The organism is Streptococcus sp. A25, from assembly GCF_043674095.1.
In the GTDB taxonomy this organism is placed as follows: domain Bacteria; phylum Bacillota; class Bacilli; order Lactobacillales; family Streptococcaceae; genus Streptococcus; species Streptococcus suis_V.
Genome location: NZ_JBIMJO010000003.1, coordinates 1 through 57030 on the forward strand (window position 1 = coordinate 1; position 57030 = coordinate 57030).

58 protein-coding genes and 1 pseudogene (1 of these 59 only partly in view) are annotated in these 57030 nt (G+C 41.6%); 9 read left to right on the top strand and 50 right to left on the bottom strand.

The window, feature by feature from the left end:
- Positions 1–241: 241 nt before the first annotated feature.
- From ACHBID_RS01755 to ACHBID_RS01785, 7 genes are all read right to left on the bottom strand, one after another.
- Positions 242–1939, bottom strand: coding sequence for an ABC transporter ATP-binding protein (locus tag ACHBID_RS01755; protein WP_394731531.1), 1698 nt, complete (start codon positions 1937–1939; stop codon positions 242–244).
- Positions 1936–2643, bottom strand: coding sequence for a hypothetical protein (locus ACHBID_RS01760; RefSeq protein WP_394731532.1), 708 nt, complete (start codon positions 2641–2643; stop codon positions 1936–1938). Before ACHBID_RS01760 ends, ACHBID_RS01755 begins: the two co-directional genes overlap by 4 nt.
- A complete protein-coding gene (locus tag ACHBID_RS01765) occupies positions 2633–3211 on the bottom strand; it encodes a hypothetical protein (protein ID WP_394731533.1) in 579 nt (192 codons plus the stop codon). The genes ACHBID_RS01760 and ACHBID_RS01765 overlap by 11 nt, the downstream gene beginning before the upstream one ends.
- Entirely contained in the window at positions 3187–4053 is an 867-nt protein-coding gene (locus tag ACHBID_RS01770) for a DUF6895 family protein (protein WP_394734386.1), read from the bottom strand. Before ACHBID_RS01770 ends, ACHBID_RS01765 begins: the two co-directional genes overlap by 25 nt.
- Before the next feature lie 87 nt (positions 4054–4140).
- Complete coding sequence (locus ACHBID_RS01775) at positions 4141–4842, bottom strand: hypothetical protein (protein WP_394731536.1); 702 nt, start codon at positions 4840–4842, stop codon at positions 4141–4143.
- Entirely contained in the window at positions 4826–5503 is a 678-nt protein-coding gene (locus ACHBID_RS01780; RefSeq protein WP_394731537.1) for an ATP-binding cassette domain-containing protein, read from the bottom strand. The genes ACHBID_RS01775 and ACHBID_RS01780 overlap by 17 nt, the downstream gene beginning before the upstream one ends.
- 87 nt (positions 5504–5590) lie before the next feature.
- The gene (locus ACHBID_RS01785) at positions 5591–5794 is read right to left on the bottom strand and encodes a hypothetical protein (RefSeq protein WP_099810317.1); all 204 of its coding nucleotides are present in this window, start codon (positions 5792–5794) and stop codon (positions 5591–5593) included.
- A gap of 362 nt (positions 5795–6156) precedes the next feature.
- Here ACHBID_RS01785 and ACHBID_RS01790 point away from each other — a divergent pair.
- A pseudogene (locus ACHBID_RS01790) lies at positions 6157–6330 on the top strand (IS982 family transposase); the annotation flags it as partial.
- Between the two features lie 233 nt (positions 6331–6563).
- Positions 6564–7424, top strand: coding sequence for a helix-turn-helix domain-containing protein (locus ACHBID_RS01795; RefSeq protein WP_394731538.1), 861 nt, complete (start codon positions 6564–6566; stop codon positions 7422–7424).
- A gap of 76 nt (positions 7425–7500) precedes the next feature.
- Here the strand turns inward: ACHBID_RS01795 and ACHBID_RS01800 are convergent, their stop codons facing one another.
- The 15 genes from ACHBID_RS01800 to ACHBID_RS01870 all read right to left on the bottom strand — a co-directional run bounded on the left by ACHBID_RS01800 (position 7501) and on the right by ACHBID_RS01870 (position 23248).
- Positions 7501–7761 (bottom strand): type II toxin-antitoxin system RelE/ParE family toxin, encoded by a 261-nt coding sequence (locus tag ACHBID_RS01800; RefSeq protein ID WP_029179226.1) that lies wholly within the window; start codon positions 7759–7761, stop codon positions 7501–7503.
- Between the two features lies 1 nt (position 7762).
- Positions 7763–7984, bottom strand: a complete 222-nt coding sequence (gene relB / locus ACHBID_RS01805) for a type II toxin-antitoxin system RelB family antitoxin (RefSeq protein ID WP_394731599.1) — start codon at positions 7982–7984, stop codon at positions 7763–7765.
- 110 nt (positions 7985–8094) lie between these two features.
- A complete protein-coding gene (locus tag ACHBID_RS01810; protein WP_024400213.1) occupies positions 8095–8880 on the bottom strand; it encodes an L-threonylcarbamoyladenylate synthase in 786 nt (261 codons plus the stop codon).
- A gap of 62 nt (positions 8881–8942) precedes the next feature.
- The gene (gene leuD, locus ACHBID_RS01815; protein ID WP_105160288.1) at positions 8943–9536 is read right to left on the bottom strand and encodes a 3-isopropylmalate dehydratase small subunit; all 594 of its coding nucleotides are present in this window, start codon (positions 9534–9536) and stop codon (positions 8943–8945) included.
- Positions 9536–10915 (bottom strand): 3-isopropylmalate dehydratase large subunit, encoded by a 1380-nt coding sequence (gene leuC, locus ACHBID_RS01820; protein ID WP_105160287.1) that lies wholly within the window; start codon positions 10913–10915, stop codon positions 9536–9538. Before leuC ends, leuD begins: the two co-directional genes overlap by 1 nt.
- Positions 10912–11964, bottom strand: coding sequence for a 3-isopropylmalate dehydrogenase (leuB, locus tag ACHBID_RS01825; RefSeq protein ID WP_394731539.1), 1053 nt, complete (start codon positions 11962–11964; stop codon positions 10912–10914). Before leuB ends, leuC begins: the two co-directional genes overlap by 4 nt.
- Positions 11965–11972: 8 nt before the next feature.
- Positions 11973–13535 (bottom strand): 2-isopropylmalate synthase, encoded by a 1563-nt coding sequence (locus ACHBID_RS01830; RefSeq protein WP_394731540.1) that lies wholly within the window; start codon positions 13533–13535, stop codon positions 11973–11975.
- 345 nt (positions 13536–13880) lie between these two features.
- Positions 13881–15629, bottom strand: coding sequence for a hypothetical protein (locus ACHBID_RS01835; RefSeq protein ID WP_105206518.1), 1749 nt, complete (start codon positions 15627–15629; stop codon positions 13881–13883).
- Between the two features lie 148 nt (positions 15630–15777).
- Positions 15778–16497: a hypothetical protein gene (locus tag ACHBID_RS01840; protein ID WP_105206517.1), complete on the bottom strand. Its 720-nt coding sequence runs from the start codon at positions 16495–16497 to the stop codon at positions 15778–15780.
- Between the two features lie 24 nt (positions 16498–16521).
- Positions 16522–16851, bottom strand: coding sequence for a hypothetical protein (locus ACHBID_RS01845; RefSeq protein ID WP_394731541.1), 330 nt, complete (start codon positions 16849–16851; stop codon positions 16522–16524).
- A gap of 133 nt (positions 16852–16984) precedes the next feature.
- Positions 16985–18136, bottom strand: a complete 1152-nt coding sequence (locus ACHBID_RS01850; RefSeq protein ID WP_394731542.1) for a hypothetical protein — start codon at positions 18134–18136, stop codon at positions 16985–16987.
- Between the two features lie 77 nt (positions 18137–18213).
- Complete coding sequence (locus tag ACHBID_RS01855) at positions 18214–18849, bottom strand: TIR domain-containing protein (RefSeq protein ID WP_394731543.1); 636 nt, start codon at positions 18847–18849, stop codon at positions 18214–18216.
- 192 nt (positions 18850–19041) lie between these two features.
- A complete protein-coding gene (locus ACHBID_RS01860) occupies positions 19042–21588 on the bottom strand; it encodes an SEC10/PgrA surface exclusion domain-containing protein (protein WP_394731544.1) in 2547 nt (848 codons plus the stop codon).
- A 347-nt stretch (positions 21589–21935) separates the two neighbouring features.
- The gene (locus ACHBID_RS01865) at positions 21936–22862 is read right to left on the bottom strand and encodes a helix-turn-helix transcriptional regulator (RefSeq protein WP_105111297.1); all 927 of its coding nucleotides are present in this window, start codon (positions 22860–22862) and stop codon (positions 21936–21938) included.
- 152 nt (positions 22863–23014) lie between these two features.
- Positions 23015–23248: a GlsB/YeaQ/YmgE family stress response membrane protein gene (locus tag ACHBID_RS01870; RefSeq protein ID WP_105111298.1), complete on the bottom strand. Its 234-nt coding sequence runs from the start codon at positions 23246–23248 to the stop codon at positions 23015–23017.
- A gap of 129 nt (positions 23249–23377) precedes the next feature.
- Between ACHBID_RS01870 and ACHBID_RS01875 the strand changes: the two genes are divergently transcribed.
- The gene (locus tag ACHBID_RS01875) at positions 23378–23518 is read left to right on the top strand and encodes a putative holin-like toxin (protein WP_105111299.1); all 141 of its coding nucleotides are present in this window, start codon (positions 23378–23380) and stop codon (positions 23516–23518) included.
- A 175-nt stretch (positions 23519–23693) separates the two neighbouring features.
- Here ACHBID_RS01875 and ACHBID_RS01880 read toward each other — a convergent pair whose 3' ends face one another.
- From ACHBID_RS01880 to dhaS, 6 genes are all read right to left on the bottom strand, one after another.
- A complete protein-coding gene (locus ACHBID_RS01880; protein ID WP_394731545.1) occupies positions 23694–23924 on the bottom strand; it encodes a GlsB/YeaQ/YmgE family stress response membrane protein in 231 nt (76 codons plus the stop codon).
- A 208-nt stretch (positions 23925–24132) separates the two neighbouring features.
- Entirely contained in the window at positions 24133–25374 is a 1242-nt protein-coding gene (locus ACHBID_RS01885; protein ID WP_394731546.1) for an aminopeptidase, read from the bottom strand.
- A 163-nt stretch (positions 25375–25537) separates the two neighbouring features.
- Entirely contained in the window at positions 25538–26140 is a 603-nt protein-coding gene (locus ACHBID_RS01890; RefSeq protein ID WP_105160279.1) for a nitroreductase family protein, read from the bottom strand.
- A 146-nt stretch (positions 26141–26286) separates the two neighbouring features.
- Positions 26287–30681 carry a PolC-type DNA polymerase III gene (locus ACHBID_RS01895; protein ID WP_105160278.1) on the bottom strand — a complete coding sequence of 1465 codons (4395 nt, stop codon included), beginning with the start codon at positions 30679–30681 and terminating at the stop codon, positions 26287–26289.
- Positions 30682–30777: 96 nt separating this feature from the next.
- On the bottom strand, positions 30778–31773 hold the full coding sequence (gene dhaQ / locus ACHBID_RS01900; protein ID WP_105160277.1) for a DhaKLM operon coactivator DhaQ: 996 nt from the start codon (positions 31771–31773) through the stop codon (positions 30778–30780).
- Positions 31770–32324, bottom strand: coding sequence for a dihydroxyacetone kinase transcriptional activator DhaS (gene dhaS, locus ACHBID_RS01905; protein ID WP_105122619.1), 555 nt, complete (start codon positions 32322–32324; stop codon positions 31770–31772). Before dhaS ends, dhaQ begins: the two co-directional genes overlap by 4 nt.
- 147 nt (positions 32325–32471) lie before the next feature.
- On the opposite strand from dhaS, the gene dhaK reads away from it, so the two are divergent.
- Both dhaK and dhaL read left to right on the top strand, forming a co-directional pair.
- Positions 32472–33461, top strand: a complete 990-nt coding sequence (gene dhaK / locus ACHBID_RS01910) for a dihydroxyacetone kinase subunit DhaK (protein ID WP_105111700.1) — start codon at positions 32472–32474, stop codon at positions 33459–33461.
- Positions 33462–33471: 10 nt separating this feature from the next.
- A complete protein-coding gene (gene dhaL, locus ACHBID_RS01915) occupies positions 33472–34050 on the top strand; it encodes a dihydroxyacetone kinase subunit DhaL (RefSeq protein WP_105111701.1) in 579 nt (192 codons plus the stop codon).
- A 310-nt stretch (positions 34051–34360) separates the two neighbouring features.
- Here dhaL and ACHBID_RS01920 read toward each other — a convergent pair whose 3' ends face one another.
- The 11 genes from ACHBID_RS01920 to ACHBID_RS01970 form a co-directional block, all read right to left on the bottom strand.
- Positions 34361–34786 (bottom strand): ArpU family phage packaging/lysis transcriptional regulator, encoded by a 426-nt coding sequence (locus tag ACHBID_RS01920; RefSeq protein WP_394731547.1) that lies wholly within the window; start codon positions 34784–34786, stop codon positions 34361–34363.
- 14 nt (positions 34787–34800) lie between these two features.
- Positions 34801–35211: a transcriptional regulator gene (locus ACHBID_RS01925; protein ID WP_394731548.1), complete on the bottom strand. Its 411-nt coding sequence runs from the start codon at positions 35209–35211 to the stop codon at positions 34801–34803.
- Between the two features lie 456 nt (positions 35212–35667).
- Complete coding sequence (locus ACHBID_RS01930; protein WP_394731549.1) at positions 35668–36210, bottom strand: hypothetical protein; 543 nt, start codon at positions 36208–36210, stop codon at positions 35668–35670.
- Between the two features lie 180 nt (positions 36211–36390).
- Positions 36391–37284: a DnaD domain protein gene (locus ACHBID_RS01935; RefSeq protein ID WP_394731550.1), complete on the bottom strand. Its 894-nt coding sequence runs from the start codon at positions 37282–37284 to the stop codon at positions 36391–36393.
- 77 nt (positions 37285–37361) lie between these two features.
- The gene (locus tag ACHBID_RS01940) at positions 37362–37514 is read right to left on the bottom strand and encodes a hypothetical protein (RefSeq protein WP_162840656.1); all 153 of its coding nucleotides are present in this window, start codon (positions 37512–37514) and stop codon (positions 37362–37364) included.
- On the bottom strand, positions 37511–37786 hold the full coding sequence (locus tag ACHBID_RS01945) for an XRE family transcriptional regulator (protein ID WP_394731551.1): 276 nt from the start codon (positions 37784–37786) through the stop codon (positions 37511–37513). Before ACHBID_RS01945 ends, ACHBID_RS01940 begins: the two co-directional genes overlap by 4 nt.
- On the bottom strand, positions 37776–38114 hold the full coding sequence (locus ACHBID_RS01950) for a hypothetical protein (RefSeq protein WP_394731552.1): 339 nt from the start codon (positions 38112–38114) through the stop codon (positions 37776–37778). The genes ACHBID_RS01945 and ACHBID_RS01950 overlap by 11 nt, the downstream gene beginning before the upstream one ends.
- A gap of 132 nt (positions 38115–38246) precedes the next feature.
- Entirely contained in the window at positions 38247–38462 is a 216-nt protein-coding gene (locus ACHBID_RS01955; protein ID WP_394731553.1) for a hypothetical protein, read from the bottom strand.
- 487 nt (positions 38463–38949) lie between these two features.
- Positions 38950–39576, bottom strand: a complete 627-nt coding sequence (locus ACHBID_RS01960) for a Rha family transcriptional regulator (RefSeq protein WP_394731554.1) — start codon at positions 39574–39576, stop codon at positions 38950–38952.
- 3 nt (positions 39577–39579) lie between these two features.
- Complete coding sequence (locus ACHBID_RS01965) at positions 39580–40323, bottom strand: BRO family protein (protein ID WP_394731555.1); 744 nt, start codon at positions 40321–40323, stop codon at positions 39580–39582.
- Positions 40324–40362: 39 nt separating this feature from the next.
- A complete protein-coding gene (locus ACHBID_RS01970) occupies positions 40363–40533 on the bottom strand; it encodes a helix-turn-helix transcriptional regulator (RefSeq protein WP_394731600.1) in 171 nt (56 codons plus the stop codon).
- Positions 40534–40691: 158 nt separating this feature from the next.
- On the opposite strand from ACHBID_RS01970, the gene ACHBID_RS01975 reads away from it, so the two are divergent.
- The 3 genes from ACHBID_RS01975 (at position 40692) to dhaM (ending at position 43860) form a co-directional block, all read left to right on the top strand.
- Positions 40692–41480, top strand: coding sequence for a helix-turn-helix domain-containing protein (locus tag ACHBID_RS01975; protein WP_394731556.1), 789 nt, complete (start codon positions 40692–40694; stop codon positions 41478–41480).
- Between the two features lie 763 nt (positions 41481–42243).
- Positions 42244–43389, top strand: coding sequence for a site-specific integrase (locus tag ACHBID_RS01980; protein ID WP_222291640.1), 1146 nt, complete (start codon positions 42244–42246; stop codon positions 43387–43389).
- 96 nt (positions 43390–43485) lie between these two features.
- The gene (gene dhaM, locus ACHBID_RS01985) at positions 43486–43860 is read left to right on the top strand and encodes a dihydroxyacetone kinase phosphoryl donor subunit DhaM (protein ID WP_105111702.1); all 375 of its coding nucleotides are present in this window, start codon (positions 43486–43488) and stop codon (positions 43858–43860) included.
- A gap of 357 nt (positions 43861–44217) precedes the next feature.
- Here dhaM and ACHBID_RS01990 read toward each other — a convergent pair whose 3' ends face one another.
- From ACHBID_RS01990 to ACHBID_RS02020, 7 genes are all read right to left on the bottom strand, one after another.
- Positions 44218–46071, bottom strand: a complete 1854-nt coding sequence (locus ACHBID_RS01990; protein ID WP_394731557.1) for a proline--tRNA ligase — start codon at positions 46069–46071, stop codon at positions 44218–44220.
- Between the two features lie 524 nt (positions 46072–46595).
- The gene (gene rseP, locus ACHBID_RS01995) at positions 46596–47855 is read right to left on the bottom strand and encodes an RIP metalloprotease RseP (protein ID WP_394731558.1); all 1260 of its coding nucleotides are present in this window, start codon (positions 47853–47855) and stop codon (positions 46596–46598) included.
- 9 nt (positions 47856–47864) lie between these two features.
- A complete protein-coding gene (locus ACHBID_RS02000) occupies positions 47865–48671 on the bottom strand; it encodes a phosphatidate cytidylyltransferase (RefSeq protein ID WP_394731559.1) in 807 nt (268 codons plus the stop codon).
- Positions 48672–48680: 9 nt separating this feature from the next.
- A complete protein-coding gene (locus ACHBID_RS02005; RefSeq protein WP_105111706.1) occupies positions 48681–49436 on the bottom strand; it encodes an isoprenyl transferase in 756 nt (251 codons plus the stop codon).
- A gap of 112 nt (positions 49437–49548) precedes the next feature.
- A complete protein-coding gene (gene yajC, locus ACHBID_RS02010; protein ID WP_170241985.1) occupies positions 49549–49872 on the bottom strand; it encodes a preprotein translocase subunit YajC in 324 nt (107 codons plus the stop codon).
- A 93-nt stretch (positions 49873–49965) separates the two neighbouring features.
- The gene (locus ACHBID_RS02015) at positions 49966–50301 is read right to left on the bottom strand and encodes a hypothetical protein (protein ID WP_105122234.1); all 336 of its coding nucleotides are present in this window, start codon (positions 50299–50301) and stop codon (positions 49966–49968) included.
- Between the two features lie 44 nt (positions 50302–50345).
- The gene (locus ACHBID_RS02020) at positions 50346–51638 is read right to left on the bottom strand and encodes an adenylosuccinate synthase (RefSeq protein ID WP_394731560.1); all 1293 of its coding nucleotides are present in this window, start codon (positions 51636–51638) and stop codon (positions 50346–50348) included.
- A gap of 356 nt (positions 51639–51994) precedes the next feature.
- Between ACHBID_RS02020 and gshAB the strand changes: the two genes are divergently transcribed.
- Positions 51995–54232 carry a bifunctional glutamate--cysteine ligase GshA/glutathione synthetase GshB gene (gene gshAB / locus ACHBID_RS02025; protein WP_394731561.1) on the top strand — a complete coding sequence of 746 codons (2238 nt, stop codon included), beginning with the start codon at positions 51995–51997 and terminating at the stop codon, positions 54230–54232.
- Between the two features lie 26 nt (positions 54233–54258).
- Here the strand turns inward: gshAB and rhaD are convergent, their stop codons facing one another.
- The 4 genes in view from rhaD to ACHBID_RS02045 are tightly spaced (at most 51 nt apart) and all read right to left on the bottom strand, a layout consistent with a single transcriptional unit that may run on beyond the window.
- Positions 54259–55065 (bottom strand): rhamnulose-1-phosphate aldolase, encoded by an 807-nt coding sequence (rhaD, locus tag ACHBID_RS02030; RefSeq protein ID WP_394731562.1) that lies wholly within the window; start codon positions 55063–55065, stop codon positions 54259–54261.
- A 51-nt stretch (positions 55066–55116) separates the two neighbouring features.
- Positions 55117–55869: a class II aldolase/adducin family protein gene (locus tag ACHBID_RS02035; RefSeq protein ID WP_394731564.1), complete on the bottom strand. Its 753-nt coding sequence runs from the start codon at positions 55867–55869 to the stop codon at positions 55117–55119.
- Positions 55870–55873: 4 nt separating this feature from the next.
- Positions 55874–56113 carry a hypothetical protein gene (locus ACHBID_RS02040; RefSeq protein ID WP_024377718.1) on the bottom strand — a complete coding sequence of 80 codons (240 nt, stop codon included), beginning with the start codon at positions 56111–56113 and terminating at the stop codon, positions 55874–55876.
- Positions 56103–57030, bottom strand: the 3' portion of a protein-coding gene (locus ACHBID_RS02045) for a PTS galactitol transporter subunit IIC (RefSeq protein WP_104929502.1). Its footprint extends 422 nt past the window's final position; the window shows 928 of its 1350 coding nt (coding positions 423–1350); its start codon lies off the right edge, out of view — the gene reads right to left on this strand; it ends in the stop codon at positions 56103–56105. The genes ACHBID_RS02040 and ACHBID_RS02045 overlap by 11 nt, the downstream gene beginning before the upstream one ends.

The window sequence follows — 57030 nt, forward strand, 5'->3', positions numbered from 1 at the left end:
GCTTATTTGCCATGGAAGGAAAAAATTAAGAGAGCATGTAAATAGAAAAAGGTTCCAGAGTCGATAGGACTTTGGAGTCTTTTCAATATACTTTGTTATTGGGCGGTTACATCAAACAACACAAAACTGACTGAAAAATCTTCGGTCAGTTTTTTTTCGGGACCAAAAAACGACCCTTTCGGATCGTTCTATTTCATATTAAAAACTCTTAAAAGTAGTTTTTAATTTCTTATTTATGGGATTATAGATGATTATCTTTTTCTTTAGACAGGTATTGTTGATAACTCAGATTACTCTGCTTTAGTTCCTCATGAGTACCAATTCCAGTTAACTCACCATTTTCAAGAAAATATAGCTTATCAGCTGTTTGTATAGTCGAAATCTTATGGGTAATATATATAACAATCTTATTATTCAAATATGTCCTTATTGTTTCAATAATTTTGGATTCAGAAACAGAATCCAAATGAGCTGTCACCTCATCAAATATATAAATATCTGCATTCCTCAATAAAGCTCTAGCAATTTGGAGTCGTTGCTTCTGACCTCCAGATAAACCTATTCCATTCTCGCCTATAATCGTTTCTAAACCATTTGGGAAATCATTAAATTCTACATTAAGAGCTGTAGCTTCTAAAATTTCATTTACTTTCCCATGCGTTGGTTGATAATCTAAACCAAAAACTATGTTTTCGTAAATTGTACCAGAAAAAAAATCAGTTCCTTGAAAAACATACGTTAAACAACTATATAAACTATCTGTGCTTATTTCTCTTAAATCAATATTATTAAATGATATTTTACCAGAAAATGTAGTATATAATTTAGATATTAGCTCAACAATGGTTGTTTTACCAGAACCAGAGGGCCCTACAATCGCTGTTACCTCTCCTTTCTTAAAAAACATATCCAAATTGTTTAATACTTTTTTTCCATTTCTATCAAAGGTTACATCTTTCAGCTCTATACTTTCGATTGGAGTAGCTATAGTTAGATTATCTATCTCATTTATACTTATATCAGTAGCATATTGCTCAATAGTAGTGAGACTTGCATTCATCTTTTTTAGTTGATTAGCAAACTGTGCTATACTACTTAATGGAGAAAATAGCTGAAATAAGTAAATTAAGAACGAAATTAGTGTCCCAGCTGTTAGTGTTGATTGTGCAACTCTATAACCTCCATACCCAAAACTAATACAGATTACTATGAAAATAAAAATTAAAATTACTGGCTTGATTATCAAGTCAACCAAAGAATAAGTAAAAGAACTTTTAACTAATTTACCCAATCTTTTATCAAGACTAGACTCAACATACTGTTGTCCCTTATAAACTTTAATTAATTTGACCCTTTGAAAAATTTCTGTTAAGTAACCTGATAATTGACTTAAATTTTCCTGCTTTCTTATCGCAAATTTTCCCCCAAAATTTGAAACTGGGATTAATACGATGAACATAATCAAAAGACATGTTAGCATTAAAACAGATAGGTAGAAATCTAGTTTAAATAGAAATACTAAAGAAATGATAAACAAAAAAATTGAACTCACAAAATCTGGAAAAACTTGACTTAGAAACGTTCTTATTACTTCCGTATCATTAACAATATGTCCTGATATTTCTCCACTCAAATTACTATCATAAAATGATTGATCTTTTTTTAGTAAATCTGTTGTGACACTCTTACGCAAATTAAATATCTGATTCTCTGCATATTTCAATAGTAAATAGGAGGATATTATACTGAAAAATAGATTAAAACAAAACAATGTTATTATAGTAAAAATCGGGGTATAGTTTACTTGAGAAGTATCTATTATTTTTTGTATTGACTGAGGAATTAATAAAAAAATAATATAGGATAAGATATTTAAAAATATCCCTAAAAAAAATGGAAGTTTTTGTCTTATTGTCCTCGGAATTAACAATTGCCTCATAAATGTCCACCTTTTTCCTTCAATTTGTCATACAGGTGTTCTAGAGCCCATAGGCTATAAAATGAATTTAAAATTTTTTGATCCACCTCATTATTATAGCTGCTAAATGGATCATCATAACCAAAATAACCTACATTAGTTTGAATGTATTCAAAAAATTCAATAGCATTTTCAAAAAAAGTTCTTTCAAAATATTGTCTAATATTTAAAGCAATTAAAATACTCAATGCAAATTCCCTAATTTGATATTTTCTAGCAAAATAAACACTTATCCCACCGATGTAGTCTGATAACATTTTCTTAAATTGAATCGGTAATTTTTTATTTGAAAGAAACAATAATTGATACAACACATCTAAATCTACACGCTCCATTAATTTTGAAAAAGTCAGATTGGACAGCAATTCCTCAGATAATTGTTGTTCCTGTAGATTGCCAATTAAACCTAACTTCGATTTAAAATACTGTAATCTAAAATCAAAATCCTTATCAACAGCAGTTCTACACTCAAAGGCTAGTTTTTCTTTCAAAGGTTTTAAACTTTCATTATTAATTTCAACAAGAATTTCCGGCATTATCTGTTCTTGATTTTTTAAGGTAAAACTACTAGAAGGTTCCCCTAAAAAGGTTAATAACAGTCCAGCATTTATATTCGAGTGATTAAGTTTTAAAAAACTAATTAAAATTTTTTTATTATAACCCATTTAACACCTCTCCTTTTATGAGTAGGAATAAGTTATGGAATATATGTTTTGCTGTAATTTTTTTCGAATAAAGTTCAAAATACCGCTCAATATCTATTCTATCTGGATAGGATTTATCAGAGTCACTTAGATTATGCTCTATTGATATATCATTCAACTCTCTATTGTCTAAATAATATTCGGACTCATCCTTAAAAAAATGAATTTGTCGTGCACAGTATTCAAGATACTTTTCCTCCCATTCATTTTTTTGAATAATATCATTTTGAATATACCTTGAGAAGTCTGATTTAAAAAAATAGAATTTTTGAGAAAAGATATTGAAATGTATGTGCTCTTTTAAATAAATCGGGTACATATGCAACAAAGAATCAATATCTACATTTTTTATTATTGTATAGGCAATATCCAAAATCAACGATGTAGCTTCAATATCATTTACTTTGATCTGAAAATAATTTTCTAAATCATTATATATATTGAGTATGTCACAAAATTCCGAATAAAATTTAAAATCAAGTTTATATTTTTTTAGTTGTTTAGTTATATATTTTTTTCGTGACACCATATCAGAGCTCCTAGACAAACAATAGTTGTATGATATATATTTCTAAATTCTTCATAGCTTGATTCATAAACCCATTCTTTTGGTGCAGGAAAACCGCCATTGTTCTTCTGATTAATCAAAAGAATACTCTTGGCATATTTCAAAAGACTTGACAACTCTGACTCTAAATTTAAAAAAATTGCACACAAAACCAGTTCACCTAAAATATCTAGATCTTTTTCAAGTATTCTATCAACAATAAAGAACTTCAGAGTTGATACAATGTCTGTTTTTTCTATACTTGATAAATGCCAGCCTCGCCCCATCTCTGTTATATAAAAAATAGTATGAGTTAAACTATACATGGAATTCTCAGAATAGTAAAACGGAGAAAGTTTCTTACCAAGAACCGTTTTAGAATATAACTCATCATAAGATGCTAAATTATCTTTTATACCTGCTCTATTCAAAGAATACTTATTATCTAACTGGCGAAAAGGGACTTTATTCATCTGTAAATCAAATTTATCTCTAACCACAATTTTTTTTAGGTAATCTGAAAAATAACGTTTCCCACTTAGAAGAAAATATTCCTCAATTGTCGCTAATCCAGCTAAAGCATTGATGTTTTCTTCAAATAAGTTAATAAAAGGAATTGTTTCTACTCTACTAGAAATAAATGAATCAATGAAATTAAAACGTTTCTTTTCTCTTGTTGATTCTGGCAGTAAATTATAGAAAAAAACTAGTTCTACAAAAGATTTTAACTGATTCTCTTTATCGGTTACTAATTTATCAATTTTTAAAAAATTACTAATATTATCTTCTAAGTAAAACAGACCTTTTAAAATAGCATCTTCCATACAAAAATCCCTCACCTCAAAAATATTGTTTTATCTTATTGAAAAATACCTTGAAAAGAGTCTTTAACAAAAATTCTTGCTAAGATTTTACCAATTAATTTTTACTTTCCTTAGGATTAACAGTAATACAGAAGCAATTATAAAAAATAAAACATTGGCTCCCAAAGAGTAATAGGATAACTCTACATAGGTAGAATTCTCAACAAACAACGTAATTGGTACGATGTTTGTATAAATGTTCCTAGCATCAATCATTGACGATACGCCTATCATAAATTTTTTACCAATTTGTTCTGAAAACGTATTATAAAAAATTAAAGCATGAGCAACAAGTAGTGAGACTATAGTGAATAAATAAATATTTGAACCAAATTTTTTAGAAGCCCCCCCTCTGTAACCATACAGCAACGCACTTGTGGTGCCAAAATAAACTAGCAAAGAAGCTAATTTTTGAATGCCATTCCATAAATTTAAATCTGCATATATCAAATAATATATAAAATTTAAAAGTGTTAAGATAATAGCAATTATTAGAAAAATAATTAACCTACTATATTTTATCGTATAATAAAAATACTTGTGACGAGTATATAAAAATTCGTGGAGAAAATATGTAGATAAGATTATTAAAAGAACACTTGAAATCATTATCCAAATACCATTAATCGCTCTAAGTACTTCTAATTCATCAAATACATTGGCAGTTATTCTCAAAGTCAAACCAACAAGATAAACATATATAAAAGTCTTTATATAGTCACTTACTAACCGTCTAATCAGCGATAACATTTATATTTACCTCCTTGTATATATCATCTAAACTCATTTCAGGAAACTCATTTTGTAACTGTGCAACAGTATTGTATAATATAACTTTTCCATCTCTCATAAAGATTACTTCATCAAATAATTTTTCCATATCTAGGACTAAATGAGTGCTGATAATCGTAACACTATTTTCATTCTTAAATTTAATTATTAAATCGATTAGTATATCTCTTGTCAATGGATCGACGGCTGCCAAAGGCTCATCTAACAAATAAACGTTTACATCTTGAGATAGTAAAAAAACTAAGTGTAATTGTTCTTTCATCCCCTTTGAATATGCCGAAATAGACTTATTTTCATCCAGTCTAAGATATTTTAATATTTGAATAGCTTTATTTTTATTAAAAGTACCATAAAGCTTCTGGAACAATTCTAAACACTCTTTAATTGTTAAATCTTCAGGTATGTAGGAATGATCTGGTAAAAAAAATACAGAACTCATATCCTTTATGGTTCCTGAATGCTTTTGATATAAACCTGCCATCACATTCATCAATGTCGTTTTTCCAGAACCATTTGGTCCCAACAAAGCAATCACTTGTCCAGAATGAGCTATTTTTAAATCTATATCTTTTAGGATTGGTTTATCAAAACCAAATGATAATTTGTTAATATCAACCATTTTAATCTCCTTTTTAAAAACGGTTCTGCATTTATAAATACAGAACCAAACATATAGTAAAAACACCTGATAACATTAAAAATATTACTACTTAATTGAACTAGTCGGAACTGAAATGAGGTTAAAATTATTGTACATTTGTTTTAACAATGAATCCGTTCCTGTAACAGACGGATAAACTAAGAGCCAGCCACTCCAGACAACAAACCCTGCAGCCTGAACTTGAACAGAATCATTATGAGGAGCAAACGGTACCACAATATTTTTTGTTTTGTTAATATTATTTAACATAGTTATTCTCCTTTACATCAGATAACAATCAATGTATAAGGTGTTCCTACTCTACGTTTTTTATATATTGGCACGGAAAAAAATGTAAAGTTTTTACAGTATAGAATTAAGTCCTCTGTTCGGCTTTTTGAGTATCTGTTGCTTATAAATACATAAAATTGTGTAACGTGCACCTCGCAATAATTGCTTATAGACGATTACAACAAGCCGTTCTTTTTCGTTTAATAGTTATGTATTTTTAACTGTTGAAAACACCCCTTTATTTATAAAATATACCCGTGGTGCTAGTTCATTTCAACATACAATAAAAAGCCCAAATGGACTATACTGTAAGTGACAAAACATACAGGAGGGTAGTCCAAATGAGCCACTTACAGTATACTGCTAAATCTCATCATTTGCAATGGAATGTACGCCAATTATCACAAATTTCTCATCACTTCTACCAAAACTATTACCCAGATTCCTTCAAACATCGGCGTAATTTTGGCTTAGCCAAAGTTTCAGATGAATCACTCCCTGTCTTTCTCTTGTTATAAGCCGAACTAGGCATAACGCCATATCAACATTTCTTAAAAACATGGCAGTGACCGAAGAACAAAACAATTGGTAAGTGATGGGCTTGAGACGAACTATTGAAAGCCGGTTTTCCTTTTCTCCTTTCTACCCGATAGAAATTGATGTATATTTTCTACCATTATGATATACTATTTTTACAAATATTGTTTATTTTGTTACATATTTTCACAGTTTTTGAAAGGAGTAGTTTATGCGGTGGGATTACGGAAGTGTTTATAAGAGTATTCGGAAAAGCAAACATTTGAGTCAGGAGCAAGTATGTGGAGATTTTATCAATCGGACAACTTTGGTTCGTTTCGAGAAAAATCAGAACATTCCTAGCTATGAGCTCATGCGTTTTTTACTCAAGCAAGTGGACATGACCTTCGAGGAATTTGAATACCTCTGTAACTACTATCAGCCCAGCCAACGCCAACAATTGCTCTATGATATAGATAATCTCAGAAATCCTACCACTAATACCATGGAGGATTTGATAAAGCGTTGCCACGACCACTTGAACAAAGAATCAGATGATGGGCCTATCCGTCGAAAATGCCAACTTTTAGAAACTGTAGTAGCCATTCGAAAAAGCACTTCTTTCAATCAGCTTTCCGAAGAAGCAGAAACCCTTTCTAAACTCCTCTGGTCAGAGCTAGAACGATACGACAACTGGTACCATAATGATATTATCTTGGTCGGTACTCTCTTATCCAAGATTTCTTCACTTAATACTCTTGAAGAAACTGCCAATCTTCTTCTAAAACGATTAGAAAAATACAAGGATTACAAGCGAATCCAGCCGACCATACTCTCATACTATCAGTCTCTTTCTTATTTTTTCTTGGAGCAAAAACAGTACAGCAAGTCTACTTGTTTTGCCACCAAACTCATGGAACTAGCCAAACAAGAAAAACGCTATGACCAACTAGCCCGTGCCTATGTTTACCTCGGACTTGCAGAGAATAAGCAAGAACTAATTGACAAAGGACTACAAATCTTGGAACTGACAGACGAGAAAAGACTAATCGACAACCTCCAATTTCTTATCAAGCAACACCAAACTGACTGAAAAATTTTCGGTCAGTTTTTTTCTGGTACAAAAAAACGACCCTTTCGGATCGTTCTACCTTATATTAGACTAGCTTTTAATAAATATCTCTACGATGACCAAATTCAAGTGCCAGAATAACCATCCTATCATCCTGAATATCGCAAATCAGCCGATAATCACCGATACGATAACGCCACTCATTGGCATGATCTCCTGTCAATCCCTTGCCATGCAACCTCGGATTAACTGTACCATCTAAGTGTTTATCCACCCATGCAAATAATAGTCTTTGGATTGGCTTATCCAATTTTCTGATTTGTTTCTGCGCCTTCTTAGAATACTCTACATGAAACATATTACAGACCAAGTTCCTTCTTGAAATCAGCATGACTGATGGTTTCAGGATCTTTCTGGTACTCCTCGTAGGCTTGACGGTAAATAGTCAAATCATACTCATCCTCAATATCACGCTCAAGCGCCTTCTTAAATAAACTTGAAAGACTTTGACCAGTCAATTGAGCATAGCTCTTGAAAAATACTTCTTCCTCTTTGTTTAATCGAATAGTTACTGTACTCATCATCTTACCTCGCTTCTTTGTGTTACATTGTAACACATTTTACAAAAATTGTAAACCAATACTAGATAGATTAGAGCAAAAACGACCCTTTCGGATCGTTCTACATTATCTTAATAGTATTCCCCTTGTCTATAATCCCAAGAGTTGAAATGGTCTGACAAGTGCATCATGATTTTATCGATATCCAGACCCTTACGGATGACAACTGGGCATGGGCTGATAGAACGGCTATCTGCACCTTGTTCTGGAATCAGTTTACCATCTTTGTCGACCATAGACACCATAACCCCTTGCTCATAGCGGGTTTCAATGGTCTTGTCTGGCTGGATAGATGCCACATAATCATCCGCCTCGATAATCAAGTCTACTTTAGACGCGATACGCTCACCGATACCTTCTACCTTACCACGATTTCCCTTACCCGATGGGTTAGCAGATGAAGCGTAGACCATACGGCCTTCTTTTTCCCACATTTCCTTAGCAATCTGCTCGCCAGCTACACCAAACTTGATAACAAAGCATGAAGTCCCACGAACGTCGGTCATCAACTCTTCACGACCATCGCCATAAGCCTGCAACTTGGCGTAAGCCTCTGGTTTCCAAGGCAGGATACAACCCAACAAAATATCCTCATCCCAATGTTTTTGGTAGAAGGCATCAATCTCAGGAGTCAACTGGGCCAATTCACGCAACTCTTCCATACTACCACAGAGAACGACACCTGGTTTATTGCGCTTGCGCTCTTTGGCATCAAACTTCCGCTCCAAGCCAGCCTTGTCAGATGTCATGATGATGTAACCAACCTTAGTCGGGCAGACAATCACGCCTCCCTCACCCTTGATAATATCAAAACCTTCTTGTGAAAGTGCGCCATCCCAGTGAATTTGTTTCGTCATAATAGTTTCCTCTTTTCTTTTGTTTCATAGCAGAGCGATCTGCTTGTTTTCTAATCTTTATTTTATTCCTGCCAGTAGCTTGGCCGATTCCTCTCATACTCCTCAATCAAATCCTGATACTGAAGGGTAATCCCAATATCATCTAGACCGTTGAGTAATTTGTGTTTCCAATCTGCATCGATCTCAAAATCAAATTCTCCGACTGGTGAGATAATCTTTTGCTGGTAGAGATCCACAGTCACCTCATCAGTTGATGCCAGCGCAGCCAATTTCTCCCGAACCTCACGGGGCTGAACGATTGGCAAGATGCCATTGTTGAGGTCATTGTTGTAATGAATATCCCCGAAGGAACCTGCAATGATAACCTTGAAGCCATAGTCAGCTAGTGCCCAAGCGGCGTGCTCCCTAGACGAACCCGCCCCAAAGTTGTCCCCTGTAATCAAGATCGTTGCCTGACGATATGGTGCCGTATTAAAGATAAAATCAGGATCCTCAGTGTACTTGTTATCCAGATAACGCCACTCATACATGAGGTACTTGCCAAAACCCTTCTTGTCAATCAGTTTAAGAAACTGCTTGGGCAAAATCTGGTCGGTATCAATGTTGTCATTCATGAGTGGAACGGTCGTCCCAGTGTAGATTGTAAACTTTTCCATCAGACCACCTCCAATTCACGAACATCTACAAAGCGTCCTGCAATAGCTGCCGCTGCTGCCATGGCTGGACTACAAAGATGGGTTCGCGATCCAACACCCTGTCGATCCTCAAAGTTTCGGTTACTAGTCGATGCGCAGTGGACACCTGTCGGCACCTTGTCTGGGTTCATCCCCAGACACATGGAGCAACCAGGATCCCGCCATTCAAAGCCAGCTTCCAAGAAAATCTTGTCTAAGCCTAGTGCTTCTGCAGCTGACTTAACCGGCCTCGAACCAGGAACCACAATTGCAGTCACATGATTTGCCACACGTTTGCCTTCAACAATCTTGGCGGCCACCTGCAAGTCAGAAAGACGGGCATTGGTACAGGAACCCAGGAAAACATAGCCAATTTCGATGTCCTTTGGACTTTGTCCAGGCTGTAAGTTCATATACTTATACGCTCGTTCATCATTCATATCGCGAACTTCAGGAAAGGTCTCATCAAAGGATACCCCCATGGAAGGGTTGGTTCCCCATGTTACCATCGGTGCCAGATTTGAAACATCCATTTCAATGACCTTGTCATAAACTGCATCTGAATCGGATACCAAGGTTTTCCAATCAGCCACCGCCGCCTCAAAGTCTTTGGGGCGTTTTTCCTTGTCCGCTAGATAATCAAAAGTGGTTTGATCTGGGTTCATAATCCCCATCTTGGATCCGAACTCGATAGACATGTTACAAATCGTCATCCGTTCTTCCATGGTCAGAGCATCAATAGCCTCACCCACATACTCGACTACATAACCAACCCCCAGTGCCACACCATACTTAGCAATCAATGCTAAGACATAATCCTTGGAGTATATCCCCTTTTTTGGCTTACCTGTAAACCGTACTAAGAGCTTTTTGGGTTTGACCTGCCACAGGGTTTGAGTTGCAAAGACATGCTCTACTTCTGTTGTCCCAATCCCAAAGGCAATGGCGCCGAATGCTCCGTGGGTTGCCGTATGGCTATCTCCACAGACGATGAATTTCCCTGGCTGAGTCAAGCCAGTCTCTGGCCCCACCATATGGACAATGCCTTGGTTGGCAGACCCATGTGGCGCATGTGGAATACCGAATTCCACCACATTGCGGGCTAAGGCATCCATCTGAGCCTTCGATATAGCATCACGAATATCATAAATATTAACCGTTGGAACATTATGGTCAAATGTACCAAATGTCAATTCTGGCCGACGGACCTGACGTCCAGCCTCTCGCAGACCATCAAAAGCCTGGGGACTGGTCACCTCATGGATATAGTGTTGGTCCACATAAAGGAGCTGGGGCTGACCTTCCTGCCCTGTAATCACATGGCGGTCCCAGAGCTTATCGAAAATAGATTTTCCACTCATGGCATTCTCCTTTCAATCTGGGAAATAATAGCTTCCGTCATTTCTTTGGTAGAGGCGGTCCCACCTAGATCTTTAGTGAAAATGCCCTGTGCAAAGACCGCTTCGACAGCTTGGCGAATGGTCTGACCTGCTTGGACCAAATCAAAACTTTCCTCCAACATCATGGCAACCGAGAGAATCATGCTGACGGGATTGGCAATGCCTTGGCCAGCAATATCTGGAGCCGAACCGTGGATAGGTTCATAAAGACTAGGACCTGCCACCGCATGACTAGCAGAAGGAAGAACACCTAGCGTTCCTGTCAGTACACTGGCCTCATCCGACAAAATATCGCCGAAGAGATTTTCCGTTACCAGAACATCAAAGCGACTAGGATTGGTAATCAAGAGCATGGCTGCGCTGTCGACCAACTGGTGTTCCAAGGTCACATCTGGATAATCTACCGCAACTTCATCAGCGACCTGGCGCCAAAGTTTTGAGGTGGCAAGAACATTTTGTTTATCAATGGAAGTCACTTTCTTGCTGCGCTTACGAGCTAGTTCAAAGGCTGCTCGAACCACTCGCTCGATTTCTTCTTTCTGATAGGTATTGCTGTCGCTGGCTTGGTCAATTTCAAGGATATGCTCCCCAAAATAAATCCCGCCTGTCAGCTCCCTTACCATGACCAAATCCACACCATCCAAGCGCTCCGCTTTCAGTGGAGAATGGTTTTTCAGGCTATCAAAAATCTTAACAGGACGGATATTGGCAAAGAGCTGCAATTCCTTGCGGAGCTGGAGCAGGCCTTGCTCTGGACGAACCGCTGCACCGTCATACTCGGGGGCTCCAATGGCCGCTAGTAAAATCGCATCGGCCGTCCGACAGGCTACTAAGGTTTGGTCTGGCAAGGGATGACCGACCTGGTCAATGGCCGCTCCACCAAAGGCATGCTCCTCAACCACGTAGTCAAAGCCGACCTTCTTGGCAACTGTCGCTAAGACCTCTAGACCTGCACCCATGATTTCTGGACCGATGCCATCACCAGCTAGGGCTACAATTTTCTTAGGCATAATTCCTCCTAAATCTGTGGCAACTCTTTCTCAGACAATTTCTTGTCCATCTGACCACTATTTTCCTTCTGCACCATAACATTGGCATGGATATAGGCAATAGCTGAAGCCTTGAGCACGTCAAAGTCAATACCAGAGGCGTTAAAGACTGTCTCCGTTGCCTGATTTTCTACGGCTACCAGCACACGCGCCTGAGCATCAATTCCATCTGTAATGGCGTCAATGTGGTAGCGTTCCAAGCTGATGTCCTGCTGGAAGAATTGATCGACCGCATTGAACACAGCCTCAACCGAACCCTGTCCAGTCCCTGTCGTCAAGACCTCTTCCTCATCCAGATTGATAAAGGTCACCTGAGCCTGGATGCTACCGTCGTCCTGGGTATCCAGACGCAGGTCCTTGAATTGGAAACCGTCACGATTGGTAATCTCTGTTCCAACTACCAGGGCACGAATATCGGTATCAGTAACCTTTTCCTTCTTGTCAGCCAGGCTCTTGAAACGAGCAAAGAGGGTCGCTACATCTGCCTCTTCAAAATAGAGGTCCAGCTCTTTCAGTTTCTCCACAAAGGCATGGCGACCTGAGAGTTTACCGAGTGGCAGAGAATTTTTCTTGACCCCTACCAACTCAGGTGTAATGATTTCATAGGTCAATGGATTTTTCAAGACACCATCCTGATGGATACCGGATTCATGTGAGAAGGCATTGCCACCAACCACCGCCTTATTGCGTGGAATGGCAATCCCAGAAAAGCGAGATACCAATTCTGAAGTATTTAGGGTTTCCTTCAAAACAATAGGACTGGTTACATCGTAGAAATCTTTCCGAATTTCAAGGGCAACTGCTACTTCTTCAAGGGCCGCATTTCCTGCTCGCTCCCCGATACCGTTGATAGTTCCCTCGACACGACCGGCACCATTTTTAATAGCTGAAAGGGTATTGGCAACTGCCATACCTAGGTCATTGTGGCAATGTGGGCTGAAAATAATCTCACGGTCCGATTTGATGTTTGTTGTCAAGTAACGAAATATTTCTCCGTAGTGCTGAGGAGTCGTAAAGCCGACTGTATCTGGAATGTTGATGTAGGTCGCACCAGCATCTACCGCTGTCTGCACCACTTCTAACAAATAATCCAACTCCGTCCGCGTCGCATCCTCTGGCGAGAACTCAACTATTTCAAAACGCTCACGTGCATAGCTGACATGTTCAGTGATTTGCGCCAAAATTTCTTCTTTGGTCTTTTGAAGTTTAAATTCACGGTGAATGGGACTGGTCGCAATGAAAACATGGATCTGCGGATACTTGGCATCTCTAAGGGCCTCATAACAAGCATCAATGTCTGATTTGACTGACCGAGCCAAACCTGTCACCGCTGTCTTGGTCATCGCCGCCGCAATCTGACGAACCGCTTCAAATGAATCAGGACTGGCCGCAGGAAAACCCGCTTCAATGGCAGAAATTCCCCATTTTTCTAACTGCTTGGCAATGGTCACTTTTTCCTTGATAGAAAAATTCACACCAGGCGTCTGTTCACCATCCCGCAGACTGGTATCTAGAAATTCAATAACTCGCATAAACATACCTTTCTAAGTTAAAAGAAAAACACCTCGAAGACCAGCGAGATGTTTTTCAACAGCGCCCGCTTGGTAAGCCAAACAGGACTAATGCATTCTTTCAGCACTAGCCCGACCGTCGCAACAACAAAGCAAAGAATTTTGTAGTGACAGGTTTCATTTGACTTTTCCTTTCAGTGTTTTAATTGTTTACTATGATACCCTACTTATTTTCACTTGTCAATAGAAAAATGGAAATTTTCTGAAAAATCCGAACAATACGGCAATTCAAAAAAATCACGCTACAGATAAAACCAAGCCCCTTCAGAGACTTGGTTACAACGAATATATCGTTAGATTAGTAAACTACCACTTAAGAGTAATCCCTTGCTCTAATAATCTATTTCTTTCCTCGGCAATTCTATTATTTTCTTTAGCAAGGTGATTACCAGCCGAAATTGAAGCATCAACCTTCGCCAACATTGCAAGTTGAACTTTATTTAAACGATTCAACTCAGTAATATTTTCGTTGACTTCATCCAGTTGAACAGAAATATTTGCCAATTGCTGCTGAAAGACATTGAGTGAGGCCAGCATCTTATTTCTAAATTGTTCTTCACGTACAAGATTGGCAGCCTCTTTAAAATTATCAGCACGCAAATCCCTCAACAAAACCCAAATCCCAATAATGTCATTCAGATTCTGAAAACTTTGAGGGATTTTTTTAATGTAGAATTGATAGGCATTTTCATTAAGTATTTTTGAGATTTCACTATTATTAGCTGCAATTTCTGCACTCTGATTCAACTCGTCACGCAATCGATTCATTTCGTTTTCACGGGCTCTCTTAGTAGGATCAATCATTCTAACAATTCCGCCAATTATCGGAGCAATATACTCTGAGACGACGTAAATCACACCTCCAAGAAAAACCAAATATAGAATTAAACCGAAAGCACCTACTCCTGTAAAGAAGCCAGATATGAAGATAAGTGCAGATATAATGAAGGTCGCACCGTTGATTCCTGAGGTTACTTTCTCAGACAACACTTCTGTTCCCGCAATCTCAATTTGATTTGCATACCAATTTCTTATCTCTTGATTTCGGTTTCGAAGAGCCTGGACATTCGCCAAATGGTGTTCCAAGAAAACAAAAACATCCATTAGCTCAGTTCGTTCATATTGGTTGATAGGACGTACATCAATTTCAACTAGCTCTCCTTCAATTGCAGGTTTCTTAGGTTGTGGAGGTAAGGTTTCCTTAACCACTGGTTGCGTAGGGGGCAAAAGGCCCCATTGAACTGGCTCAAAATCCGCAAAAACTGCTGAGGTCTCCGTTCGATTGAGGAGAAAAGTTTGTTCTTCTTGAAGTTCTAACTCATCTATCTGTAACTGACTATCAAAAATTTTCGCTTCAAGCTGATGATGGCTTCCACAGTAAAGATGTTCAATCTGAATATTACTTTGACCTGTTGCATGCAAGCCTACCCATCGATTATCCTCTTGGAAAATAGATAAAGAACCACTTGCTTGGAGGGTGGACTGACCTTGAACCGACAAAATTCGATAAATCGTCGAGTCGATAACCTCGGCCTGTGATTGGTTTATTAGACGAAGGGCATCTAAATTGGACTGATTAAGATGAATCATCCCATTATTTTGAACTTGAATAGGTAATTTAAAATAATCATCAAAAAGATTGGTCTGTTCTAAGGTTGCTGTTCCACCATCAACATAAACAAGTGGATAGTAGGTAGAATCTGGATAGTCCGGATAATCTTGGACCAATTCTGTTCGATGTATTTCACAATTGTCCAAAGTCAGTGAACAGCCCGAAGTAACATTAATGATATTATTTTTAAAATCTCCAACTAGGAGAATATTGCGAAGGATAAGGTTTGCGTTATTTTCGAGCCTAAATGTACCTTGAAATACGACCGATCCGAGTTCATCGCCTTCTGCAATAAACTCATAATTACTTCGCAAGGTATAACCATTGTCAAACTCATAGTGACCTGGTTCTAGATATATTCTGACGTCACCTGATTGATTCAATACTGCATCACGAAAGCTCAGACAGCCTTCACTTGTTCCTACTCTAATTTCTGTTACCATCCTAAACCCTTTCTCTTTTGACTCCCACTACCCTCCAATTCAAATGTAAAATGAGGGTTATTCTAAGATGCCAAACATAGGAATAAATCCATTGATACTCTACATTATCAACTTCAATACCAATCAAAACTAATCCTTGATCCTTTAATTACCGACCTTCCAAAACCTGCCAATTTAATATAGCCAAATCCAGAGGATAGGGGTCTGCCTCAGCCTGTTGTTCTGCGCTTCCCATGATGATTTCTTTTTCTTCCAGCAAGATAGCTGCGCTATCATCTGCTGCTAGTTGATAGGTCTTTTTAATCCCTTCTCCTCTAAAGGAAGTCCATTCATACTGGGTCACAGTTCTGTCTGAATTGATAGTAAAACTGGCCCGATAGCCACCTACTGGCGCAACTTCAGAGTGAGCCAGATAGGTAGAAACAGATTGATTCAGATAGTAAACTGCTGCTCCGTACATAGCACCAGTACTGTCCTGCACACCTGTAAACAATTCCTTGGTTCCATTGCCATCAATGTCATAAAAGGCATAGTGGGTAACTGTCCCTTCTGGATCCTCAGCAACTTTTGTGAGCGTTTCTGCATACAGACTCTCATAGTCTCTTTCAGCTGAGCTCGTCACTGTCTCTTGTTGGCTACTACTAGTCGTGGAACTAGAAGTTGAACTAGTGCTCGCTTTTGAGCTGGTTGACGAACTGCTTTCCAAACTAGTCGAAGAAGTGGTAGATGAGCTTGTTTCGACAGTACTTGAATTGCTAGTTGATGAACTTGTGTTACCACCCGTCAGTTGCTGAACGATTTCTGACTTGCAGCCACTGAACAAGAATAAACTGGCCAGTGCAAGCCCCAGTGTTAGATACTTTTTCATTGTTTCACTCCTACTACAAGAAACTTATTTTTCTTTTTCTAGCGTGATAGTATTGTCTTGAATTTCGAGTGTTATTGTATCATCTTTAAGAGTATAGGTTACTGTTTCATTGATGTCTTGTCCCATCATTGAACCAGACAAGTCCATCGTTTTCTTAGAGGTATCGATAGTCCCTTCTAGTTCCATATTAAAAATCATAGCTGTCACGTCCATTGAAACATCTTTACCATCCACTACAAGGACATACTCTGCTCCGTCAGCTTGACCCTTATATGTGCCATCTACAGATGGGGCACAAGCTGTTAAAACGACTGCAACGATTGTCAAAAATACTAATTGTAAAATCTTTTTCATAAATTTCTCCTTTTGAAACAAAGACACTATCTGAATTTGTCCATCCAATAGTGTCTTATTTGTGAATACGCACCTAACAGTGTGACTATCATTTTATGGTGATATTCGAAAAGTTATTCCCAAAATAAACTACCTAAAAATTGTTTAGTAAAGCGTTAGGATTTCCTATATATTTCCCATTTTCCTCAGTTCCATCAATGATTCTGAAAACATCTCCCACATATGCATAAAAGGTTTTGGAACCAGAAGTTTCAAATTCATCTTGATATACAAAACCATAAATCACTTCATACTGCTCACCAGTACTTTTGTCATAGACTGCTGTCCCAGGAGGGATAATTTCAAATTGTGACTTTCCATTCTCTAAACTTGCAATTCTAATATTTCGAGTAAAATGCGTCAAATTTAATAAGGCATTTGGACTGGAAACATACTCAGAAACATCTGTCTTATTTAGAGATTCCGTGAGTGAATTTTTGACAATGTCAGAAACTTCCCCTTCCAAATCTTTAACCTGTAAATGTTTATTATTATGATTAAATGACAAGTAGTACTCGCCATCAGCAAAGTAAGACTTTAAATCTAAATTATCCAAGTAAAGTGTGCTATCATCCTCAAAATCATTTTTTAGATTTTGATAAAAGTCTGACCATTCTTCATCCGTACTTATTGGTTTATTGTATGAGAGTAAAGCTGTAGACAAAAGTGAGTCTGTATAGTTTATCTGCCCGGTCTCATCTACTACAACATTTAATCTTTTAGAAGAGATAGTAGGTACTAGATACACATTGCCGAACTGTTCAACCAATACCCCTCTATCATATTTAATATCCATCACATAGTCGTAAGTTGCTCCATCAACAGTTGTTCCTTTAAATTCCTTTACAACTCCCGAACCATCTAAATAATATCGTTCTGAGCCCCAAGTTTGTAATGGAGTAATTATACTTTGAAAGGTTCCGTCTTCAAAGACTGCCGTCTGAACCTCAGAAATACCATCAGTAGTAGTAACGTATCCCTTATAGGTTCCAACATAGTCCTCAATATTATCCACTATAGTGTAGTTTTCCTCTTGAGAATTTCTAACTAGTTTTAAATTCGAAGTATCAAGGTCTAAATTCGGAGTAGTAGCCTCTGATGATGCAGCTGTTGTTTGTGAGTTAGTCGCTTCGCCGGTTTCTGTCACTTCCGAACCAGATTGACTAGTCGCATTGCTCAAGCCACATGCACTTAGTGACAGTAGGGTTGCCGACAGCAAGGTAAAACTGAACAATTTCTTTTTCATATGTAAACTCCATTTCTTTTCTTAGTCTCCTAGCCTGCATAGCAAGGAAAAATGTGTGAACTATTATCCCGGTAATTCTAATTCTCTTCTACAAATTCATACAGATGATAAACCTCATTCATCAATTTTGTAGCAATTGTTGCTGGACTATATTCTTCATAGGCAACACCTAGAATATCCGATGCTATTTCTACAACCTCTTTATCTGTTTTATAATTTATTACCGAGATACGATGCTCTGAGCCTTTTAAATAGCCCAGTAGCAAACCAAGTTCAATCATAACATTTGGACGAGGTAGAAACTTCCCTGGTTCAATCTCAATATCTGGTGATAAAAGCACGATCCCGTAATCCGCCTTGGCCACAGATTTCTCCAATTTATTCAAGAGAGAAACTCCATTCCCAGGTCGGTCTTCCATCACTTCAACATTAAAGCCCCATTCAATCAGCAACCGCTGCACTTCATTCTTTTTTTCAATGTTCTGAAATGCATAGACGATAAAGATGGTTTTCTGAGGATTTTTAATTTTATCATTCCAGTGGGCTAATAGCTGGCTCAATTTTAAGGCTTCTTTCCCGTCCGTAGTGATCGAACCATTGGAATAAAAGTTAATATTGCCGTTTGCCAGCTTAAAACGGGCTTTCAAACTTCCACTCGGACCTTCTTTGGCCAAGAGTTTGTAAGGAGTTCGTTTCAGAAACTCTTCAATCATAAACTCATTCAACTTATCGTACTTAGACATTGTTACTCCTTTAAGATTTCAAATAATTTTTGGACTAGTATTTCCATAAAAATACGTTTCGCAGTTTCATTTTTTCCCAAAACTGAATTTCTTTGTAAAAAAGGCAGAACACTCTTCTTCATCTTGTATTCCTAAATTGATAACGAAGAGTGTTGTCTACCATTATTCTTCGGTATTCTTCCGACGCTTGATTGCAAGGGATAACCCTAAACCTAGTACCGTGAAACCAGCTAAGCTAGACAAGATACTTTCGTTACTTCCTGTTTGTGGTAGGCTAGCTGCCTGAACTGGAGCTTTTTCTACATCAAGGAATCGAGTTTGCTCTTTAGAAGTAGGCGCCATTCCAGTTGTCTTTATAGTTGATACATTTGATGGTGTATTTGTACCAATCGGTGCTGGGGTACCTGTGTTTTTCACTGTTCCTTGGTCATCACCAGTTCCCTCTGTCGGAGCCTTCACTTGTTCTTGGAGATTGTAAAGGTTCAGGAGATTTAGGTAGTGTTTGACAGCAAGGGAGTAGTTATCCTGTAATTCGGTCAACTTAGCAGATTCTTGTTGATATACTGCACATGCTTCCTCTCTGGTTTTCACAGCCTTGTCATAGGCTTCTTGTGCTTTGACCAAGTTTTCTTCAGCTTCTTGTAATCCTAAGAGTTTTGCCTTGGCATCTACCACTTCTTGTTTGGCATTTGCTAAGTCCGTTTCCAAGTTTTGAACATCTTGGTTGAGTTGGTTTACTTTTGTTTTCAACTCATCAGCTTTGGCTTGTTTAGCTAGATAGTCTGAATACAAGTCAGCAGCCTTAGCTTGAGCCTGGTTAAGAACTGCTTTAGCAGTAGCCAGTTTTTGAGCTTGTTCAGCTTTTTGGGCTGTTAGAGCATCTAGGGCATCCACAGCTTGGTCATATTTCGCTTTAGCTTCTGACAATTTGGTTTTAGCTTCATCCAAATTCGCTTGAGCTTTTGTTGTTTCACTTTCGGTAGACAATAAACGATTGTATTCGGTTGTAGTGTTTATAACTTCGGTTTTCGCTTCATTTAAAGCCGTTACCGCTTTAGCCAAATCAGCTTTAGCTCGGTTATGTGCCACATTAGCAATTGCCAATTGTGTTTTCGCTGCTGTTAGGGCGCGTGTGTCGCTTGCGAAGGTTACATCTGCAGCGTGTACTAACTCATTAGCTTTAACGGCGTTTGTGAATAAGCCGTCAAGTGTGAACTGGTCTGTATATGTTGCGAAAACGTACCATGGTTTATAGTTAACTGACTGCCAGCCCATGTCCATACTTTCTTCATCGTGAACGTATAGTCCAATACTTTTAGCGTTATTGAAATTGCGCCAATGACCGTAGTTGCTGTGTTCGTCAATTAGTGTCATATAGACCATCGATTTGTTGAGTTCTTCCATCAAGTCACGCAATGTTGGTGCGGTTCTAGTTATCGTGTATGCTAGGTTTTCACCCGCTGTGATTGTTGTATTTGGGAATACTACTTTTTCACTTTCGCGTAAGATTGTAAAATCATGTTCAAATTCTGAATCTTTCGCATCATACATTTCACTTCGGACTTTCGCCAATTCAATCATTTTTGTGTTGGCTGTAATGGTCGTCAATCCAATGGTTTCAGCTAAGGTGTTATAAATATCTACTGCGAACCGGTTTAATTGCTCAATTTGTTTGGTTGTCAAATTATCCAAATCTACAATTTCATCACCACCAGTAATATTAAGTTTCCAATGTTGTTCTAGATTTTCTTCAATCTGCGCTGATTCAATAACCTGTTTCAACTCAGCAACGGATTCCAGTGTTCGTGTTTCGGAAAGGAATTTCTTAACAGCATCTTTTACGTTTTGTGGCAGATTGATATCAACCGTATAAGATACTTCGTTTTGAAGGGAATCTACTACTTCTTGAGCTTCTGTCACTTTATTTGCTGTGTCAGTTACTTGAGCTTCCAAACCAACTACTGTGGTTTGAGCGTTGCTTTCAGCTTCTTTAGCTGTGTCAAGGGCTGATTTAGCGTCTGCAATTTTTTGTGCCAAGTTTTGGTCTTTTGCTTCAGCTTCAACCAAGGCTTGTTCTGCTTCAGCTACGGCTGCTTCTGCTGTAGCCACTTCTTGTTTTGCTGTATCTACACTAGCTTGAGCTTGTTCAACGTTTACTGTTTGGTTTTCCAATTGTGAAACAGTTTCTTGAGCTGCGTCTGCCTGTGCTTGAGCTTCAGTATAAGCTGTGTTTGCTGTGTCAGCTACTGCTTGCGCTTGGTCAGCTTGTGTTTGTGCTGTTGATGCTTCTTGTTTTGTTGATTCAAGCAAGGCTTCAGTTTCTGAAACGGTAGTTTCTGCTTCAACAATTTCAGCTTCTGTTGCTTGAATAGCTTCTGGTGTTGCGGTTTCTGCAGTTGCTTGAGCAGCTACAAGTGCTTCTTGTGCTGTTGTCTCAGCGGTTTGTGCTGCCTGCTTATCAGATAAAGCACTGGACACTACTGATTCTTGATTTTTCACTGCTTCCTCAGCAGTGTTCACATCTGTCTTTGCAGCAGCTACTTGCTCGGCTGTAACTTGATTGGTCCTCGGTGTTGCAGTTTCGTTAGCTGTTGTTGGTGTCGTGTCCAGCGTATCGGCACTTGCTTCCACACCTGAGAAACTAACCACTCCTGTTGCAAGAACGGCTGAGGCAAGGGTCACTGTCTTTAACAAGTCTTTCTTATTCATATAAGCTCCTTTTATATTGTATCACTACTATTGTACCCCCCCCCCCGAAGCCTTTTGTCAAGCGGTTTTGCTTGATTTTTTGTATATTTTTAGTTGCTTTTCAATGCCTTTTTTCTTTTGCTTGATGGATAGACATCCACTATCTCTGGAGGGGTAACAATGCACGAATGAGAGAGGATCTCCCCAATAGTCTATCAAATATTTTTTTCTTAAAAATAGCCAAGCAAACTATTGTTTCAATTTAACTTGTAAAGCGGAAATTTCTTCTGATTTTTTCAATACAGGTAACTATAGTTTCATCTAGTTCTCATTCTGAAAATGAAAAAAGCAGCCAAGGCTGCTCCTTACTAATATCGATGACCGACTGAATCGGTCAAATCAATTCCGGTTTTATTGAGTTTATTAAAGATTTCCCGAAATTCGATTAACCGGCGCATATTGGCCTCGGTGGGTATGAGATTGGTATCTGCTTCAAGATAGGTAATGATGTTTCGGGCACGAGGGATGGCGGATTTATCATTTTGCCGTAGAAGATTGTAAACAGCCCGCATTTCGATGCGACATAATTCCCTAACCAAAAAATGCTTGGCAGGGTGGGGGAAATTCTTGATTTCTTCAGCCAAGGTCCCAGCCTTGAGATAGTAGCCTTTTTCGGAAAAATAATCAATCATAAACCCCAGATTCAAGAGGGACTGAATAGCTGTATCAAAACTCTTGGTAGTTTTATAGGTATCTAGATAAAACTGTGTCATTTTTTCATTGAGTTCATAGGAACAATGTTGAAAAATTTGCACATGCAAGTCATGTTCTAGGACATTGAGAAAGGTGATTTTTTTCAGATGATGAATCATCCTTTCTTCTATCTCCTTCTTCCTATCCAGATTGCTACCCTTACTATAGTCTGTAAACATGTATGCAACCAAGTCCAACATTAATTGCTTGAGTTCGGGATTATCCTTAACATAATCCCCCATTTGTTCATTAAACTGTTGACGAAAATCAAGACTGTTGACCTGTTGTCGTCTATTTTCTGCCCAAACTTGCAAATAATAATCGATACTATCCCCTTGATAACGAAAGGCAAAATCCTCCCAGGTGACACCGATCGAAATCAGGAGACGACTGAAGTTCTCAACACTGATTCCCTTCTCCTCTTTTTCAAACTGGCTGAGAAATTGTGGACTCACAATACTTCCAGCCGCTTCCTTTAGAGATAATCCTCGCTTTTCTCTCAATTCTTTAAAAGTACGGCCAAATGGATGCAAATCTGACATAGGATTCCTCCCTTTCTGTATATCTATGTCATCTATTATAACCGACTTTGCTATCTTTTGGGAGGTGGTTTAACTAATAGTTTCTTTTTTCTTTCATAAAATGCCATTTATTCATTTTTTAAACCTTCATGAAACTATAGTTTACTTCCTATCTAGCTTTTTCGACTACTAGAAAAAATCGCCACCAGCAATACTGCTCCAAAGACTGACGGTACCAAAGCCATACCAGCAAACTGTGGACCCCAGTCACCAAAGAGCAGTTGCCCAATCCATGAACCTGCAAGTCCAAGGATGATATTTCCAAGACAGCCACGACGGTCATCTGACGAAGTAAGAGCACCTGCAAGCAAGCCAATAATGGCTCCTGCGATAATACTTGATAACATCTTCTATCCAGAATGTTTTCAGCATACCAGAAATATAATACATATTTGCATTTTATGATATAATTATTTAGTAGAAAAGTGAAGACGGTGGCTCTTGAGTTTCTGAAAGTGAGGTGATGCCTATGGGCAATTCATCAAAATCTAACAGAAAGGAGGAGCATTCTTTTGACAGCTTTTGAAGTTGTACAAACGATTCTAGCTTTTGGTGGCTTTACCATTGCTTTAATCAGCTTGTGCTATAAAATCTTCAAAGAAAATGACAAAAAATAACCCGTCCCCACTTTTGACCGAGTTGTTGGACGAGTTATAGTCTAATATAAACGAGTCACCGTCTTTTTAACGGTTCTACGTCAGGTGGTTGTTATCGCAACTACCTTTTTCTATTTCTATTATAACACGAAAGCTATGAAAAGCAACTTTTAATAATATCGGCATACCAGTAAATTTATCCGACTTTTTCAGAAAAAATCGCCACCAGCAATACTGCTCCAAAGACTGACGGTACCAGGGCCATACCAGCAAACTGTGGACCCCAATCACCAAAGAGCAACTGTCCAATCCATGAACCTGCAAGTCCAAGGATGATATTTCCTATACAGCCACGACGGTCATCTGATGAGGTCAAAGCCCCAGCAATTAAGCCAATAATAGCACCTGCGATAATACTTGATAACATTCTGTATTCCTCCTTATTTACAAAATGGGAGTGGGAAAGAACTCGACTAGGTCAAAAAGAGTTCGTCTTCCCACCCCCGCACAGTTGATTAGGTCAGATTTGGAGTGCAAAACACGAACAAATCTGCCAATCAACCACTGCGCTGAGATGTTGATACGAACTCTGAGAAGTGATCCTGGGCTTTTTGCCCAGTTTCATTCAAATATCATTAGATAGCCCACTCGCCGTCACGGAAGATTGGTACACGGGTACCGTCTTCACGGATCCCGTCAATATTCATCTTGTTAGAACCAATCATGAAGTCCACATGGACATCAGAACGGTTAAGGCCTGCTTCTTTAAGCTCTTCTTGGCTCATTTCTGTACCACCTTCGATAGAGAAGGCATAGGCTTGACCAATCGCCAAGTGGTTTGAGGCATTTTCATCAAAGAGAGTATTGAAGAAGGTCACGCCTGATTGAGAAATCGGACTCTTATCTGGCACAAGTGCAACCTCACCGAGACCGCGAGCACCAGCATTATCAAAGACCAATTTCTTCATGACTTCATCGCCTTTTTCAGCCGTTACATCCACGATTTCCCCATCTTTGAAGGTTACTTTGATACCTTCGATGATGTTACCGTTGTAGCTGAGTGGTTTTGTTGATGTGACATAGCCGTCTGCCACACGGTAGTCAGGTGCTGTGAAGACCTCTTCTGTTGGCATGTTGGCGATAAACTTCTCACCTTGGGCATTGACCGAACCAGCCGCTTCCCACAAGTGGTTTTTCGGCATACCGAGAACGAGGTCGGTTCCAGGAGCTGTGTAGTGCAATTTGACAAACTGCTCGTCGTTGAGGACCTTAGCTTTAGCCACCAAGCGTGCTTCATGCTCTTCCCAAGCCTTGATTGGATCTTCCTCGTAGATACGGCAGGTCTTGAAGATTTGGTCCCACAGGAGGTCCACTGCCTCTTCGTCAGACGCTGCATTCGGAAAGACTTTTTTGGCCCATTCCAAACCAGAGGCTGCACCGAGTGTCCAACTGATTTTGTTAGCTTGAGATGCTTGTCGCATTGGGTTCAAAGCCTGGCTAAGTGCACGAGCGTTGCGAGACAATTTCTCTGGATCAACGCCATCGTAAGCACCTGGATCTTCTGACAAGACAACCAAACGGCTGGCCTTACGCTCCAAGAGATAGTTCATTTCAGTGATACGTTGTGGATGAACTTGTTCCAAGAGTTCCACATCAACATTGACCAAACGTTCACGCGCAATCACATCGTCCAACCAGTTGACCAAGACTTCCTTAGCACCGTGAGCGTAAGCTTCTTTGACAATCAAACGAGCCAACTCAGCCTGTTCTACACCGATAGTCAATTGAACCGTGTGACCAGGTTGGACATTGATACCTGTTGAAACTAAGAGTTTAGCGTATTTTGCAAGATTTTCTTTAAAATTTGGTAGTACCATTTTTTTCTCCTTTGTACTTTGAAATACCCTATTATTGTATCATATTTTGAAGCTAGACTGACAAAAAAACTTCCTGCTGATACAGGAAGTCTCAGATTCTATCCGACAGTCTTACACTCACCTGGACAGACTGACAACGGATATTTCCAATTTTCGCAGAGTATTAGTTACCAAAAACTTTTACACGGTCAGCATCCGCCATGTAGTCTTTGTCTGCTGCTGGAGCTGCAATGCTACCGAATGGTGCTTGGGCACGGAGTTTCCAGTTAGCTGGGATACCGTATTTTTCAGCAACTTGTGCATCAACCAATGGGTTGTAGTGTTGTACATTCATACCGATATTTTTCTCAGCGAAAGCCAACCATACTGCGTACAAGTTGATACCGTGAGCTTGTTCAGACCAGATTGGGAAGTTTTCAGCGTAAAGTGGGAAGCTTTCTTGCAAGCCTTTGACAACATCTTGGTCTTCGAAGAACAAGATAGTACCAGCACCTGACGCAAAGCTAGCCAAGCGACCTTTTGTTGCTTCAAAAGCCTCTGCTGGTGTTACTTTTTCCAATTCGCTGTAGGCAATTTCGTTCCAGAAAGCATCTGATTCAGCACCGAAAAGTACAACTGCACGGCTTGATTGTGAGTTGAAAGCTGATGGAGATTCTTTCATGGCTTTCTCTACGAGTGCTACTACTTCTTCATTTGATACTGGCAATTCTTTACCAAGTGCATAGATAGAACGACGAGTTTCTTGAAGTTTTGCAAAGTTTGACATATAGTTTCCTCTTTTCTTATTGTTACTACATAGTAGTTTTTTATCACTATGTAGAGATTATATACCTATTAACAACATTAGTCAAGAGGTTTGACTTCATTTTTTAAAAAAATTCACTGCTTCCAAAAGAAACAGTGAACAGGTGTTTAAAACAAATCATCAAAGAGACTGAGCTGGTTATCTTCTGGCATTTTGCCGAGGATGCCCATCTCATCCATTTTTTCAACAAGCGTGCTAGATAGACCTCCCCGTTTACGGAGTTCTGTCTTGGAGAGGAATTCTCCCTCGGCACGCGCCGCCACAACCTGCTTGGCTACGTTTTCTCCCAGACCATCCATAGCGACGAATGGGGGGATGAGGGTGTCTTCTTCAATCAAGAAGTCAGTCGCATGAGACTTGTAAAGGTCCAGCTTACCGAACTTGAAACCACGTTCCAGCATCTCATTGACCAATTCAAGCGTGGTGTAGAGGTCCTGTTCAACGTTTGAGGCTTCATTGTTTTTCTTCTTAAGGGCAATTTCTTCCATCTTAGCCTTGACTTTATCTAAACCACCAGACATGGTCGCCAAATCAAAGGCCTTGGCCCGAATAGAGAAATAAGCACAATAGTAGTAAATAGGATAGTGAACCTTGAAATAAGCAACCCGCAAGGCCATCATAACGTAGGCAGCCGCGTGGGCTTTAGGGAACATGTACTTGATTTTTCCACAGGATTCTATGTACCAGTCTGGTACCTTGTTATCCTTCATGGCTTGGATATAGCCATTTCGCTCTTCCTCGGAAATCTTGAGCCACATGCCCTTCCGCACCCGTTCCATGATGTTAAAGGCCATCTTAGGTGGCAAACCTGCGTGCATGAGATAAACCATGATGTCATCCCGACAACCGATAACGGTAGATAGGTCGGCAATTCCCGCCTTAATCAAATCCTGGGCATTGCCCAACCAAACGTCTGTACCGTGGGATAGACCAGACAGCTGGAGTAATTCAGAGAAGGTGGTCGGCTTGGTTTCCTCCACCATACCTCGAACAAAGTTGGTCCCAAACTCGGGAATCCCCAACATACCGGTCGGTGTGCCAATCTGCTCTGGGGTAACTCCCAGAATTTCCGTGCCAGAAAAGAGGGCCATGACACCTGGGTCATCCGCCGGAATAGTCTGTGGATTGATGCCAGACAAGTCCTGCAATTTACGAACCATGGTCGGGTCATCGTGCCCCAGGACATCGAGCTTGAGGACGTTCTCGTCAATATCGTGGAAGTTAAAGTGGGTGGTCTGCCAGTTGGCCGTCACATCATCGGCAGGATATTGGACAGGCGTAAAGTCATAGACATCCATGTAGTCAGGGAATACGATAATTCCCCCTGGGTGCTGACCAGTCGTCCGTTTGACCCCAGCCGCTCCAGCAGCCAAGCGTTCCACTTCCACATCACGGTAGAATTTACCATAGTCCCGCTCGTAGCCACGGACAAAACCGTAGGCTGTCTTGGCCGCAACCGTACCTACCGTTCCTGCCCGAAAGGCATTTTCCGCGCCGAAAATATCTCGCACATCCAAGTGGGCAGAGGGCTGGTCATCACCAGAGAAGTTCAAGTCAATATCGGGTACCTTGTCCCCATCAAAACCAAGGAAGGTCTCGAAGGGAATATCCTGTCCGTCCTTGTTGTACTTGTTGCCACACTGGGGACAAGGCTTATCCGGCATATCGAAGCCCGAACCATAGGAACCGTCTGTGATAAATTCACTATGCTGGCAGTTGGGGCAGACATAGTGAGGAGGCATAGGGTTTACTTCGGTAATCCCAATCATGGTCGCAACGAAACTGGAGCCGACAGACCCCCGTGAACCAACCAGGTAGCCCCGTTCATTTGACCGTTGCACCAACATCTGCGATGCCAGGTAAATCACGGCGAATCCATTACCCAGAATGGACGTCAATTCCTTCTCAATTCGCAGGTCAATAATATCCGGCAGAGGATTGCCATAAATCTCGAAAGCCTTCTGGTAGGTCAACTCCGCCACTGTCTCTTCTGCCTTTTCAATATAGGGCGTGTAGAGGTCAGTCTTGACCACTTCCACATCCTCGAAACGGTCCAGCATGGCATTTGGATTAGTGATGACAATCTCACGCGCCTGCGCCTCGCCTAGGAAGGCAAAATCATCCAGCATTTCACTGGTAGTACGGAAATGCGCCTTGGGCAGGGGAGCAGGCTGGGCATTCTCACCATTGCCGATAGTCCAGTTAATCGGCGAACTTTGGCCCAAGGCCCGCACAATAATTTCACGATAAATTTCTTCCTCGGGGTCAATATAGTGGACATTACCCGTCGCAAGAACAGGCAGATTAGCCCTGCGACCGACCTCAATCAACTGCTTGATGGTCTCCTCAATCTCGCCCATGTTCTTGAATTGCTCCTTGGCAATCATGGGCGCGTAGAGGGCTGGAGGCATGACCTCGATAAAGTCATAGTAGGTAGCCTTCTTAACCGCATCGTCAATGCCCTTGGACAAGAGTTCGTCGAAGACTTCACCCTCTTGGCAGGCCGTTCCCAAAATCAAGCCTTCTCGATGAGCATCCAGCACCGTCCGCGGAATCCGAGGAACACCCTCAAAATACTGGGTATTGGACAGGGAAACCAGCTTGAAGATATTTTTCAGCCCGACCTGATTGATCACATAGACCGTCGCATGCTTGACGCGGGCTTTTTTGTAGGAATCCTCAGCAATCAGGTCACGATTGAGCTGATTGAGATTGGCAATAGCGTGCTTTTCGAGTGCATCTTTCAAGAAAATAAAGAGTAGACGACCAGTCGCCTCGGCATCGTAGTTGGCCATGTGGTGGTGCTCCAAGGCAACCCCAAACCGCTTAGTCAGCGGCCCCAAACCGTGCCGTTTGAAATCTGGATAGAGATTGCGGGCAAATTCCAGCGTATCAATGACCGGCTGCGTAATGGTCGGCAGACCCGCCCGTTCATAGTTGACATCCATAAAGCCGACGTCAAAGCTGGCATTGTGGGCAACCAGAACGCTGTCCTGACAGAATTCCTGAAACTCCCGCAGGACCTGCTCCAAGGGCTTGGACCCCTGCACATGCTGGTCCGTAATTCCCGTCAACTCGGTCGTGAACTGGCTGAGTGGGTGCCCCGGATCAATAAATTCATCAAATTCTGCAATAATATTGCCCTTGTACATCTTAGATGCCGCAATCTGAATCAGAGCATTGTTGACCGCAGAAAGTCCGGTCGTCTCCACGTCAAAGACTACATAAGTCGCATCTAACAAAACCAAATCCGTCTCATTGTAGACAATAGGCACCGAGTCCTCAACGATATTGGCCTCCATCCCGAAAATCGGCTTGATACCCGCTTTTCTGGCAGCGTGGTAACCATGAGGGAAGGACTGGACATTGCCGTGGTCGGTAATAGCAACCGCCTTGTGCCCCCAGGCTGCAGCCCGTGCCACCAAGTCCTCAACGGCAGGAAGGGCATCCATGGTTGACATGTTGGTATGGGCATGAAATTCGACCCGTTTCTCACCTTCTGGCATCAGGTCCTTGCGGATTTCCTTCTTGACTTCTTGGATTTCCTGGACATTCATGGTCAGATCACGGGTGAAATTGTTGGTCTCCACATTTCCCCGCACCCGGAGCCATTGCCCCTTCTTTATCATGCTAAATTTCTGGGCCTCTTCCTCATTTTTAGCCCATTTTTGCAGGGTAAACGAAGAGGTGTAGTCGGTCATCTTGAAGTTGATAATGACCCGTCCCGTCTTGGTTGTCTTGTGCTCCGCCTCAAAGACCAGCCCCTCAAAGACCACGCGGTTTTCCTCACTGTCGACCTCAATCATAGGCGTAATCTCCGCCTTATCGATGGCTACCTTGGCAGGCCGGTTAGCCTTCTTATATTCTGGGACAAATGGCTGAGCTGCCTCTGGTGGTGGCGCCATCTGTGCTAGTTGTTCCAGAGCAGCCAGATTTTCCTCATTGGCCTGCTGGTAAATTTGCTCATTCTGATTCTGGAAGTCCGCAGCCTGTTGCTCGGTCATGGTTTGACAAACTTCGATGTCCACCTTGAGATTTGCAAAGCCAAAACGGGCGTATTGCTCGACTAGATTTGGCAGATGATTCTTGCGAAAATGAACCGTGTCAATGGTTTCAGGTCCCTTGATCCAGAGAATACCATCCCGATAGACGACTTCAAGCGGCTGAAAGAGGGCCTTGAAACCAGCACTCTGGCAGAGCCCCTCCGTAAAGGCCTCCGGATAGTAGGCCACCAGCAAGTCACCGTCATAGGCTTCCAAATCCGTCACAATGGCAAAACGGACCCTATTGCCCATCTTTTCAAACTCAGTAGCTAGCCTTGCCTTGAAAAGCTGATAATCCAGAAGGGGCAAGGGAGCAGGCAAGCGAAAGGTAAATTCCCAGAGCTTGCTGACCTTGTGCAGGACAACCTTCTCAATCTTTCCAGATGAAAAAGCCTCTGATTGCCGATCATCGAGAGGCATATTGATCTGTTGGAGCAAGAGTTGAAACTTATCTGACATGTTGATTTCCTTTGAATGTTGTTAGGATTATTTTACCACAATCCAGCCCAATTTTCGAGGGGAAGACTATGGCAAGTCCTGACAGCATTCACCTTTCTACCAGGCAGCCGCATCCGTATCCGCCAGCAGATAATCCAGCCACTTACGGTCTTTCAAGCGACAGAGGGTCACCGAAATCCCAGCCATGTCTAAGCTGGTCATCAATCTTCCCTGCTTGATAAAAGGAAGCTGCAGGCCCTGCAAATCTAGAAATTGGCAGATAGCATTCGTGAAGATACCCAATTCCAACTCTGAAACGGTACCCAAATTGTTGACCAAAAGGATATAATCTTCACCCTCTCGCCAGTGGAATTTTATCTTTAATTTGTTGACGATTTCATTGGCCAACTGCTCAGCCGATTCAAAAGTGACCGTCCGGTAACCTTCCTCCCCGTGAATCCCCATGCCGTAGGAAATCTTGCCCTTTTCCAGCTGAAAGAGGGGTTGGTCATGCCCAGGAAAATGAGCAGACCTGGTCGCAAAGCCAATGGTAGCAATCTCCGTCGCCAATTCTAGGCCAAGGGCCTCCAGTTCAGCCAAACTGGCCCCAGCCTGAGCCGCAGCACCTAAGATTTTATGCAAGAAAATAGTGCCCGCCAGCCCCCGATGCCGCATCTGAAATTGCTTTTTGGGCTCGACAGAAATATCATCGTGGGAAACAATATAGCGGACATCGATTCCTTCCTGACGCGCCTGTTTAATGGCCTGGCCGAAGTCTGCTAAATCAGCCTCGAAATTCTTGACAATGACAAAGACACCCTGGCCTCTATTGATATGGCGGATGGCTCTTAAAATCTGCTCTGGAGTCGGTGGAATAAAGATTTTCCCATAGACAGCGGCAGTCAGCATACCCTCACCGACAAAACCAATATGAGCCGGTTCATGCCCGGAACCACCACCCGACAAAATCGGCACCCGGTCCTCGGCCTGATGTTTATCCACAATAATGGGATAATTCTCCAGTTGCTCCAAATGAGGATGAGCCAGCAAGAGCCCATCTATATAGGATTGTAGCAAGTCTTCCTCCTGATAAAATAATGGCAATTGACTCATTGTCCTCTCCCTCCTTCAAGTGATTGCAACAAGACGGAAACTAGGTTCCGATAGGAAGTATGTAGCTGGTGATTGGGGTCAACCACCCCCGCCTCAATAAAGCCCACCAAACCCTTGGTATGGTAGGCTAATAGGAAGAGCCTTAACGACCCTACTACTTCTACCTCTTGCTTAACAGACCACTCATCTATGATTTTTTCCAACAAAAGCCTAACATAGTCAGATAAATAGCTCCTGAAGTCATTCTGCTCATTGACTGAAAAAATCCGTGCATAAAAAGACTGGTTGCTGTCGAAATAGTAAAGTAACTCATCCAACAACTTCCATCCACTAATATAATTCAAATTATCCGTAATCTGCTCTTCCAGCTCCGTCTTAAAAATCCAATCTAAGAGCTCATACTTGTCTAGGAAATGATTGTAGAAGGTCTGGCGACGGATAGCAGCCTCCTGCATAACCTCTACCACAGACACCTTCTCAAATCCCTTTTCAATCAACTGCTTTTTAAATGCCTTTGCGATGCGCTTTTTGGTCAGCAATGAAGTGCCCATGCTGCCTCCCTTCTGGTCTCTCCTATCTTATTATACATTATCAGATACACTTATGTAAAAAAAGGGACAAAATTGACCAATTGTCCCTTTAATTTGTCTACACAATACAATATAATAATCTTAGTATTATATCACGGAGGTTTTCTCATGAAAAAAATTATCAATCAACCTGAAAATGTTGTTGACGAAATGCTCAATGGCCTGGTCTTTATGCACAATGACCTGGTAGAACGTCTAGAGGGCTTTGAAGTCATAGTCCGCAAGGCAGAAAAGACTGGCAAGGTCGGTATCATCTCTGGAGGAGGCTCTGGCCACGAACCATCTCATGCAGGCTTTGTCGGTAAAGGTATGCTGTCTGCTGCTGTCTGTGGCGCAGTATTTACCTCCCCAACACCGGACCAAATCCTAGAGGCAATCAAGGCAGCTGATGAAGGTGCCGGGGTCTTCATGGTCATCAAGAACTACTCTGGTGACATCATGAACTTTGAAATGGCCCAAGAATTGGCAGAAATGGAAGGCATCGAGGTTGCAAGTGTAGTTGTCGACGATGATATTGCCGTGGAAAATAGCCTCTATACCCAAGGTCGACGCGGGGTTGCTGGAACCATCCTAGTTCATAAAATTCTCGGACATGCTGCTGAACAAGGCCAGTCTCTCGCTGCCATCAAAGAGTTGGCCGACAAATTAGTTCCACAGATTAAGACAATTGGTCTGGCCCTATCTGGTGCAACCGTTCCTGAAGTAGGAAAACCTGGCTTCGTTTTAGAAGAAGATGAGTTTGAATATGGGGTCGGCATCCACGGCGAACCTGGCTATAAGAAGGAAAAATTGCAACCGTCCGCAACATTGGCAGCCGAATTGGTTGAAAAATTAGCCCAAGGCTTTGAGCTCAAAGAAGGCGAACATTACGGTCTTCTCATCAATGGTCTAGGCGCAACCCCACTCATGGAGCAGTATGTCTTTGCCAACGACGTAGCTAAACTATTGCTGGAAAAAGGCATTGAGGTAGACTACAAGAAAATCGGCGATTACATGACATCAATTGATATGGCTGGCCTATCATTGACCCTTATAAAATTAGAAGAACCAAGCTGGATAGAGGCTTTAAACGCCCCTGTACAAGTAGCCGGCTGGTAGGAGAAAAACTATGGATGTAAGAACAGCATTGGCTTGGATGACACGATTCAACGAAAAAATTCAAGCAAACAAGGATTACCTAAGCGAGCTGGACACCCCTATTGGTGATGGTGACCATGGAGGCAATATGGCCCGTGGGATGGCTGCTGTGATGACTGAACTGGATGGCAAGGAATTTGCCAGTGCGGACCAGATTTTTAAAATTGTAGCCATGCAACTACTCAGTAAGGTAGGTGGTGCCTCTGGTCCCCTCTACGGTTCGGCCTTTATGGGTTTGTCCAAGGCTAGCCAAGCTGGTGCTGAACTGGCTTCTATGTTACAAGAAGGCCTGGATATGATTCAAAAACGCGGCAAGGCGGAGCTGGGCGAAAAAACCATGGTCGACGTCTGGACCCCTGTCATCTCTGCCATTAGGGAAGACAAACTCACTTCTAATCTGATTCAGGAAATTGTCCAAGCTACTGCTGATACACTTGCGACTAAGGGACGTGCTTCCTATGTTGGCGAACGTTCTGTCGGCCACATCGATCCTGGTTCTTACTCATCTGGCCTACTCTTTGAATCCCTCCTGGAGGTGACAGGTTCATGACAAAAACTGGCATTATAAGTATTGCTTAACTTTTTATGTCTTTACAAGTCCTAAACCTTTGATATTACTGACTTTTTGAAAAATCACTATTTCTTTATATTTCCTTATGTTCCCCCTCAAGGTGAACAAAAAGGCGAACAAATTTTACAAAGAAAAAAAGGTTATCAAAGGGCGATAACCTAAAAAAATCACGAGTTCAGCAGGCAAGTAACTAGCGTATCAATTCGATACGCTTTTTTTGATTGCTGATAAGTGTATTATACCATGTTTTTACTGTATTCTACTGTGTTTTACTGTATTCGTTCGTCAATTAGCCCTGACCGTCTTTATACTGCAACAATTCCCCATTCTTGAATATACAAGCAAAGTCTAACAGTGCTGTTTGCAATGTTTCGTAAAATGCTGACTTTCCCATGTAAAAACCTTCATAGAGTGACAAACCTGTTTTCTGACGCTTGATATACTTTTCTGTCAGTATGTCACTGTGTAACTTATCCAAGTTTGAGATAGCTCGCTCTATCTCTTCCACTTCCTGGCTCACTGCGATAGCGTTCAGTAATCTATCTTCTTGCGTGTTTCTGGTCGTTCCTGATTTTACCTTATCCGATACATTCCAACTGCTTTGTAAAGTGGTGGTAGTGCGTGCTATGGTTTTCAATCGTGGATATTGTTTCAAATACCGCTTAGTAATTGCTATGGTTTTCTTTTCGTCTATCATCGTATCTAAAAAAATCAAACTAGCGCCCTCCATCATGTCCAACCCCAATAGTCTGCAAAGATTTCTGTAATTCGCTCCAAGCGTTTCTGCGTTGATTTCAAGCTTGTTCCTGTTAATTTAGCGATTTCTTCGGGTGTGCGTTCATGTATCCAACGTAGTTCAAACACTAGCGTCATTGTGTCGTCTAATAGCTCTATCGTAGCTTCTACGGCGTTCAATTGGCACTCTAACCCTTTCAGCTTTATATCACTGTCAAAGCGTTCTACAAGCCACTCTGTGCGTTTAATCACTCGGTTGGTTTTGCTAGCCCCTATGTTTATGTCGGTACTGTGTTCGGTTTCTATTTCCAGCTTTCTTCTCGCTATCCTGCTCGGTAGATGTCTATAGTTCATTAAAACACCATCAAGAAATTTATATTGATTATTTGATAAAACCAACTGCATACCCTCCAACTGTGATATAATAGTTTTAGAATTTGTATTCACAAAAAGTCAGTATTGGGGTGCTGGCTTTTTTTGTTTTCTCGGGGTTCGCTCGGGGCTTAATCACGCGCCACCGTCTTTTAGAATTATAAAACGTTCGGATATTCGTCGTTTTGAAAAATCAAAAAACGTTCCATATTTTTGCACCCTTTCAACCCTGCGGATGCTTGATAGTGCTAGCTTTTTAGCCCCAACCGTTCCGTCATTATTTGTTTTGTAAAGCGAACGTTTGTAGTATTCGTTCGTTTTGGAAATTGCCAAAGTACTTCAGCCCTATAGCTATTTTCAAACTTAGGTTTTCTTAGTATTGCCTATATAGATTTGATTGTAGTATTTTGTAGTATCTTTTATCTGTTTTTTATCTGAGGTTTTTTGAGGTTAGCAAAAACGGCAAAAAGAGGCGGTTGCCTCTCTCTGCTATTCTGCCTCAGCGTTGTAATAAGCAAGCCCGCTATATTCGTTGTCTTCGTCCAGTGACTTGAGTAGCCCTACACCCTTAGCGCCAATTAAGTCTAGTGTTGAGTAGCCTGTCTCTGAATCCATTGGAATAGGGTCATCGCTTAGCAAACGTTCTCCATAGTCTATTAACTCCAGTTCATAAGCCACCACCTTTTTCAGTAGGCTGTCAAAGTCTTCTGACTGTTTGAGTTGTTCCGTGCGTTCCAGGCGGTACTGGTCTTCAAGTTTTTGCTCAGGGTCGGTGTAGTAGTCTTGGAAACTGTCACAAATCCGCTTGAAGGTTTCAGTAAGTTCAGTATCTGCCACATATTCCACCACCAAACGGTTGTGATCTCCGCCCACTTTTTCATTATCATAATACACTTCAATAGCTGGTTGCTCAAATGTTCCTGTCATGTAGCCCATAAGCGCGTGCCCTGCAACTTGTGCGGTGTCGTGGTCTTTGAAGGTGTAGTTGAATGTAAATGTGTTTGGTGTGTCTGAAATAGTTTTTAGTGTCATGTTGTTTGTTCCTTTCGTTTTTAAATAGTCCTATTAGCCGTTTTTAGCACTCAAAATCTTCTCTGGTATATTTACCTTTGGGAAGTATTTCAAGTTGATTAAGGTGTGTTCCTGTGTCTTAAAATTGATTATAGGAGCTTCCTCATTGTTTGTATTGTTTCATTCTGAATAGTTTTGAACTCATGGTGACGGGTGTTCTAGTTCTGCCGTTGTAGACAAGACTTTTTGTCTTTCCCATTCTTCGAACGTAAATATGTTTTCTTTTTCTAAATTCTGTAAAGACTTGGTAATGTATGCAACTGAATTAGCTTCATGTAGACTGGCTTGTTTGTATATCTCTTTCACTAATAGCCTTTCAAACTTAGAAAGTTGTTTTTTAATTGTGTTAACTTCGTAAGTGTCTGGCTCACGATTGAAAGAGTAGTAGGTTAAGCCTGCAATAAATTCTTCATCAGTAGCATTTTCTAAAAAGTCATCGCTTGTAGTGTCAGCAAAGTAACTAACGTTAGATAAAAATATTTTTATTGTTGATGTTAGTTCATCAAAATCAAAGAGATAAGTATTTTTTTGACTTTGACTATCACTATCCTCTACTGACCTATCTTTCATTTGATTTTCTTTTCTTTGATTATCTTCTCTTTGACTATCTTTTCTTTGATTATCTTTGATTATATTGGGGCGACAATTTGTTAACATTTTGTTAACATTTTGTTGACTGCTTTCTAACCGTTGATTTTCCGCTATTCTTGGGTTTATTTCTTTGTCTTCGTCACTCAGTAAATGCTGATAAATACTTTTCTTGTAGTGGTTTTTCTGAATTGTGTTTTGTTCAAAGAAATCAACCATAAAATAAACCATTTCATCATTTAGGGGTTTGATGAACTTTCTTACAACCAAAAGCCCTAAACTGTCATCGCTTGCCCCTATCATTCGTAAAACTGGGAAAGCTTCAACAATTCCATCATCATCGCTATTTTGGATTAAATGAAAGTATAGCGCTTGTGTATCTAGTGGTAGTTGTAAGAAACGCTGTTTCTGCGTGATTGTCTTACTGACCATTCTTCTATTTGCCAATTTCTTCTAGCTCCTCAATTCGGTTTTGTAGTTCAATGACAAGGTTTTCTAACTCGCCTGTGTAAAACTTGTTCATGTTACTTTCTCCGTTTCTTTTTCAGCTTCTTCAAACGTTGCTGTTCCTTGACCTGCTCGAAGGTCGGTCGGTGGTCTTTTGGGTGCGTGTTAACTTTATTTTTCAGTTTATAACTTCCTGCACTGCTAGCTGGGTGAAAATCGAACTTACTCATTTTTCAACCCCCAAAAATATCAAAATATCACTAACCCTATAAAATATTTTCTTAGCATCCTCTATCGGCGGTTGGTATCGTCTCAGTCCGTTTTTCTCCCACCGTTGCAAGGTCTTATATTCTATGTCTAGCTCTTTTTTGAGTTGCTGGGCTGTGATTAGTCCAGTTAACCTTGGTTTGACCATCTCACGCGCCTCCAGATAGTCCCCTATAAGCTCCAGAATGCCCGTTTTTAAGTCTGTTTCACTTTGTGCGGTCAGTTCAAGCCTCATCTCTGTACTTCCTCCAGTCTTGTAAATCTGCGGTCAGTAGCGCGTGGATACGCTTGTGCTCTTGGTCGTATTGGCGTTGGAGTGGTAGCACTCCCGCAAGTCGCTCCACTTCATTCTGGGGGATATAGTAGCCCCCTTGCTTGTTATCTCGGCCACCACAAACGGGTATGCCATAATCAACAATCAATTGGCGAATATGCTCCCGAATGGTTCGGATGTCCAAGCCTGTCAGCTTCTCAATGTCTGAGGCGGTGATTGGCAAGTCTATGCCAAGCGGTAGGAGCTTGAAAACTTTGTATAAGTGTGGTGGTAATTTGTTTTCTGTCATGCTTGTACCTCCAGACTAGCGATTTTGTGTTTTACCCAAAGCAATTTACTATCGTGTTCCATATCAAGATAACACTGCATTTCTTCCGATTTAGTATTTTTTAGTAATATTTCTGCTATTTGTTCAAGTTCTCTAAATGTCAGCATATTTTTCCTTTCTTATCTGCGTTTCTACTGCCTCAACTTGCTTTTTTATGGTAATTTCAACAAGATATAGGGAAAGCGGAAACTCCATATTATTGTGTGTTAAGGAATGTGATTTACATTCACTATCCTTAAGAATTATCCGAATATCGTATTTTTTGCTATATTCAATTAGTTCCAGCGGTGTTAATAAAACTAACTCCATATCTGCCCCCTAGTTGTAATATCTGCCTTGTGACTGTATATAAGCCCCGTAGTTAGCATTTGTCAGCCGTCTGGTGTTACTACCCTCTGGCTTGGGTTTAGGCTCTATATCAAGCTGAAAACTGCCTAAATGATGCCATAAGTAGATGACTACGGGTAATAACATAACAATCAGGCTCAAAGTCTGTTCTGGTGTTAGATTGAGTTCTTGCATTTTATAAATACCTCGTTTTCTCTGTAATTGGTTTTTACTATACGATTCAACACTATCCCAAACGCTGGGCGGTTGCCCCAAGTTGGCGAACATTTGAAATAGCGTGCTAGTTTTAAGGGTTAGCGCCCTCTGACTGTTCAAAATACCTAAATTGTGCTATAATATAGCCATACCACATTTCTAAAACCCTTATAGCTTGCCTGCTGAATTGTGTTTTAGTTATTTCCCTTAAAGGCTTTGCTGATTGGTCTCGGTAAGCCTTTTTTTGTTGTTCTCACGCGCCCTCTGGTGCGTTTTCTTTTGGTCTGAATACCATTGTTTTGATGTCTTGGTATGTCATGCCAAGGTTAATCATAGCAATAGCCATGTCTTCTAGTGCCTGGTATCTGATAAGCTCCTGACTGGTTAGGCTATCAATACCTGTCTTACCGCCACGTTTTGCCACTAACTGCTTTTTGTTCATTCCAGTAGTACCCCTTAGCAAAAGATTTGTAACGGTGCTATGCGCGTGTTTTGGTGCTTCCTGCCACGTCTCTATGCTGTCGTGTAAAGTCTTGCGCTTGGGCTTTTCCAGTGCCCTCTGGTAGCGGAATTGTGCCACCTCGTCACGCATTTCAAAGAATGCTCGGACTAGGCTCTCCTTAAAGTTTGCAACTTGCTCGGTATTCTTTAGAAAAGTGATTAGCAAAGTAGCCTGTTGCTCGTTTAAGATATAATCTTTTGACTGTTGACCGCTCTCCATAGCTTGGATTTTAAATCCAACCTTTCCGAAATGTTCAAAGCGTTCAAGGTTTTTCCTGATAGTGCGGGTTATTGTGTGGTGTTGCACCTCTGCGCATTCTGCTACAATACTGCTCAATGTATACGGCTCTTTCCGTCCGTCCATGTAAACTAATTCCATTGACTAACCTCCGATGACTGCCGCTAGCTTAGTCACTCGCTCAATCCCTGCGGTAATGTCTGCTAGGTTATCCATTTCCTGCACCTCAGCAAGTTTATTCTTGATATAAGTTAGGTCACTGATAGCTGGTAGGGGCTTTGTCGGTTGGTCTTGAATAAGTTCGCCCTGCATGTAGTAGCCGTTTACTCGAATTTCTTTCAAGATGTTTTTGACTACTTTTTTAAACTCTTTGGCTTTTGGTTTGCGTGATTGGAAAAGCACTTCATAAAGTCCAAACTCAGTTAACATGTTTACTTCTCGTTTTTGACCTGCCCTAGATATTACATAGGTCAGCTTTTCATCTTCATCAACCCTTTTTAGTAAGTCGGTTGTATTTTGTACTTCAATCATTTCAGCCACTTCAACGGCAATAAAAAGCGGGTTATCTTTGTTTCCATAAATTTCAAATGACTTATTTCCAAATTGTTGAGTAGCGATAACCTCGGTAGTCGGTTTCTTTTTCTTCATTTTTGACCAGTCGTAAAAATCTTCAAATGGTTCGATTGTGTTTTGTGTTGTCATGTCCTGCTTTACCTCTCTATAAAGTCTGTTTAATCGTTTTCGGCTCTCTTGGTTAGGTTTGTTTTTTCCTTTTGCCCACTTGCCAACTGTTCGGGGGTCTGTTCCGATACGCTGACCAATAGCAACCAAGTTCAGCCCGTGAGTGGTTCGCATTTCTTCAATGACTTTACTGTAGTTTCTCCTCATTGCTTGCCCGCTCCTTTCTTTACTTTTGCATACTTTTGGTTAAAAAAATATGTCTTCTAGTGTAATATCAGGGAACAATGGTAGAAGTAGCTGTTTAAACTTTAACTTTTCATCATCACTAAAAGAGTTTCTACCAACTTCTTTATTGTGATAACTTTGTTTTGTCATCCCTAACTTTTTGCCAAGTTGTTCCTGTGTCAACCCCAACATATTCCGATAACCTCGAATCTTGTTTTTTCTAGTCACTTAATCACCTCCTTTACTTTTGCATACTTAGACTATAACACCTTTCCAAAAATAAATCAATACTTTTCTTTACTTTTTTTAAAAAAAAGTTTATTATGTAGTTGTTAGGAGGTGTTTCCGTTATGAATAACAATATTCAAGTAGGAGAAAGAATCAAACAAATCCGCCTTTCATTGGGTGAATCTATGGAGAAGTTCGGGGAACGTTTTGAAACTTCCAAGGGAACTGTCAATAACTGGGAAAAAGGAAGGAATTTACCGAATAAAGAAAATCTTAAAAAAATAGCTGACTTACAAAATAAGTCAGTTGGTGAGTTATTATACGGTGACTACACTGATAGAATACTTGGTGAATTAAAAAACGTTTCATGGTTTTATGATTTTGAAGAAACAGACCTACACGAATTAGCCCAAAAGGTCAATGACTCAATAATAAATAAGTATGGGTATTTTCCTGATTTTTTATTGCCTAATGTCGATATATCTGGGTTTATTAGTTTTGCGCTCGATAATTTATTGACTAATAAAAAAATGTTTGAAATTTCTCCCGAATCATACTATAAAATCAATAGCATCCCCACCTACTATATAGAAAATGAAGACCCTGTAAACAATAGCTTCACTCTATCATCTTTTACAAATTTAGAAATTATCTTTAATGATTTTGAAACCGAAGAAGACTTAGATAAAATACAACTTAAGTATAGTACATTATTAGAAATAGACTATATAATCATTGATGATTATTTAGAAAAGATAACTTTTGAAGGATTAGAAAAGATTGAACGACCCCAATATAACATCTTTTTTAATGCTGATATAATAAATAAATTCAAAAAGAGTATTTCAAAGCAAGTTTTTGAATTTGCAAAAAAAGACCATGCTCTGATGCTTGAGCGGTTGAAAAACTAACCCCCTCACCACGTTCAAACACTCCTCTGGTACATTTACCCTACCAAGGTATTTCACGCGCCTAGGGGCTTTCTAGTGGACTGTGTGGAGTGAAAAAAGTCACGGTTAGTCACTAGCTGAAAAAGTCCGCAAAAGTCCGCATTAAAAAAGTCAGTTTTTGTCAGTTGCTGAAAATGTAGGTTTTTGTTGGTAGTTAAAAAAGTCAACATTAGTCAACATGAAAAAAAGTCGGATTTTGTAGGTAGCTGGAAAAACTCAACAAAACTCAATAGCTGAAAAAGTTAGGTTTTGTTAATAGCTGAAAAAAGTCAAGTTTTGTCAATCTATATATTTTAGTAAACTGTCTGCGGTCTTTAAGGACTCCGAAAACTCCGGAAACTTATCTCATTCGGCGCGTGATACTATCATCATGATACGAATACATAAAGCATTCTAAAAACATATTATTCTGGTACTTTGCTAGGTTTTAACGCTTCAAGGGTGGTTTGTGACCATCAAAGGTAAGATTAAACCATTTAACGACTGAATAAGAAAAGGGGTGGTATACCTTACCGTAACCTTACCGTTTTTTGAGATTTCAGGATATGCAAAATCTCACCATTTCTAACCCTGTCAAACGCTCCAAAATCGCCTGTATTCGCTTTTAGTTCTCTTCTGGTACATTTACCCTACCCACTTAAAACAAACGAAAATAGGGCTGTTCTCGTAAGCCTACGCATGATAAAACCTTTATAGCTTGCCTGCTGATGGAAAGGATAATATCATGAGAATAACCGAAATAAGAAAAAAAGACGGGTCAACCGTCTACCGTGCCAATATCTACCTGGGTGTGGATGTTGTCACTGGGAAAAAAGTAAAAACTAGTATAACGGGTAGGACAAAAACAGAAGTCAAGCAGAAAGCAAAGCAAGCACCATTGGAGTTCGTCAAAAATGGGTCAACGGTCAAGAAAGAAGTGGAGGTAAAAACCTATCAAGAATTGGCTGAATTATGGTTAGATAATTACAAACTAACAGTAAAGCCCCAAAGTTTTAAATTGACAAAAGGAATTGTACATAATCATCTTCTATCCACATTCGGGGATATGAAACTTGATAAGATAACTCTGCCACAAATACAAAGGCATCTCAATAATCTATCAGAAACTTTTGTCCATTTTGGTAATGTCCATTCTTTGAATCGTAGAATTTTACAGTATGGTGTAACGCTCCAGCTCTTGCCGTTTAATCCAGCTCGTGAAGTTATCATGCCAAAGGCTCGAAAACGTGAAAGCCATGCAATTAAATTCATAGAGTCCGAACACTTAAAAAAGTTTATGGGGTACATGAAAGAAAAATCGGTTGATAGCTATGTCTATTATTTTGAATATGTATTCTATAGCTTACTCCTTGCCACTGGTTGCCGTTTTGGTGAAGCTGTAGCATTAGAGTGGTCTGATATTGACTTTGAAAACGGTACGATTAGTATAACCAAGAATTACAGTAAATATGTTGACTTGGTAGGCACTCCAAAGAGTAAAGCAGGTATCAGGAATATAAGCATAGACAAAAAAACAATTAACCTCTTACGGCTTTATAAGAATAGACAAAGACAACTGTTTTTAGAGGTTGGAGTGCGTGCTTCGCCAGTGGTGTTTGCAACACCTACAAGAGAATACCAAGACTTGGCTATCAGACAAGATAGCTTAAAAAGGCGGTGCGCTAAAATTGGCATCCCTCGCTTTACCCTCCACGCTTTTCGTCATACTCACGCTAGTTTACTGCTGAACGCTGGTATCAGTTATAAAGAATTACAATATAGGCTAGGTCATTCAACCCTAGCTATGACCATGGATATATACAGTCACCTATCCAAAGACAAGGAAAAAGAGGCGGTTTCATATTACGAAAAAGCCATGAATAACCTTTAGGGTGAACATAAAGGTGAACAAATTACAAAATCAACTCAATACAAGGTTCTAGAAACCTTATTAAATCAACGTTTATAGACAATAAAGGAGTTAAACATGACAAAAACTGGCATTTTACTAGTCTCCCATTCCAAAAATCTTGCCCAGGGGATTATCGATTTAGTCTCGGAAGTAACTCAGGACGTTTCTTTGACCTACTGCGGTGGCTTGGAGGATGGTTCAATCGGCACTAGCTTTGAGACCGTCCAGGCAAAGTTAGAAGAAAATGATGCAGACACCATCTTAGCGTTTTTCGACCTAGGAAGCGCTCGGATGAATATCGAAATGGTTGCTGATTTTTCAGAAAAAGAAGTCCTGATTCAGACTGTTCCCGTCGTTGAAGGCTGCTATACAGCTGCCGCTCTCCTGCAGGCAGGAGCTGATTTAGAAACCATTTTGCACCAATTACAGGAGCTTGAAATCAAAAAATAGATTCATTATTAAAAGAGCCTGGGCAAAAAGCCTAGGCTCGTTTTCTTTAGTTTGTGTCAACATCTCAGCGCAGGGTTGATTGGCTTTCACAGTTTGGGGAACTGTGAAAGGTGGGAAATTGGGATTGTGAAACAATCCTCAGCACTTCGCGTTTTACGCTCCGAACCAGACCTTTACGTTATGATGCGAACTGAGTTCGCTCAATTTCCAACCTTCAACTGTCTCCCAAACAGTTGAAGCTGTGCGGGGAAAATGAACTCTCTTTTCATCTATCGAGTTCTTTCTCGCTCCCGAACTAAAAATCACATAATAAAATAGTTAGAGGCTGGACTTTATGCCCAACCTCTCCTTTATTTGTTACTTATTCAAAATTTTCAAAGTTTCCAAGAGCTGGTCGACATGGACTTCGACAGTGTCACCAGTGCCCTTGATTTTGACTTCGACCACGCCGTCGGCAGCTTTCTTACCGACGGTCACACGGATTGGCAAACCGATCAGGTCGCTGTCTGAGAATTTCACTCCGACGCGTTCATTGCGGTCATCGGTCAAGACTTCATAACCAGCACCGATTAAGCTAGCTTCGATTGACTGAGTTAATGCCATAGCTTCTTCGTCCTTAACATTGACTGGGATCAAATGTACATCAAACGGTGCCAATTCTTTAGGGAAGTTGATGCCCCAAGCATAACGGTATTCACCTTTTGGTGTCTTGTTAACAAAGAGACGAGCGTGTTGCTCAAGAACTGCTGACAAGAGACGACTAACACCGATTCCGTAGCATCCCATGATAATCGGCATAGAACGACCATTCTCATCCAAGATGTTGGCATTCATGCTATCTGAATAACGGGTACCCAGTTTGAAGATATGACCGATCTCAATACCGCGAGCAAAGTTGAGAACTCCGTGTCCATCTGGAGAAGGCTCCCCTTCCTTGACTTCACGAATATCCACATACTCAGTCACTTGGAAATCACGCCCTGCATTGGCACCTGTATAGTGGAAACCATCTTCGTTAGCACCAACTACAGCGTTCTTCACATCTTGCACTTTGCGGTCGGCGATAATCTTGATATTTTCTGGTAAACCAACTGGGCCGAGAGAACCAAAGCCTGCACCGAAGACTTTTTCTGCATCAGCTGGGCTTGCTACATCAAAGAAATCTGCTGCCAAGTGGTTTTTCAACTTGACATCGTTAACTTGATCATTGCCAACAAGGAGGGCAACAACTGGCTCACCGTCTGCCATAAAGAGCATAGTTTTGATAGTTTGTTCTTCCGCAACATTCAAGAAGGCAGCAACTTCGTCGATGGTTTTGGCATCTGGCGTCGCTACTTTAACCAAGTCTTCTTCGACGACAACTGCTGTACTTGGTTTGTACTCGCTAGTTGCCATTTCTAGGTTGGCAGCGTAACCAGACTCGCTAGAGTAGGCGATGGTGTCTTCACCAGACACAGACCATGCCAAGAGCTCTGCCTTGATCGCTTCAAGAACATCCTCTGGGATTTCCTCAAAAGAAGCAACCGACTTGTCGAAGACAACCCAACGGTCAAGATCGGTACGGTCTGGTGTAATAGCCATAAACTCCTGGCTATCCTTACCACCCATGGCACCACCGTCACCGATGATAGCTTTGAACTCCAGGCCTGCTCGAGTGAAAATCGCTTCATAGGCTGCCTTATAGTCATCGTAGGTCTGGTCCAAGCTTTCATAGCTAGCGTGGAAGCTATAACCGTCTTTCATGATGAACTCGCGACCACGGAGAAGACCGTTACGAGGGCGTTTTTCATCACGGTATTTTGGCTGGATTTGGTAGATGTTGAGCGGCAACTGTTTGTAAGACTGGACCGCATCACGCGCCAAAAGGGTCACGGTTTCTTCATGGGTTGGACCCAAGATAAAGTCGGAACCCTCGCGGTTTTTGAGCTTGTAAAGGTCGTCGCCGTAGGTATCGTAACGACCAGACTCGCGCCAAATGTCGGCTGACAAGAGAGCAGGCGCCAAAAATTCGATGGCGTCAATCTTGTCAAATTCCTCCCGCATGATATTTTTGGCTTTTTCAATCACACGGTTGGCCAACGGCAAGTAGCTGTAAATCCCAGCGGAAATCTGACGCACATAACCAGCACGCACCATAAGCGCATGACTGATGACCTGCGCATCAGAAGGCATCTCCCGAAGAGTCGGGATAATCAATTTAGATTGTTTCATATTAAGATACGGAGGTCGTAAAAAACGACTGAAAATTAGGAAACTGGCGCAATGTGCTTGCACATCAGTCAGTTTATCTATTTTCCGAGTTTTTAGACCGAGTTCAATTACGAACCTCCTCTGTTCCTTTCATCATTGGTTGTTAGGAAGACACAGGTTTCAGCCCGTGTTCAGTTCCTTTCATAGTTTTCAGAACATCCTACGTATAGCACGCATTCAATTCCTTTCGTAGCTTACTTGATTTAGAAGGCAGAGAATTCACTTTTCAAAACCCTCGCTGACGCTCGAGTTCAAATCTAAAAACTCTCTGTTCCTTTCTTTTTCTTAGTTTTCAGAACTTCCTGCGTTTATCACGCATTCAGTTCCTTTCTTTATTTTGAAAAAACAGAGACGAATGACTGGCGACGACTGAAAATTCCAAGCTGACGCTCGAGTTCAAATCAGTAACTCTCTGTCTTCCTTTCTTCTTTAGTTCCTGGAACATCTTGCCTAGAGCAGGCATTCAGTTCCTTGCAAATTTTATTTTAGAAAAATACCCGCATAATGTCATTCCAGGTCACGACCAGCATGAGGACGACCATGATTGCAACGCCTGCCAGCGTGATGTAGGATTCCGTTTCTGGCTTGAGCGGTTTGCGACGAATTCCTTCCAGGATATTCATAACAATTTTACCACCATCAAGGGCCGGAATCGGAATGAGATTGAAAATTCCTACGTTTATCGACAACGTAGCCATCAGTCCAATAATGGACATCCAACCATCTTGAGCCGCTTGATTGCTGACAGAGTAGATAGCCACAGGACCACCTAGTTGCTTGACATCAAAGCTGGCAATCAGATTTTTCAGGGCTGTGACAATCATGAGAGCTGTCGCTCCGGCCTGCTGGATACCACCAATAATCTTGTCCAAGACACCCGTCTTCAAAATAGGGGAAACACCTAGTCTGTAGGTGCCATCTTCCTGCTTGGCAGTCACAGACACATTCTTCTCAGTCCCGTCCTGCTCCACAAGCAAGTCAAACTTAGGAGCACTGCTAGCATCCTGCACTGCCTGCCCAATCACCTTAGAAATATCGGCGTAAGAATCTGTTGCCTGACCATTGACCGAGAGAATTTTATCTCCAGTCTCTAATCCAGCAGCTGCAAGGGCACTACCCTCTACAACTGTCACCTGATTGCTAGACGTATCGGCCACACCGCCCTGCATGAACATAAGCAGGATGAAGGCCAAAACACCGAGGATAAAGTTGTTCATGGGACCCGCAAAGTTAGTCATGAGCCGACCCCAGATCGTCGCATTTTGATACTGGACATCCAGCGGTGCAATGCGGACTTCCGTCCCATCTTCCTCGACAATGGTCGCGTCGTGGTCCACCTTATAGGTCTTGGTCTCATCCAGGACCAGACCAGTGATTTCCAGCCTATCTTCAAAGTCAAAGCCGGTCACATTCATGGGCAGACTGTTGACATCAAAGCCCTTACCCGATAGGTTGATTCGAGTCACAATGCCGTCTGAATTGAGGGTCAAACTGGCCGGTGTCCCGGTCTTAATCTCCGTCTTGTCCTCGCCCCAGCCAGCCATACGAACATAGCCGCCAAGCGGAAGAATACGAATCGTATAGGCCGTCCCGTCCTTGCCCGTATGAGCGAAAATTTTCGGACCCATACCAATGGCAAATTCCCGAACCAGGATGCCTGCTTTTTTGGCGAAATAGAAGTGACCAAATTCATGGATAACCACAATCACGCCAAAGATAAAAATAAATGCTAAAATTCCCTTCATGGAACCTCCTTAAAATAAGCCGAAGAAGTGCATGATTGGAAAGACAAAAATGACACTGTCAAAACGATCCAAGATACCGCCATGCCCTGGAATCAAATTACCAGAATCCTTGACACCAAAACGGCGCTTGATAGCACTCTCAACCAGATCTCCAAACTGGGCCACGACAGAAAATACAGCCGCCAAGACCAGCATCAAGGGAATTGAATAGACGTCACGAATTTCCTTGGAGAAGATGAGATAGATGGCTGCCACTACAACTGCCGAAGCAATTCCACCGAGAAAACCTTCAATAGATTTATTAGGTGATACCAGAGGAGCCAGCTTGCGTTTGCCAAACTGACGACCAAGCATATAGGCACCGATATCCGTCGCCCAGACAAGCAGCAGAGCAAAGAAAAGCTTGTTGAGACTATCCATACGCGCCAGGGCCAGATTGTGGAAACCAACCCCGATATAAAAACTGCTGGCAATAGGATAGACCACTTCTGAGTAAGTATAGGCGCCTGTATGGAAGACGATGGAACCCATCAGAATAAAGACAATGACCGTAAAGGCCACATAGTTCCCATCCGTCGGCAAAAATGGCAGATAGTTCTCAAGCGGAAGGGTCAAGACAAAACTCCCCAGCATGGCCAGGATACCCTCAATGGAATTAGGCGCCAGCTTGTACATCCGCATCAATTCCGCAGTAGCCAGCATGGCCAAGAGCCCCAGCACCAACTGGAAGGTCACCCCACCAATATATATAACAGGGATAAAGAGGGTCAGTGCAACGACCGCCGATATCACCCGTGTTCTTAGTTCCTTTGTCATCATTTCTCCTTACACACCACCAAATCTTCTGTGGCGACGATTGTATTCTTTTATGGCTAATAGCAGAGCTTCTCCATCAAAGTCCGGCCAGGCCACGTCAGTGAAGTAGAGCTCACTGTAGGCTATCTGCCAGGGCAAAAAATTACTGAGACGGAGTTCACCACTGGTCCGAATGACCAAATCAGGGTCTCGCAGGGAAACCGGCAAACTACCTGTATACAGATAATCAGCAATCAGCTTGTCATCAATATCCCCTGGATTGAACTTAGCATCCAAAATATCCTGCGAGATCGCCTTAATCGCACGAGACAGCTCATCACGACCGCCATAATTCAAGGCAAAATTGAGGATGAGGCCGGTATTTCTCCTGGTCTTTTCTTCTGCCATCCGCAGTGCCTTCAAGGTCGCTTCTGGCAGGCGAGAATGGTCACCAATCATCTGGATTTTCACATTGTTGGCATGAAGCTCCGGCACGTATTTATCGTAAAATTCAACCGGCAAATTCATGATAAATTTGACTTCCTTCTCAGGGCGGGACCAATTTTCCGTTGAGAAGGCATAGACTGTCAGGACCTTGACCCCTAGTTTAGACGCTGTTTTTGTTACCTTTTGCAGGGCATCCATACCGGCCTTATGACCCATAATCCGAGGCTGCATCCGTTTTTTGGCCCAGCGCCCATTCCCATCCATAATGATGGCAATATGTTTGGGCACCTCCACAGGCGTCTCAAACTTCTCTTTTTTCTTAAAATTCCACTTAAACATGACTTTTTCCTCAAGCTATAATCAGTCTATTATACCACAGTCTCTAGGTTTTAAGCAAAAAGCACATCATGAAGATAAGATAAAAACCAAGGTTTCCCCTGGTTTTTCGTCTTTATTCCTCAATAACTGATTCTTGAACTGGCTCAACCGTTTCTAGAGCTGGTTCTTCTGCTGCTACTGTTGTCGTGGTAGCCGGCGTCACACGATTGCGAATGGCTCCGCGTTCAAAAGTCAAATAGACACCGTCCACGTCCAGAACGACCTTCTTGTCGTCGATTTCATCAACGATACCAAACAAGCCACCTATGGTCACGATCTCGTCACCTTTTTTGATTTGACTAAGGGCGTCTTGGCGCTGTTTCTGTTGCTTACGCTGTGAATAAAACATGAAACCAACCATAGCCACCATGATTAGGGGTAAAAATAAACCTTCCATTTGTAAACCTCTTTATTTTATAGAATCTAGTAAAATCTATTATAGCAGAATATCAAAAAAGAACAAGTTCAGATAGAACTTGCCCTTCAATCTTTAATTTGAATATAGATCCAACACGGTTTCGGCAATCCAAAAAAGAGCTAGACCTGAACAAAGCAGCAATACCACCCCTACTATTATCAAAAAGGTTCTCCATCCTTTTGACAGTGGAGCAGAAATTCCATAACCAAGGCTAAAGCCAAATATAGGAAAAACCAAGGGTCCAATAAAGGGAAATAGGAGCAGACTTAGCAAGGAGCCTATCAAATAGTAACGATGTTGCTGTTTATCCTCCATACGTGGCAAACTCCAAGCAACCACGAAAACCAGGTAGCCCACCAATATGCTGAATAAGAACAGGACTCCAGTAACACCCAATATGAGGAACATACTATTTTTCTCCTCCTAACTCTACTGATTTCCCGCTCAATATCCTATTTAGAACTCCAGACACTTTCAAGGATGTTGGTTTGTTCGCGACCTGGTCCTACCGAGAAGGTTGAGATACGAACACCGACCAATTCGCTGATGCGACGAACATAGTTGCGAGCCGCTTCTGGCAATTCATCCAAACTACGCACACCTGTGATATCTTCTGACCAACCTGGCATTTCTTCGTAGATTGGTTTGCAGCGTTTGAGCTGTTCCAAGCTTGCTGGGTAGTGGTCAATACGCTCACCATCCAAGTCATAAGCCACGCAGATTTTCAAAGTCTCAAGTCCTGACAAAACGTCGATTGAGTTGAGGGACAAGTTGGTAATACCTGACACACGGCGGCTATGGCGCATGACCACTGAGTCAAACCAACCGACACGGCGTGGACGACCTGTGGTCGTGCCGTACTCTTTACCGATTTCACGGATACGGTCTCCGATTTCATCGTGCAATTCAGTTGGGAATGGTCCGTCACCAACACGGCTAGTGTAGGCCTTACATACGCCGACAACCTTGTCAATCTTGCTTGGTCCGACACCACTACCGATGGTCACACCACCAGCAACTGGGTTCGAAGAAGTAACGAATGGATAGGTACCTTGGTCAATATCCAACATAACCCCTTGGGCACCTTCAAACAAGACACGTTTGCCTTGATCCAAAGCATCGTTGAGGATGACAGACGTATCGGTCACATATTGCTTGATTTCTTGACCGTAGGCGTAGTATTCTTCAAAGATTTCGTCGAATTCGATTGGCGTTGATTCATACATTTTCTCAAACAAACGGTTTTTCTCAGCCAAGTTTGTTTTCAAGCGCTCTGCAAAAATCTCCTTGTCCAAGAGGTCTGCAATACGGATACCAACACGAGCTGCCTTGTCCATGTAAGCTGGACCGATACCCTTGTTGGTTGTACCAATCTTGTTCTCACCTTTGGATTCTTCCTGCAACTGGTCCAATTTGATGTGATAAGGCAAGATGACGTGTGCGCGGTCTGAAATCCGCAAATTATCTGTCGTCACACCTGAATCATGGAGGTAGTTGATTTCCTTCACCAAGGATTTTGGATTGACAACCACACCATTTCCGATAACCGAAATCTTTTCTGGGAAGAAAATTCCAGACGGAATCAAGTGCAACTTATACTTGGTGCCGTCGATAACGATAGTATGTCCTGCATTATCTCCACCTTGATAGCGCGCGATTACTTCAGCATTAGCAGACAAGAAGTCTGTAATTTTACCCTTACCTTCGTCGCCCCATTGGGTTCCTACAACAACTACTGATGTCATATTCACTCTTTCTCTGAACTGGCTGACCAGTCCAGCCTTTCTTCTACTTCTGGCAGGAATCTCACCTGCAAGTTTCGTTTACAATCTATTCTATCAAAAAACGAACGTTTCATCAAGAAATAGCCCGTATTTCAAAAATGACGAACTTTTATTTTTTGACTGTTTCTAAAACAAGCAAAATACGATTGTTGGCGCTGTTTTTACAAAAATATTATATCCTTTGATGGAAAATTCCGAAGTCTGAACCTTGCTTTTGGTCGTTTTCTCTGGATTTTCAAGCCAAAACGTAGCGAAAATTTGTATTTCTTCAGCAAACTAGATAAAATTGGAATAAGAAAATAACAGGAATAGACACTATGCTGAAACACTTACCCTCTACCGCACCCATTCTTCAAGCAACTTTTGGCTTAGAAAGAGAATCTCTGCGGATTAACACTGAAAATCGTGTGGCTCAGACGCCCCACCCTGAAAAACTAGGTTCACGATCCTTCCATCCCTATATCCAGACCGACTACAGCGAGCCACAGCTAGAGCTGATTACGCCTGTTACCCAGTCGACCAAAGAAGCGCGTCGCTTTTTGGGCGCCATCACAGACGTTGCCTGTCGATCCATGAACAAGGACGAATACCTTTGGCCCCTGTCCATGCCTCCTCACATCACCGAGGACGAAATTCAAATCGCCCAGCTAGAAAGCGAATTTGAGTACCAGTATCGGGTCGGTTTGGGGCAACGCTACGGCAAGCTCTTGCAGTCCATGTCGGGCATCCATTATAACTTTGAATTGGGCAAAGACCTGACCCAGCAACTCTTTGAAGCCAGCGATTACGACGACCTCATCACCTTCAAAAATGCCCTCTATCTCAAGCTGGCTCAGAATTTCCTACGCTACCGTTGGCTCTTGACCTACCTCTACGGAGCTAGCAGTCTGGCTGAAAAAGGATTTTTGACAGAGGAAATTGGCTGCGTGCGGTCTATTCGCAATTCCAACTACGGCTATGTCAACGCCCCCGATGTCCACATCTCCTTCTCTTCCTTGAAGCAATATGTGACCGACATCGAGCAGGCGGTTGCTAGCGGTCAGTTGTCTGCCGAAAAGGAATTTTACTCTGCAGTTCGCCTCCGCGGTGCCAAGGTCAGTCGCGACTATCTGACCAAGGGCATTTCTTATTTGGAGTTTCGGACCTTTGACCTCAATCCCTTCGACCAACTGGCCATCAGCCAAGGGACCTTGGACACAGTTCATCTCTTCATTCTCGCCCTCTTGTGGCTAGATGATTTAACCGATGTCGACGCACAATTGGCGCAGGCCCATCAGCTTAACAACCGCATTGCCCTCAGCCATCCCTTGACACCTTTACCAGCAGAGGCGGATAGCCAAACCATTGTTCAAGCCATGCAAGCGATTATTGACCATTTTGGATTGGACAGCTATTATCAAGATTTACTGACGACTGTTCAAGCCAGCTTGAGCGACCCGAGCCTGACTTTGGCAGGGAAATTGTTGGAAAAAGTCAAAGACCGGTCCCTTCAAGAATTTGGACGCAAGCAAGGTCTAGCCTTTCAAGATTACGCTTGGTCTGCGCCTTACGCCCTCAAGGGCTATGAAAACATGGAACTCTCCACCCAGATGATTCTCTTTGACGCCATTCAAATGGGCTTGCATGTCGAGATTTTGGATGAAGAAGACCAGTTTCTCAAGCTCTGGCATGGTGACCATGTCGAGTACATCAAAAATGGTAATATGACCTCCAAGGACAACTACGTCATTCCACTCGCCATGGCCAACAAGGTCGTGACCAAGAAGATTCTAGACCAGGCTGGTTTTCCAGTGCCTGCGGGAGCGGAATTTGCTAACAAGAAAGATGCCCTGCGGTACTACGGACAGGTAGCTAGCTCTGCTATTGTTGTCAAACCAAAATCCACTAACTTCGGCCTCGGCATCTCTATCTTCCAAGAACCAGCCAGCCTTGCGGACTATGAAAAAGCCCTGAACATCGCCTTTTCGGAAGACAGCCATGTGCTCGTGGAGGAATTCGTGGCGGGGACCGAGTACCGCTTCTTCGTCTTGGACGGCAAGTGTGAGGCTGTCCTGCTTCGCGTCGCAGCCAATGTCGTGGGTGACGGTAACTCAAGCATCCGAGAATTAGTCGAGAAAAAAAACCAAGATCCCCTGCGTGGGCGTGACCACCGTTCGCCGCTGGAAATCATCAACCTGGGGGACATCGAACTACTTATGTTGGAGCAACAGGGTTACACGCCTGATACAGTTTTGCCAGAGGGCATCCAAGCCTTTCTGCGTGGCAATTCCAATATCTCAACCGGTGGCGACTCCATTGACATGACCGACCAAATGGACGAGTCCTACAAGCAACTGGCTGCTGATATGGCGACTGCTATGGGAGCTTGGGCTTGCGGTGTGGACTTGATTATCCCCGACCGCACCAAGCCAGCCAGCAAGGACGACCCCAACTGCACCTGCATCGAACTCAACTTCAACCCTGCCATGTACCTGCACACTTACACCTACGCAGGACCTGGGCAAAGTATCACACCGAAAATTTTGCGGAAGTTGTTTCCTGAACTTGACAAATAAGCCCAGATATTCTCTGAGCTTATTTTTTATATCTGTAAAAATCCTTCCCGTGGTTCTACCTTGAGTACCTGACAGACCTCGTACAAGTCTTTATCGCTCAAACCAGGGTATTGTTTGATGGACATGGTTTGCAGATGGATTTTTGCTGCCTTGTCAACTGTTTCAATCAAACCAAAACAATCTTGAAAATCTTTTCCAGTCGCTAAAATACCGTGATAGGCCCAGACAACAATGCGGCAATGTTCCAGCTTTTCTACACTATGCTGAGCAATTGCCAGCGTTCCCGGCAATTCCCACGGTAAAATGCCAACGCCGTCTGGGAATACAACAATGCTCTCCGTCAACACTCTCCACAAAGGCAAAGTATATTCCTTATCATCCGGCGGAGATACCAGTGAGTAGGCTGTGGCATTGGGGGCATGATTGTGGACAACCACGCGATGAGCTGGATCAACGGATAACCGTTTTGCATGGGCCAACAAGTGCATATATAACTCGCTGGTCGGACGTTTTTCTTCTTCAAATCCCCACAACACTTGATAGCCTGCTTCTGTCACCCGAATGACACCTGTATCGCGTTCCACATGATCTCTCAAAGTCCTAAAATGACTACCTGATGCAGTAATCAAAACATACTGACCAATCATTTCTGGAGGAATGTCGGACAGTTCGACTTCTCTTTTTACAGCATAGGTCTTCAGATACTCCCTGTCCTCTTCTGGTAAAATGTAACTGACATTTCCCCCGTTATATTCATCCCAACCATGCAACCACATATCATAAGTCAGCTGACACAGCTCCTGCATGGATTGCGAATCTTTAAATTCTTTCATGTCCTTACTCCTTTCCTTTTCACAAATAAAAGATAGGGTATCCCCTATCTTTTATTCAAAACCTTCGTCTTGTTTTTCTTGATTCCAGATAGGTCTTCTATGAATCAAATCGTCTATATCTCCGATTCGATGACCTTTTGAATAATAGCCATCCAAGATACCAAGTTTTTGGAAAACGGTTTGCTTGTAAGCAATTTCTGCGTTCCATTCAACCGTATCAAGAATTTGGAGAGCCTTGTTCAAAGCCTCTTCACCATCTGCTCCCGGAGTCAAAATCAAGACCCCGTGACTATCCAAAAGATACTCTTTTGGCAACTTACCATCCGTTGATAACAATTCCTGCCGAACAATTTCTGCCAATTCTGGAGTGGTATTCGGTGCAAAATCCAACACCTTAATATACTCGACCTTTTGAGTTGATTCTGTCAGGTTTGGCATATCCAGATGACTGGTCGCCCAAAACATAGCATGGGGAGCGTGGGCATGGAAAACACATTTGATTTCAGGATTTGTCCGGTAACATGCAAAGTGCATATTGATTTCACGCGTCACTTTCCCTTCACCAGCCACCACTTCCTCGGTATCATAATCTACAACCAAGACTTGCGCAGGACTGATTTTTCCATGATAAGCTTCTGACATCATAGACGGTGTCATGATGATGTATTCTTTGCCTGTCTTATCTTGTGTTTTGAAGGAAAAATTCCCCCCTGCCGTATTGGTGTTCTTACGATAATAGGTCAGATGAACGGCATCAGCTAGTGCTTTCCTCTCTTCTGAAAATAGAATTTTTCCACTCGTCATATGCTTACTCGCCTTTCTTTTTTCCTTCCCTCAAGGCAGCATAAATCTTTTCTGCTGTTTCTCGTTTTTCTTTTTGGCTATCGTCGTACTCTTTGAATAAAACATCATAGCCATTTCGATAGACTAGAAAGCTAATCCCAATCGCTAACAAGTTAAATACATACACTCCTGTATTTAAACCTAGCAGAAAAAGGACAACTGCCACCAATAATAAAGTTAGCCAATATGCTTTTTTAGTTTTCATAACGTTTTGACGGTACTTCTTGTGCTGTCATTGTCTTATACAACCAAACAAAGAGTGCTAGGAAGAGAACCGCCCCTCCAATACCGAGTATATTACCATTGAACGCTTCCGCAAACAAGATACGGAGTTCTGGTGCTTCAATAGTGGACCAAGTAATCAACTGACCTTTTTCTACCTCAACTGCACCAGTTGAATTTGCCAAGCCTGTCAAAATAGGAGCAAAATAAGTTGCACTGTAAAGGTAGAGCGGAAGGTAAATGACACCGAGAATCATCATACGTGCCAAGTTACCACCTGTAAGCAAGAGGCCTCCTACTGCAATAGAATAGTTCAATACCCCTGCAATTGGCAATACAGTATTTCCAGGCAAAATGAGAGAGTAACCGATGAAAATTGGTACCATGAGGATAAGAGTTACCCATACCTCTGAGCGTCCTGCCAACAATGGCCAGTCCATACCAATATAAACTTCACGGTCGTTGAAACGTTTTTTCATAAACTCTGACATAGCATCAGCTAATGGAGAGAGGGATTGCATAAAGAGCTTGCTTACCATTGGGAATAGAGCCATGGCAGTAGCAACTTGAATACCCAAGTTCAATGAATTTGAAACGGTGTAGGCGCCTGCAAAACCTAGGCAGACACCAATGATGAAGCCCATTACTGAGTTTTCAGAGAAGATACCGATTTTCTTACGAAGAGCATCTGTATCAGCTTTTTTATTCAAGAATGGTACTTTATCCATCAATTTGTTCACTGGCAACATGAAGACAGCAGATAGGTTCATACAGTGGGTAACCGTTACCATTGGAATACCTGTCAAATCTTCAATATGTTTTTGGAACATATCGCCCATTTTCAATTCTAAAATAACCTGAATAGCTGCCACCAAGAAGCCAGCCCATAAATGACCACTC

What these genes read in the sequence shown, in the direction of transcription:
- ACHBID_RS02020 (WP_394731560.1), bottom strand. Translation starts at nt 51,638, where the DNA reads ATGACATCAGTAGTTGTTGTAGGAACCCAATGGGGCGACGAAGGTAAG.
- ACHBID_RS01865 (WP_105111297.1), bottom strand. Translation starts at nt 22,862, where the DNA reads ATGTCAGATTTGCATCCATTTGGCCGTACTTTTAAAGAATTGAGAGAA.
- ACHBID_RS01895 (WP_105160278.1), bottom strand. Translation starts at nt 30,681, where the DNA reads ATGTCAGATAAGTTTCAACTCTTGCTCCAACAGATCAATATGCCTCTC.
- ACHBID_RS01810 (WP_024400213.1), bottom strand. Translation starts at nt 8,880, where the DNA reads ATGACGAAACAAATTCACTGGGATGGCGCACTTTCACAAGAAGGTTTT.
- rhaD (WP_394731562.1), bottom strand. Translation starts at nt 55,065, where the DNA reads ATGAAAGAATTTAAAGATTCGCAATCCATGCAGGAGCTGTGTCAGCTG.
- dhaL (WP_105111701.1), top strand. Translation starts at nt 33,472, where the DNA reads ATGGATGTAAGAACAGCATTGGCTTGGATGACACGATTCAACGAAAAA.
- leuC (WP_105160287.1), bottom strand. Translation starts at nt 10,915, where the DNA reads ATGAGTGGAAAATCTATTTTCGATAAGCTCTGGGACCGCCATGTGATT.
- ACHBID_RS01780 (WP_394731537.1), bottom strand. Translation starts at nt 5,503, where the DNA reads ATGGTTGATATTAACAAATTATCATTTGGTTTTGATAAACCAATCCTA.
- ACHBID_RS01835 (WP_105206518.1), bottom strand. Translation starts at nt 15,629, where the DNA reads ATGGTAACAGAAATTAGAGTAGGAACAAGTGAAGGCTGTCTGAGCTTT.
- ACHBID_RS01855 (WP_394731543.1), bottom strand. Translation starts at nt 18,849, where the DNA reads ATGATTGAAGAGTTTCTGAAACGAACTCCTTACAAACTCTTGGCCAAA.
- ACHBID_RS01880 (WP_394731545.1), bottom strand. Translation starts at nt 23,924, where the DNA reads ATGTTATCAAGTATTATCGCAGGTGCTATTATTGGCTTAATTGCTGGG.
- ACHBID_RS01840 (WP_105206517.1), bottom strand. Translation starts at nt 16,497, where the DNA reads ATGAAAAAGTATCTAACACTGGGGCTTGCACTGGCCAGTTTATTCTTG.
- dhaK (WP_105111700.1), top strand. Translation starts at nt 32,472, where the DNA reads ATGAAAAAAATTATCAATCAACCTGAAAATGTTGTTGACGAAATGCTC.
- ACHBID_RS02035 (WP_394731564.1), bottom strand. Translation starts at nt 55,869, where the DNA reads ATGACGAGTGGAAAAATTCTATTTTCAGAAGAGAGGAAAGCACTAGCT.
- ACHBID_RS01845 (WP_394731541.1), bottom strand. Translation starts at nt 16,851, where the DNA reads ATGAAAAAGATTTTACAATTAGTATTTTTGACAATCGTTGCAGTCGTT.
- gshAB (WP_394731561.1), top strand. Translation starts at nt 51,995, where the DNA reads ATGCTGAAACACTTACCCTCTACCGCACCCATTCTTCAAGCAACTTTT.
- ACHBID_RS02000 (WP_394731559.1), bottom strand. Translation starts at nt 48,671, where the DNA reads ATGACAAAGGAACTAAGAACACGGGTGATATCGGCGGTCGTTGCACTG.
- ACHBID_RS01765 (WP_394731533.1), bottom strand. Translation starts at nt 3,211, where the DNA reads ATGGTGTCACGAAAAAAATATATAACTAAACAACTAAAAAAATATAAA.
- ACHBID_RS01980 (WP_222291640.1), top strand. Translation starts at nt 42,244, where the DNA reads ATGAGAATAACCGAAATAAGAAAAAAAGACGGGTCAACCGTCTACCGT.
- ACHBID_RS01850 (WP_394731542.1), bottom strand. Translation starts at nt 18,136, where the DNA reads ATGAAAAAGAAATTGTTCAGTTTTACCTTGCTGTCGGCAACCCTACTG.
- leuD (WP_105160288.1), bottom strand. Translation starts at nt 9,536, where the DNA reads ATGGAAAAGTTTACAATCTACACTGGGACGACCGTTCCACTCATGAAT.
- ACHBID_RS01950 (WP_394731552.1), bottom strand. Translation starts at nt 38,114, where the DNA reads ATGACAGAAAACAAATTACCACCACACTTATACAAAGTTTTCAAGCTC.
- ACHBID_RS02040 (WP_024377718.1), bottom strand. Translation starts at nt 56,113, where the DNA reads ATGAAAACTAAAAAAGCATATTGGCTAACTTTATTATTGGTGGCAGTT.
- ACHBID_RS01940 (WP_162840656.1), bottom strand. Translation starts at nt 37,514, where the DNA reads ATGAGTAAGTTCGATTTTCACCCAGCTAGCAGTGCAGGAAGTTATAAA.
- yajC (WP_170241985.1), bottom strand. Translation starts at nt 49,872, where the DNA reads ATGGAAGGTTTATTTTTACCCCTAATCATGGTGGCTATGGTTGGTTTC.
- dhaS (WP_105122619.1), bottom strand. Translation starts at nt 32,324, where the DNA reads ATGGGCACTTCATTGCTGACCAAAAAGCGCATCGCAAAGGCATTTAAA.
- ACHBID_RS01755 (WP_394731531.1), bottom strand. Translation starts at nt 1,939, where the DNA reads ATGAGGCAATTGTTAATTCCGAGGACAATAAGACAAAAACTTCCATTT.
- ACHBID_RS01800 (WP_029179226.1), bottom strand. Translation starts at nt 7,761, where the DNA reads ATGTTTCATGTAGAGTATTCTAAGAAGGCGCAGAAACAAATCAGAAAA.
- ACHBID_RS01925 (WP_394731548.1), bottom strand. Translation starts at nt 35,211, where the DNA reads ATGCAGTTGGTTTTATCAAATAATCAATATAAATTTCTTGATGGTGTT.
- ACHBID_RS01955 (WP_394731553.1), bottom strand. Translation starts at nt 38,462, where the DNA reads ATGGAGTTAGTTTTATTAACACCGCTGGAACTAATTGAATATAGCAAA.
- ACHBID_RS01860 (WP_394731544.1), bottom strand. Translation starts at nt 21,588, where the DNA reads ATGAATAAGAAAGACTTGTTAAAGACAGTGACCCTTGCCTCAGCCGTT.
- ACHBID_RS01785 (WP_099810317.1), bottom strand. Translation starts at nt 5,794, where the DNA reads ATGTTAAATAATATTAACAAAACAAAAAATATTGTGGTACCGTTTGCT.
- ACHBID_RS01890 (WP_105160279.1), bottom strand. Translation starts at nt 26,140, where the DNA reads ATGTCAAACTTTGCAAAACTTCAAGAAACTCGTCGTTCTATCTATGCA.
- dhaM (WP_105111702.1), top strand. Translation starts at nt 43,486, where the DNA reads ATGACAAAAACTGGCATTTTACTAGTCTCCCATTCCAAAAATCTTGCC.
- ACHBID_RS01885 (WP_394731546.1), bottom strand. Translation starts at nt 25,374, where the DNA reads ATGGTACTACCAAATTTTAAAGAAAATCTTGCAAAATACGCTAAACTC.
- ACHBID_RS01960 (WP_394731554.1), bottom strand. Translation starts at nt 39,576, where the DNA reads ATGGAATTAGTTTACATGGACGGACGGAAAGAGCCGTATACATTGAGC.
- dhaQ (WP_105160277.1), bottom strand. Translation starts at nt 31,773, where the DNA reads ATGAGTCAATTGCCATTATTTTATCAGGAGGAAGACTTGCTACAATCC.
- ACHBID_RS01970 (WP_394731600.1), bottom strand. Translation starts at nt 40,533, where the DNA reads ATGTTGGGGTTGACACAGGAACAACTTGGCAAAAAGTTAGGGATGACA.
- ACHBID_RS01870 (WP_105111298.1), bottom strand. Translation starts at nt 23,248, where the DNA reads ATGTTATCAAGTATTATCGCAGGAGCCATTATTGGCTTGCTTGCAGGT.
- relB (WP_394731599.1), bottom strand. Translation starts at nt 7,984, where the DNA reads ATGAGTACAGTAACTATTCGATTAAACAAAGAGGAAGAAGTATTTTTC.
- ACHBID_RS01795 (WP_394731538.1), top strand. Translation starts at nt 6,564, where the DNA reads ATGCGGTGGGATTACGGAAGTGTTTATAAGAGTATTCGGAAAAGCAAA.
- ACHBID_RS02005 (WP_105111706.1), bottom strand. Translation starts at nt 49,436, where the DNA reads ATGTTTAAGTGGAATTTTAAGAAAAAAGAGAAGTTTGAGACGCCTGTG.
- ACHBID_RS01965 (WP_394731555.1), bottom strand. Translation starts at nt 40,323, where the DNA reads ATGAGGAGAAACTACAGTAAAGTCATTGAAGAAATGCGAACCACTCAC.
- ACHBID_RS01775 (WP_394731536.1), bottom strand. Translation starts at nt 4,842, where the DNA reads ATGTTATCGCTGATTAGACGGTTAGTAAGTGACTATATAAAGACTTTT.
- ACHBID_RS01945 (WP_394731551.1), bottom strand. Translation starts at nt 37,786, where the DNA reads ATGAGGCTTGAACTGACCGCACAAAGTGAAACAGACTTAAAAACGGGC.
- ACHBID_RS01770 (WP_394734386.1), bottom strand. Translation starts at nt 4,053, where the DNA reads ATGGAAGATGCTATTTTAAAAGGTCTGTTTTACTTAGAAGATAATATT.
- ACHBID_RS01930 (WP_394731549.1), bottom strand. Translation starts at nt 36,210, where the DNA reads ATGACACTAAAAACTATTTCAGACACACCAAACACATTTACATTCAAC.
- ACHBID_RS01975 (WP_394731556.1), top strand. Translation starts at nt 40,692, where the DNA reads ATGAATAACAATATTCAAGTAGGAGAAAGAATCAAACAAATCCGCCTT.
- leuB (WP_394731539.1), bottom strand. Translation starts at nt 11,964, where the DNA reads ATGCCTAAGAAAATTGTAGCCCTAGCTGGTGATGGCATCGGTCCAGAA.
- ACHBID_RS01760 (WP_394731532.1), bottom strand. Translation starts at nt 2,643, where the DNA reads ATGGGTTATAATAAAAAAATTTTAATTAGTTTTTTAAAACTTAATCAC.
- ACHBID_RS01830 (WP_394731540.1), bottom strand. Translation starts at nt 13,535, where the DNA reads ATGCGAGTTATTGAATTTCTAGATACCAGTCTGCGGGATGGTGAACAG.
- rseP (WP_394731558.1), bottom strand. Translation starts at nt 47,855, where the DNA reads ATGAAGGGAATTTTAGCATTTATTTTTATCTTTGGCGTGATTGTGGTT.
- ACHBID_RS01990 (WP_394731557.1), bottom strand. Translation starts at nt 46,071, where the DNA reads ATGAAACAATCTAAATTGATTATCCCGACTCTTCGGGAGATGCCTTCT.
- ACHBID_RS02015 (WP_105122234.1), bottom strand. Translation starts at nt 50,301, where the DNA reads ATGTTCCTCATATTGGGTGTTACTGGAGTCCTGTTCTTATTCAGCATA.